The 57062-nt window shown below is 64.2% G+C and carries 51 protein-coding genes and 1 pseudogene (2 of these 52 only partly in view); 20 read left to right on the forward strand and 32 right to left on the reverse strand.

The window, feature by feature from the left end; translation table 11 throughout:
• Positions 1-327, reverse strand: partial view of a Gfo/Idh/MocA family oxidoreductase gene (locus DZG07_RS23110; protein WP_091916493.1) — the beginning only. 846 nt of this gene lie to the left of the window's left edge; only the first 327 of its 1173 coding nucleotides appear in the window; the start codon lies at positions 325-327; the stop codon falls past the left edge of the window.
• A 46-nt stretch (positions 328-373) separates the two neighbouring features.
• Positions 374-1429, reverse strand: a complete 1056-nt coding sequence (locus DZG07_RS23115) for a sugar phosphate isomerase/epimerase (protein ID WP_091916492.1) — start codon at positions 1427-1429, stop codon at positions 374-376.
• Positions 1430-1813: 384 nt separating this feature from the next.
• Here DZG07_RS23115 and DZG07_RS23125 point away from each other — a divergent pair, with 384 nt between their 5' ends.
• The 4 genes from DZG07_RS23125 to DZG07_RS23140 all read left to right on the forward strand — a co-directional run bounded on the left by DZG07_RS23125 (position 1814) and on the right by DZG07_RS23140 (position 5631).
• A complete protein-coding gene (locus DZG07_RS23125) occupies positions 1814-2701 on the forward strand; it encodes a sugar phosphate isomerase/epimerase (RefSeq protein WP_091916489.1) in 888 nt (295 codons plus the stop codon).
• Positions 2702-2764: 63 nt separating this feature from the next.
• Positions 2765-3934, forward strand: coding sequence for a mandelate racemase/muconate lactonizing enzyme family protein (locus DZG07_RS23130; RefSeq protein WP_091916488.1), 1170 nt, complete (start codon positions 2765-2767; stop codon positions 3932-3934).
• A 2-nt stretch (positions 3935-3936) separates the two neighbouring features.
• Complete coding sequence (locus DZG07_RS23135; protein WP_091916487.1) at positions 3937-4653, forward strand: FadR/GntR family transcriptional regulator; 717 nt, start codon at positions 3937-3939, stop codon at positions 4651-4653.
• 3 nt (positions 4654-4656) lie between these two features.
• On the forward strand, positions 4657-5631 hold the full coding sequence (locus DZG07_RS23140) for a hydroxyacid dehydrogenase (protein WP_119821116.1): 975 nt from the start codon (positions 4657-4659) through the stop codon (positions 5629-5631).
• 1545 nt (positions 5632-7176) lie between these two features.
• Here the strand turns inward: DZG07_RS23140 and DZG07_RS23150 are convergent.
• On the reverse strand, positions 7177-8472 hold the full coding sequence (locus DZG07_RS23150) for an amidase (protein WP_119821120.1): 1296 nt from the start codon (positions 8470-8472) through the stop codon (positions 7177-7179).
• A 162-nt stretch (positions 8473-8634) separates the two neighbouring features.
• Between DZG07_RS23150 and DZG07_RS23155 the strand changes: the two genes are divergently transcribed.
• The gene (locus DZG07_RS23155; RefSeq protein WP_119821122.1) at positions 8635-9693 is read left to right on the forward strand and encodes a succinylglutamate desuccinylase/aspartoacylase family protein; all 1059 of its coding nucleotides are present in this window, start codon (positions 8635-8637) and stop codon (positions 9691-9693) included.
• A gap of 3 nt (positions 9694-9696) precedes the next feature.
• Here the strand turns inward: DZG07_RS23155 and DZG07_RS23160 are convergent, their stop codons facing one another.
• From DZG07_RS23160 to DZG07_RS23190, 7 genes are all read right to left on the reverse strand, one after another.
• Positions 9697-10782, reverse strand: coding sequence for an ABC transporter ATP-binding protein (locus DZG07_RS23160; protein ID WP_119821123.1), 1086 nt, complete (start codon positions 10780-10782; stop codon positions 9697-9699).
• Entirely contained in the window at positions 10782-11891 is a 1110-nt protein-coding gene (locus DZG07_RS23165) for an ABC transporter ATP-binding protein (protein ID WP_119821125.1), read from the reverse strand. Before DZG07_RS23165 ends, DZG07_RS23160 begins: the two co-directional genes overlap by 1 nt.
• Entirely contained in the window at positions 11888-12097 is a 210-nt protein-coding gene (locus tag DZG07_RS23170) for a hypothetical protein (RefSeq protein ID WP_119821127.1), read from the reverse strand. The genes DZG07_RS23165 and DZG07_RS23170 overlap by 4 nt, the downstream gene beginning before the upstream one ends.
• Entirely contained in the window at positions 12094-13053 is a 960-nt protein-coding gene (locus DZG07_RS23175; protein ID WP_091916479.1) for a carbohydrate ABC transporter permease, read from the reverse strand. The genes DZG07_RS23170 and DZG07_RS23175 overlap by 4 nt, the downstream gene beginning before the upstream one ends.
• Before the next feature lies 1 nt (position 13054).
• Positions 13055-13960, reverse strand: coding sequence for a sugar ABC transporter permease (locus DZG07_RS23180; protein WP_091916472.1), 906 nt, complete (start codon positions 13958-13960; stop codon positions 13055-13057).
• Between the two features lie 129 nt (positions 13961-14089).
• A complete protein-coding gene (locus DZG07_RS23185) occupies positions 14090-15400 on the reverse strand; it encodes an extracellular solute-binding protein (protein WP_091916471.1) in 1311 nt (436 codons plus the stop codon).
• Between the two features lie 380 nt (positions 15401-15780).
• Positions 15781-16419 carry a TetR/AcrR family transcriptional regulator gene (locus tag DZG07_RS23190; protein WP_162931704.1) on the reverse strand — a complete coding sequence of 213 codons (639 nt, stop codon included), beginning with the start codon at positions 16417-16419 and terminating at the stop codon, positions 15781-15783.
• A 109-nt stretch (positions 16420-16528) separates the two neighbouring features.
• Here DZG07_RS23190 and DZG07_RS23195 point away from each other — a divergent pair, with 109 nt between their 5' ends.
• The 7 genes from DZG07_RS23195 to phnE (DZG07_RS23225) all read left to right on the forward strand — a co-directional run bounded on the left by DZG07_RS23195 (position 16529) and on the right by phnE (DZG07_RS23225) (position 23406).
• A complete protein-coding gene (locus tag DZG07_RS23195) occupies positions 16529-17725 on the forward strand; it encodes a Tm-1-like ATP-binding domain-containing protein (protein ID WP_119821131.1) in 1197 nt (398 codons plus the stop codon).
• A 7-nt stretch (positions 17726-17732) separates the two neighbouring features.
• A complete protein-coding gene (locus DZG07_RS23200; RefSeq protein ID WP_119821133.1) occupies positions 17733-18584 on the forward strand; it encodes a phosphoenolpyruvate hydrolase family protein in 852 nt (283 codons plus the stop codon).
• A gap of 15 nt (positions 18585-18599) precedes the next feature.
• Positions 18600-19016 (forward strand): cupin domain-containing protein, encoded by a 417-nt coding sequence (locus tag DZG07_RS23205; RefSeq protein WP_091916465.1) that lies wholly within the window; start codon positions 18600-18602, stop codon positions 19014-19016.
• Between the two features lie 168 nt (positions 19017-19184).
• Positions 19185-20027: a phosphonate ABC transporter ATP-binding protein gene (phnC, locus tag DZG07_RS23210; protein WP_197716894.1), complete on the forward strand. Its 843-nt coding sequence runs from the start codon at positions 19185-19187 to the stop codon at positions 20025-20027.
• An 85-nt stretch (positions 20028-20112) separates the two neighbouring features.
• The gene (gene phnD / locus DZG07_RS23215; protein WP_119821137.1) at positions 20113-21030 is read left to right on the forward strand and encodes a phosphonate ABC transporter substrate-binding protein; all 918 of its coding nucleotides are present in this window, start codon (positions 20113-20115) and stop codon (positions 21028-21030) included.
• 73 nt (positions 21031-21103) lie between these two features.
• Entirely contained in the window at positions 21104-22066 is a 963-nt protein-coding gene (gene phnE, locus DZG07_RS23220; protein ID WP_119821139.1) for a phosphonate ABC transporter, permease protein PhnE, read from the forward strand.
• 2 nt (positions 22067-22068) lie between these two features.
• Positions 22069-23406 carry a phosphonate ABC transporter, permease protein PhnE gene (gene phnE / locus DZG07_RS23225; protein WP_119821141.1) on the forward strand — a complete coding sequence of 446 codons (1338 nt, stop codon included), beginning with the start codon at positions 22069-22071 and terminating at the stop codon, positions 23404-23406.
• A gap of 7 nt (positions 23407-23413) precedes the next feature.
• Here the strand turns inward: phnE (DZG07_RS23225) and DZG07_RS23230 are convergent, their stop codons facing one another.
• From DZG07_RS23230 to DZG07_RS23265, 8 genes are all read right to left on the reverse strand, one after another.
• Entirely contained in the window at positions 23414-24301 is an 888-nt protein-coding gene (locus DZG07_RS23230) for an amidohydrolase family protein (RefSeq protein WP_119821143.1), read from the reverse strand.
• Positions 24302-24501: 200 nt separating this feature from the next.
• On the reverse strand, positions 24502-25713 hold the full coding sequence (locus DZG07_RS23235) for a VWA domain-containing protein (RefSeq protein WP_162931705.1): 1212 nt from the start codon (positions 25711-25713) through the stop codon (positions 24502-24504).
• The gene (locus DZG07_RS23240) at positions 25710-26564 is read right to left on the reverse strand and encodes a MoxR family ATPase (protein ID WP_091916459.1); all 855 of its coding nucleotides are present in this window, start codon (positions 26562-26564) and stop codon (positions 25710-25712) included. Before DZG07_RS23240 ends, DZG07_RS23235 begins: the two co-directional genes overlap by 4 nt.
• 206 nt (positions 26565-26770) lie before the next feature.
• A complete protein-coding gene (locus DZG07_RS23245) occupies positions 26771-27079 on the reverse strand; it encodes an EthD family reductase (RefSeq protein ID WP_119821147.1) in 309 nt (102 codons plus the stop codon).
• Positions 27080-27097: 18 nt separating this feature from the next.
• Positions 27098-28108 carry a molybdopterin cofactor-binding domain-containing protein gene (locus DZG07_RS23250; RefSeq protein WP_119821149.1) on the reverse strand — a complete coding sequence of 337 codons (1011 nt, stop codon included), beginning with the start codon at positions 28106-28108 and terminating at the stop codon, positions 27098-27100.
• 214 nt (positions 28109-28322) lie between these two features.
• Positions 28323-29684 carry a molybdopterin cofactor-binding domain-containing protein gene (locus tag DZG07_RS23255; protein ID WP_119821150.1) on the reverse strand — a complete coding sequence of 454 codons (1362 nt, stop codon included), beginning with the start codon at positions 29682-29684 and terminating at the stop codon, positions 28323-28325.
• An 11-nt stretch (positions 29685-29695) separates the two neighbouring features.
• Complete coding sequence (locus DZG07_RS23260) at positions 29696-30190, reverse strand: (2Fe-2S)-binding protein (RefSeq protein WP_119821152.1); 495 nt, start codon at positions 30188-30190, stop codon at positions 29696-29698.
• Between the two features lie 37 nt (positions 30191-30227).
• Complete coding sequence (locus DZG07_RS23265) at positions 30228-31037, reverse strand: FAD binding domain-containing protein (RefSeq protein WP_119821154.1); 810 nt, start codon at positions 31035-31037, stop codon at positions 30228-30230.
• A gap of 163 nt (positions 31038-31200) precedes the next feature.
• Between DZG07_RS23265 and DZG07_RS23270 the strand changes: the two genes are divergently transcribed.
• Entirely contained in the window at positions 31201-31887 is a 687-nt protein-coding gene (locus tag DZG07_RS23270) for a GntR family transcriptional regulator (protein ID WP_162931706.1), read from the forward strand.
• Positions 31888-31960: 73 nt separating this feature from the next.
• Positions 31961-33148: a Xaa-Pro peptidase family protein gene (locus DZG07_RS23275; protein WP_119821158.1), complete on the forward strand. Its 1188-nt coding sequence runs from the start codon at positions 31961-31963 to the stop codon at positions 33146-33148.
• A 228-nt stretch (positions 33149-33376) separates the two neighbouring features.
• On the opposite strand, the gene DZG07_RS23280 is transcribed toward DZG07_RS23275, so the two are convergent.
• From DZG07_RS23280 to phnG, 8 genes and pseudogenes are all read right to left on the reverse strand, one after another.
• On the reverse strand, positions 33377-33994 hold the full coding sequence (locus DZG07_RS23280; RefSeq protein ID WP_119821160.1) for a DapH/DapD/GlmU-related protein: 618 nt from the start codon (positions 33992-33994) through the stop codon (positions 33377-33379).
• Positions 33991-34698 (reverse strand): phosphonate C-P lyase system protein PhnL, encoded by a 708-nt coding sequence (gene phnL / locus DZG07_RS23285; RefSeq protein WP_119821162.1) that lies wholly within the window; start codon positions 34696-34698, stop codon positions 33991-33993. Before phnL ends, DZG07_RS23280 begins: the two co-directional genes overlap by 4 nt.
• 68 nt (positions 34699-34766) lie before the next feature.
• A complete protein-coding gene (gene phnK, locus DZG07_RS23290) occupies positions 34767-35543 on the reverse strand; it encodes a phosphonate C-P lyase system protein PhnK (RefSeq protein WP_091916441.1) in 777 nt (258 codons plus the stop codon).
• Positions 35544-35716: 173 nt separating this feature from the next.
• Positions 35717-36544, reverse strand: a pseudogene (locus tag DZG07_RS23295) (alpha-D-ribose 1-methylphosphonate 5-phosphate C-P-lyase PhnJ); the annotation flags it as partial.
• Complete coding sequence (fosX, locus tag DZG07_RS23300) at positions 36541-36960, reverse strand: FosX/FosE/FosI family fosfomycin resistance hydrolase (protein WP_119821164.1); 420 nt, start codon at positions 36958-36960, stop codon at positions 36541-36543. The gene fosX and the pseudogene DZG07_RS23295, both read right to left, overlap by 4 nt.
• A complete protein-coding gene (locus DZG07_RS23305) occupies positions 36957-38066 on the reverse strand; it encodes a carbon-phosphorus lyase complex subunit PhnI (protein WP_119821166.1) in 1110 nt (369 codons plus the stop codon). The genes fosX and DZG07_RS23305 overlap by 4 nt, the downstream gene beginning before the upstream one ends.
• A gap of 3 nt (positions 38067-38069) precedes the next feature.
• Complete coding sequence (phnH, locus tag DZG07_RS23310) at positions 38070-38675, reverse strand: phosphonate C-P lyase system protein PhnH (protein ID WP_119821168.1); 606 nt, start codon at positions 38673-38675, stop codon at positions 38070-38072.
• Positions 38675-39145 carry a phosphonate C-P lyase system protein PhnG gene (gene phnG, locus DZG07_RS23315; protein WP_091916432.1) on the reverse strand — a complete coding sequence of 157 codons (471 nt, stop codon included), beginning with the start codon at positions 39143-39145 and terminating at the stop codon, positions 38675-38677. Before phnG ends, phnH begins: the two co-directional genes overlap by 1 nt.
• A gap of 105 nt (positions 39146-39250) precedes the next feature.
• Between phnG and phnF the strand changes: the two genes are divergently transcribed.
• Positions 39251-39997 (forward strand): phosphonate metabolism transcriptional regulator PhnF, encoded by a 747-nt coding sequence (gene phnF, locus DZG07_RS23320; RefSeq protein WP_091916431.1) that lies wholly within the window; start codon positions 39251-39253, stop codon positions 39995-39997.
• A 212-nt stretch (positions 39998-40209) separates the two neighbouring features.
• On the opposite strand, the gene DZG07_RS23325 is transcribed toward phnF, so the two are convergent.
• The 6 genes from DZG07_RS23325 to DZG07_RS23350 form a co-directional block, all read right to left on the reverse strand.
• Positions 40210-40659 carry a PaaI family thioesterase gene (locus DZG07_RS23325; RefSeq protein WP_119821170.1) on the reverse strand — a complete coding sequence of 150 codons (450 nt, stop codon included), beginning with the start codon at positions 40657-40659 and terminating at the stop codon, positions 40210-40212.
• A gap of 181 nt (positions 40660-40840) precedes the next feature.
• Positions 40841-45439 carry a translocation/assembly module TamB domain-containing protein gene (locus DZG07_RS23330; protein ID WP_119821172.1) on the reverse strand — a complete coding sequence of 1533 codons (4599 nt, stop codon included), beginning with the start codon at positions 45437-45439 and terminating at the stop codon, positions 40841-40843.
• Entirely contained in the window at positions 45436-47295 is a 1860-nt protein-coding gene (locus DZG07_RS23335; protein WP_119822005.1) for an autotransporter assembly complex family protein, read from the reverse strand. Before DZG07_RS23335 ends, DZG07_RS23330 begins: the two co-directional genes overlap by 4 nt.
• A gap of 307 nt (positions 47296-47602) precedes the next feature.
• A complete protein-coding gene (sugE, locus tag DZG07_RS23340; protein ID WP_091916428.1) occupies positions 47603-47923 on the reverse strand; it encodes a quaternary ammonium compound efflux SMR transporter SugE in 321 nt (106 codons plus the stop codon).
• A gap of 373 nt (positions 47924-48296) precedes the next feature.
• Entirely contained in the window at positions 48297-50909 is a 2613-nt protein-coding gene (locus tag DZG07_RS23345; RefSeq protein WP_119821174.1) for an ATP-binding protein, read from the reverse strand.
• The gene (locus tag DZG07_RS23350; RefSeq protein WP_119821176.1) at positions 50906-52027 is read right to left on the reverse strand and encodes a DNA repair exonuclease; all 1122 of its coding nucleotides are present in this window, start codon (positions 52025-52027) and stop codon (positions 50906-50908) included. Before DZG07_RS23350 ends, DZG07_RS23345 begins: the two co-directional genes overlap by 4 nt.
• 123 nt (positions 52028-52150) lie before the next feature.
• On the opposite strand from DZG07_RS23350, the gene DZG07_RS23355 reads away from it, so the two are divergent.
• From DZG07_RS23355 to DZG07_RS23375, 5 genes are all read left to right on the forward strand, one after another.
• Positions 52151-52906, forward strand: a complete 756-nt coding sequence (locus DZG07_RS23355) for a GntR family transcriptional regulator (RefSeq protein WP_091916426.1) — start codon at positions 52151-52153, stop codon at positions 52904-52906.
• 81 nt (positions 52907-52987) lie between these two features.
• Entirely contained in the window at positions 52988-54481 is a 1494-nt protein-coding gene (locus tag DZG07_RS23360; RefSeq protein WP_119821178.1) for an FGGY-family carbohydrate kinase, read from the forward strand.
• 71 nt (positions 54482-54552) lie between these two features.
• Positions 54553-55296 carry a GntR family transcriptional regulator gene (locus DZG07_RS23365; protein ID WP_162931707.1) on the forward strand — a complete coding sequence of 248 codons (744 nt, stop codon included), beginning with the start codon at positions 54553-54555 and terminating at the stop codon, positions 55294-55296.
• Positions 55293-56030, forward strand: coding sequence for an SIS domain-containing protein (locus tag DZG07_RS23370; protein ID WP_119821182.1), 738 nt, complete (start codon positions 55293-55295; stop codon positions 56028-56030). The genes DZG07_RS23365 and DZG07_RS23370 overlap by 4 nt, the downstream gene beginning before the upstream one ends.
• A gap of 47 nt (positions 56031-56077) precedes the next feature.
• A protein-coding gene (locus DZG07_RS23375; protein WP_245429554.1) for an ABC transporter substrate-binding protein crosses the window boundary here: on the forward strand, positions 56078-57062 show its 5' portion. 305 nt of this gene lie beyond the right edge of the window; 985 of the gene's 1290 nt are visible here — the first part of the coding sequence; its start codon is at positions 56078-56080; its stop codon lies beyond the right edge, outside the window.

Here is a 57062-nt window from a genome sequence, read left to right on the forward strand (position 1 = left end):
GGCTTCGAGGAACGCCTTCGCGGCCGGATAGTGCATATGGTTCGGCGTGACGATCGCGACTGCCTCGATGCCGTCCGGGCGCTTGGCCTCAGCCTTGGCCATTTCCAGGAACGAGCCATAATTCCGCTCGGGATCGAGGCCGAGTTCGGCGCCAGATGCCTTTGCTCTCTCGGGGTTGGACGATAGCGCGCCGGCAACCAGCACGAACTCGCCATCGATGCGCGCCGCGATACGGTGCACGCCGCCGATGAAGGCGCCCTGCCCGCCACCGACCATGCCGTAGCGGATCGGTCCTGAGCTTGATTCAATCTTTGTGCCGCTGACCATATTGTTCTCCCTGACTGGTACGACGCCTCCTTGAAGGGGCCGGCGCTCAAATGCCCATCATTGCCCGCAGCAGTTTCTTGTCGGTCGCTCCGCCGGCGAAATCGTCGAACGCCTTTTCCGTAACGCGGATGATGTGGTGGTCGATGAATGGGGCACCTTCGGCAGCTCCCACTTCCGGGTGCTTCAGGCAGCATTCCCACTCCAGAACCGCCCAGCTGTCATAATTATAAGCGGCGAGTTTGGAGAAGATGCCGCCGAAATCGACCTGGCCATCGCCCAGCGAGCGGAAGCGCCCGGCACGGCCGACCCAGCCCTGATAGCCGGAATAGACGCCCTGGCGGCCGTCCGGGTTGAACTCGGCGTCCTTCACATGAAACGCCTTGATGCGCTCGTGATAGATGTCGATGAAGGCGAGGTAATCGAGCTGCTGCAGCAGGAAATGCGAGGGATCGTAGTTGATGTTGCAGCGCTTGTGGCCGCCGACCGCGTCGAGGAACATCTCGAAGGTCGCACCGTCGAAGACATCCTCGCCCGGGTGGATCTCGTAGCAGAGATCGACACCCGCATCCTCATAGGCGTCGAGAATCGGTTTCCAGCGCTTGCCCAACTCGCCGAAGGCTTCCTCGATCAGGCCGGCGGGACGCTGCGGCCACGGATAAAGATAGGGGAAAGCCAGCGCACCGGTGAATGAAACGCTCGCCTTGAGGCCTAGGTTCTTCGAAGCCTTGGCCCCGAACTTCATTTGCTCGACCGCCCATTTCTGGCGCGCCTTGGGATTGTTGTGGACCGTTGCCGGAGCGAAGCCGTCGAACTGGCTGTCGTAAGCCGGGTGCACCGCCACGAGTTGGCCTTGCAGATGCGTCGACAGTTCGGTGATCTCGACGCCCGCCTCGGCGCAGGTGCCTTTCACTTCGTCGCAATATGTCTTGGATGATGCCGCCTTCTTGAGGTCGAACAGCCGTCCGTCCCAAGTCGGTATCTGCACGCCCTTGTAGCCGAGACCGGCAGCCCACTCGGCAATGCTCTTCAGCGAATTGAACGGTGCCGCATCTCCCGCAAACTGCGCCAGAAATATCCCCGGGCCTTTCAATGTGGTGGCCATCTTGTTCTCCCTCTCCTCAACCGCGCAACGTTTCCACAGCCGCAGGTTACATCAAACCATTGGTCAGTTCGCGCAAATGTCTTCGTCTATCAACAGCCTCTCTGGTAATACCAAATTGAATTTTTCGGTCAAGCCGGACGTTCAATGCCGTCAAGCCTTCCATTTTTCCGCGATCCGAAATTATATCTTTTTGTATCAGCATGTTAGTTTAAATCCAACTTGATTTTCTTCGCCGTCTTGCGAGCTTTTTGGAAATCGTCTAGTAATCCCTTCATACCCAATTGGTCGAACCAGTTTGCAAAACTGCGCAGCCTTGTGGGGAGGAGAAGTTGTTTCGCCTTTCGGCGGGGCTGATTGCAGGCGAATGTTTGAAAAGGAACGATCATGCATCTTTCGACGCATAACTGGATGCGCGCCGAGCCGCTGGCCAAGACGCTCGCGCGGATCAAGAAATACGGTTACGAGAGCATCGAAATCTCCGGCGAGCCGACGCAGTACGACGTCAAGGAAACACGCGCCCTGCTCAAGGAGCATGGCATACGCTGCTGGGGTGCGGTGACGCTGACGCTTGGCGAGCGCAATCTCGCTGCGAAAGACGAAGGCCAGCGCGCGCGTTCGGTCGATTACGTCAAGAGCGTCATCACCATGGTCAGCGAACTCGACGGCGAGATCATCACGCTGGTGCCGGCGACGGTCGGCAAGGTGGTGCCGGACGGCACCGAGGAAGAGGAGTGGAAATGGGTGGTGGACGCCACCCGCGAGTGCTTTGCCCATGCGCAGAAGAAGGGCGTGCGGATCGCGGTGGAACCGCTGAACCGCTTCGAGACCTATTTTTTCAACCGTGCGGCGCAGGCATTGGCGCTGGCCGACGCAGTCAGCCCGGAATGCGGCGTATGCCTCGATGCTTTCCACCTCAATATCGAGGAAGAGAACATGTATGACGCCATCCGGCTCGCCGGAAAGCGTCTGTTCGACTTCCACGTCGCCGACAACAACCGCTTCGCTGCCGGTCTCGGCCAGCTCGACTGGCCGAAGATCATCGGCACGCTGAAAGAGATCGGCTATGACGGCGCCGTCACCAACGAGTTCGTCGCGCCCGTCGACCGCACGCCGGCCAACAAATACCCGACGATGGTGGAGCGCAATCCGGTCGACATTCCGCCGGAGCAGCTCAAATTCATCCAGGATCACGGCTCGAGCCTTCTGACCGAAGACTTCTATGCCGACCAGATGCGCATTACGGCGGAAACCATTCTGCCGCTGATCAAGTAGGACGCCGGCAGTCCGGCATTTGAGCCCTTTCGCCCAGACATGGCGGAAGGGCTGGGGAGAATTATGCGCATAAAGCACGTACAGGCATGGTGGGTCCGCATACCCATCGCAGCAGATCGCCAGCACCGCAGCGATTTCGGGCAGGTTCAAACCTTCGACGCCGCGATCCTGCGCATCGAGACCGACGACGGTCTCGTCGGCTGGGGCGAAGGCAAGAACGCCGCCGGCAGCGCCGGCACCTATGGCGCTCTCGTTCATCTGCTCAACCATGAAATCGGGCCGCAGTTGATCGGCCGCGAGGCCGGCGACATCGGCGTGATCTGGGAGATGCTCTACAACGGCGTGCGGCACGAGTCCGCCGCTGCATCGGGCCACGCCATGCCGCAGCTGGCGCGGCGCGGCCTGTCCATCGCCGCCATCAGCGCCGTCGACATCGCGCTGTGGGACATTCTGGGCAAGTCGCTCGGCAAGCCGGTGTGGCAATTGCTTGGCGGGCGCAAGCTGGAGCGCATGCCCGCTTATGCCTCCGGCGGCTGGGCAAATGCCGAGGCGATCGGCGACCAGCTCAAATCCTATATCGACCGGGGCGGGTTCAAGGCGGTGAAGATGCGCGTCGGCGCCATGGACGGCGCGCCGCATATTTCGGCAGCGCGCGTGCGTGCGGCGCGCAAGGCGTTGGGCCCCGATGTCGAGATCATGGTCGATGCGCATGGCACCTACACGGTGGCCGAAGCGAAGCGCTTCATCAACCTGGTTTCGGACTGCGACCTCGCCTGGTTCGAGGAGCCGGTGATCGCCGACGACAAGCAGGGCATGGCCGAGGTTCGCGCGGCAGGCTGCGTGCCGATCGCGACCGGCGAAAGCGAGGCGACGCGCTATGCCTTCCGCGATCTCGCCGTGCTCAAATCGGCCGATATCTTCCAGCCCGATCCCGCCTTTTGCGGCGGCATCAGCGAGGCGATGAAGATCGGCACGATCGCCAGCGCCTTCAACCTGCGCTTCGCGCCGCATTTGTGGGCGGGAGCGCCCTGCTTCTTTGCCGGGCTTCATGTCTGCGCCGCCTCGCCCGCCAGCTTCACCATCGAATATTCGCTTGGTGCAAATCCGATGATCCATGACCTGATCGAGGAGACGGTCGAGGCCAGGGACGGTATGATCACCATCCCCGATTCTCCCGGTCTGGGGTTCACGGTCTCCGAACGGTTCCTGGAGGCCCACGCACAGAGCAGCTGAAGATGAAAGAAAAGAACCTGCTGGCGGACCTCGCCTCCTACCTGTTCTCCTGCTCCAACGCAGAGAGCGGGCGCACGCCCTCGGAGCGCGAGCTGGCCGAGCATTTTGCCGTCAGCCGCGGCCAGATACGGGAATCGCTGGCGATTCTGGAAGCGATGCGCATCGTCGAACGGCGCGCGAAATCCGGCATCTACCTGACGACGCGGCAGGCAAGTGTGGAGGCAATGGCGCTGTTTGCCAAGGCCGGCGTGCCGCTCGATCCGATCCAGATCTACGAGACGGTGGAACTGCGCAAGATCCATGAGATCAAGGCGGCCGAACTCGCCTGTTCGCGCGCCTCCGAGGAAAACTACGAGCGGCTGCGTGAAATCCTCAGGGATTCCGAAGAGCGGCTTGGCGCCGGCGAACCGCTGGGCAAGCTCGACCGCGATTTCCATCTCGAAATCGTGCGGGCGACCCAGAACAGCGTTTTCCACAAGATCTGCAGCGTCTACTATCTGATGGGCGAAGAGCGCCTGCCGATCTATTTCAGCGACCCCGAACGCGGCCGCCGCTCGCATGCCGAGCACATCCAGATCTATGAGGCGCTGCTGCGCCGCGACGGCAACCTTGCCCAGGCATTGATGAGCGCGCATCTGCAAGGCGCCGAGAGCTACTGGAAAGACCTGATCGGCGGCGTCGATGGCGCGGAAGGCGAGCGAAAGCCGGAGCAGGCCTGATCCATGGCGGTCATCTTTTCCACCCACGCCCTGCATCCGAAGGCAACCGCAATGCTTGCCGGGCATGGCGATCTGGTCATCGCCTCGGCGCTGGATGATGCGACTTTGGTGCGTGAAGCGGAAAATGCCGACATCGTCATCGTGCGCGCGCCGCTGCCCGCTGCCCTTTTTGCGAACGCACCAAAGCTGCGCGCGGCCATCCGCCATGGCGCCGGGCTCGACATGATCCCGGTCGACGCCGCGACGCAGGCCGGCGTGCTGGTCGCCAATGTGCCAGGCGTCAATGCCCGCTCGGTTGCCGAGCACGTCATCTTCGCGACGCTGGCGCTGCTGCGCCGCTTCCGTATCGTAGATGCCGACCTGCGCGCGCAAGGCTGGCTTGCCGGGCGCGAACACGCCAATTTCGCCGGCGAACTTGCGGGCCGCACGATGGGCATCATCGGCATGGGCAATATCGGGCGGGCGGTCTTTTCCATCGCCCGCGACGGCTTCGGGATCGACGTGATCGCCAACAGCCGCAGTCCGAAAAGCCTGCCGGAAGGAGCGCGTTTCGCCACCGTCGACCAGCTTGTCGAGGAGAGCGACATTGTCGTGCTCTGCTGCCCGCTGACGCCCGAGACGACGGGACTGTTGAGCCGCGAGCGCATCGGCCGCATGAAGCCGGGAGCGCTTCTGGTCAACGTCTCGCGCGGACCGGTGGTCGATGACGACGCACTGATCAAGGCGCTGCGCAACAGTGCCATCGGCGGCGTTGCGCTCGATGTTTTCTCGACCCAGCCGCTGCCACCGGACCATCCCTATTTTTCGTTCCCGAATGTGATCGTCACGCCGCATATGGCCGGCATCACCGAAGAGAGCATGCAGCGCATGGGCACCGGCGCGGCGTCCGAGGCAATCCGTGTGCTTGGCGGCGAGCTGCCGGTCAATCTGCGCAACCCGGAGGTGGTAGAGCATTATCGGCAGCGGTTTGCGGGGTGAGGTTTTCCCTCCCCCTTGAGGGGAGGGTGGCCCGTAGGGCCGGGAGGGGTCGCTGCGGCAGTGCTCGACGTTTGTTTTGCGTTGAGTTCGGCATGAACGACCCCCTCTGGCGCTTCGCGCCCCGGCCCTACGCTAAGGCTCCGGGCGTTCGTCACTCGAAAAGCCAAATCGTTGGCTTTTCGTCCGCTGCGCGGACCGTTCCTCACCCCCCTCGAGGGGGGAGAATAGGCCGGCGCGCTTCATCCCCACCCTCCCTCATCCTGAGGTGCGAGCGCCAGCGAGCCTCGAAGGACGCACCTATTCATCGCCACGCCTGCTTTCGCATCTGGCCATTGTCAAAGAGCCGGGAAGCGGGGCGCTTGGCCGTGCCTTCCTAATGTTAGTACGTGGCGCAGCTTCCGCGCCCCGCTCGGTGTCTGTCCCGAAGTCGGCCGGTCACAACGCCCGCTCCATGTACATTCCATGGACAAGACGCCGCGGCTTCTCCGCATCCTGCGCGATCTGCCCTTGGTCCTTCCGCCACAAGCTTATCGCTTGCAGCTTCCAGCCAGGGCATGCGGCCGCAGGACGCCGGCCTGTGTCGGGCCCTCGGGTTCCTGGCTACCACACCAGGGCGGGAGGTCACCGCCGCTCTCCCCGATCCCGGTTCCAGAACCCGGTCCCGCAAGAGCGATGAGGGGATTATGCGGGAAGTGTCTTGGGGTGGGGAAAGATTGGGGGTGAAAAAATATGTGGGGTGAGTGGAAACAATGGGTTGGCGGGGAATCGGGTGAAAATCTTTCCCCCACGGTTTCCGCTGGTTTCAGCTTCGGTAGTTCTGCACCGCTGCGGCCTTCATCGATGTTCCGGCATGGATTCCCGACACTCTCCGCTCGTTCCTCGCTCACGAGGTCGAGAATGACGAGCTTGTTGTTTGCCCGGGCGGCAAGCCGCCAACGTTGGAGATGCGCCGAGCTTGCTGGTTGCCCGGCGGCAAGCCGCCGACGGTGGAGATGGGCGGAGCTCGTTGGTTGCCTCGCCGCAAATCGTCCGAAATCGGCAGCGATTCTTAGCTGCCGTGCCGGCAACTCACCAAGGCCGAAGATTAGCGGCAAGCCCAAATGCAATTCGTCATTCTCGACCTCGTGAGCGAGGAACGAGCGGAGAGTGTCGGGAATCCATGCCGGAACGGAGAAGCGTTTCGACGGTACAGAATGCGCGTCAACATCAGGACCGGGCTGCGCCTGACGATGCTCGGAATGGGTCCCGGATAACCTCCGCTTCGCTCCGGTTTCCGGGATGACGACTTCATGGTTGGCGCCGCCAATCGCCAGGGTTGACGTTTGAAGTGCCGTCCCTCCCTTCGTCATCCCGGGCGCAGCACGAGCGGAGCGAATGCGGGGGTCGCTCTTGCGACGGATTCATGCCGGAACGGCGGAGAGCTTCGGCGGTGCAGAATACATCACCGTCAGGACCGGGGCGCACTTGACGATGCTGCGGCCAATGGGTCCCGGATAAGCTGCGTTCCGCTCCGGTTTCCGGGATGACGACTTCACCAACCGCCCATCACCCCAGCACTGCCTCCACAGTCGCCGCGATGGCGAGGAGGCGGTGGTCGTGGCCGTGGCGGGCGAAGAGCATCAGGCCGGCGGGTAGGCTCATTCCGGGCATGGGCAGCGAAATCGATGTCAGGTCGAACTGGTTGGCGACCTGCGGGTTGCGCAGCAGAAGGCCGTCCGCACGATCCTGAAGCGCGCGGTCGTTTTCCAGCGGCGCGATTTCGGGCGCAACAATCGGGACCGTCGGCAGTGCCAGGACATCGAGAGGCGCAAGCCGCGCATCCATGGCGCGGGCGAGTTCGTTGCGTCGCTTGATGAGCCTGATGTAGGCCGAGGCGGATACCGACAGGCGGCGCGCCAGCGGTCCCGCGACACGCGGCTCGACCTGCGCGGCGATCTTGGGATCGGCCAGCCAATCGGCATGAACCGATGCTGCCTCGATGCCTGCTATGGTGCCATCTTTGGTGGCGTCGATCATGGCATCGACGAGGTCGTCGATTGCGTGATCGATCAGGCGTGCACCGGCTTTCTCGAGCAAGTTCAGGGATCGTTGGAAGCCGCTTGCCACGGCAGGTTCCAGCCCTTCCAGAAGGCGGCCCTTCGGCACGCCCAGGCGCAGGCCTGCAAGCGGCAAAGGAGCAAGCGTGGCGGGTTCGCCGCTCGCCATGATAGCGTCGGCCAGCGCGCAATCCGCGACGGTCCTGGCCAGCGGGCCGACAGAATCCAGCGAGAAGGACAGCGGGAAGACGCCGTCGAGCGGCACGCGGCCAGCCGTCGGCTTGAAGCCGACGACGCCGTTGAGGGCTGCCGGGATGCGCACGGAGCCGCCGGTGTCCGAGCCGATGGCGATTTCGCTGGTGCCTTCGGCTGCCGAAACGCCGGCGCCCGAAGACGAGCCGCCGGGGATGCGGGCCGGATCGGCGGCGTTGCCCGGCGTGCCGAAATGCGGATTGATGCCGACGGCGGTGAAGGCGAATTCGGTCATGGCCGTCTTGCCGATGATGACCGCGCCGGCCTGACGGAGACGGCGCACGACCACGGCGTCCCGCTCTGCCGGCGGCGCATCGCGGCGGATGGCGGAGCCGGCAAGGGTGGGCTCGCCGGCGACGTCGAACAGGTCCTTGATCGAAACGATTTTTCCATCCAGCGGCCCGAGCGAGACGCCCGCCTTGCGGCGTGCATCCGAGGCATCGGCGGCTGCGCGTGCGGCCTCGGGATAAAGCTTGGTGAAGACGCGCTCTTCGGCGGCGCGCATGGACAGGCGGGCAAGGATGGCCTCGAGGCGGTCGCGTGATGAAGGCATGGCTCTCCCGGCTTGCTTCGGCCCCCAGCTGCTCGATACAAGGGCGCAGGCGCGTCATAAGGCGCACAGGCTGTCCTTCGATTCAACCGGGTTTCGCGAAGAATCGATTGTGGCAAGCGGAGCGCCAAACAGGACAGACGCCGCAACAAAACGGGAAGCGCGATGCAGAAAACGATCGAGACGATAAAGGGCAATGACGACGGGGCGAACTATGAATTTCCCGTCTTTCGCATCGCCGGTTCATCGCCGGACGCGCCGTCGGCCTATATCCAGGCAGCCCTGCACAGCGATGAACTGCCTGGCGTGGTGGCGATCGATGCGCTGATGCCGAAGCTGCGCAAGGCCGAAGTCGAAGGCCGGATACGCGGCACGCTGACCATCGTGCCGCGCGCCAATCCGGTCGGCCGGGCGCAGCAGTTTTTCGGCTCACCCCAGGGCCGTTTCCATCTCGGCACGCGAACCAATTTCAACCGCGACTTCCCCCTGATCGGCCGTCCGGATGCCGGCCTGCTGCCCGGCGACGAAAAGCCTATGAACGCAGACCAGCAGCTCAAGGCCCGGCTGCTGAAACTGTCGCTCGGGCACGACATCGTGCTTGACCTTCACTGCGATGACGAAGGCCTGCCCTATCTCTACATCCAGAAGGAACTGTGGCCGGCGATGGCGGATTGCGCCGCCTGCATGGGCGTGGACGCGGTCATATTGTGGAGCGATGCTTCGGGCGCCTCCTTCGACGAGGCAGCGCTCTACCCCTATCTGCAGCTGCCGGCCGGGGAAGCAAAACTGGAGCGGCGCGCCGTGACCACGGTGGAGTATCGCGGCATTCTCGATGTGGACGCCGGTCATGCCCAGGCCGATGCCGAGGGGCTTTATCGGCTGCTGGTGGCGCGCGGTGTGGTCGAGGACAAGTCGGTGGCCACAGTCACGGAATTCAAGGGCGAGGTCGCGCCGATCGATCATATCGACATGGTGCCCTCGCCCTGCGCCGGCGCCGTCCTTTACGATGTAAAACCCGGCGATCGCGTGACGGCCGGCCAGCGCATAGCGACGATCATTACCGCCCCGGGCGAGGAAGGCGGGCGCGTGGAGGTGCTTGCGCCGCAGGCGGGTTTCATCCTGACGCGGCGGGCCTCGCGCGCGACGCTGGCGGGGGGCGATCTGGTCAAGCTGGTGGGCGACCGTCGCAGCACTGATGCGCGATCAGGCGCGCTGGAGGCTTAGAAATCAGCCGGCGTGGCGCAGGCTGACGCCGCTGGCGCGATCGAACAGCACGACCTTGTTCGGGTTCCAGGCAAACCGCACCGCATCTTCCAGCGCGACGTCGGTGCGGGCCGGAACGGTGGCGCGCAACATGGTGTCACCGACGCGCAAGGTCAGGATTTTTTCGACGCCGTGATTTTCGACATCGTGTACCCTGGCTTCCACCGGCGCGCCGGCTTCCAGATGCAGGTCCTCCGGGCGGATACCGAAGACGAGCGGGCGGTCCCCTTCCGCCGCGCTCGTCCCGGTCGCCCCCGCGAAAGGCAGTTCGAAATCCTTCTGCGTCATGACGGCCTTGCCCGAACGCAGTTCACCCTCGATCAGGTTCATCGGCGGTGAGCCGACGGAGCGGGCAACGAAGGTGTTGAGCGGGTTGTTGTAGATTTCGTTCGGGGTGCCGACCTGGACGAGATGGCCTTCGTTGAGCACGCCGATCTTGTCGCCCATCGACATGGCCTCGATCTGATCGTGGGTGACGAACAGGAAGGTCGCGCCGAGATTGATCTGCAGGTTCTTGAGCTCCGTACGCAGCGCCTCGCGCAGCTTGGCGTCGAGCGCCGACAGCGGTTCGTCCATCAGGAAGACGCGCGGCTTGCGCACGATGGCACGGCCGATGGAAACGCGCTGCATTTCGCCGCCGGAGAGACGGTCGGTCTTGCGGTCGAGCAGGTGTTCGATGCGCAGTGTCTTGGCGACGCGGTTGACGCGCTCGTCGATCTCGGCGCGGTCGAGGCGGCGGATCTTCGGCTTGAGCGGGAATTCGAGGTTTTCGCGCACGGTGTAGCGCGGATAGAGCGAGTATTGCTGGAGCACCAGCGCCACGTCGCGCTCAGCCGCGCCCCATGGACCGACATCGATGCCGTCGATGAAGATGTTGCCCTCGGTCGGCGTTTCGAGACCGGAGATCAGGCGCAGCGTCGTCGTCTTGCCGGCACCCGTCTGGCCGAGAAGGACGAAGAATTCGCCATCCTGGATTTCGAGGTCGAGGCCCTTCAACGCGGTATGAGCGCCGAACTTCTTGGTGATGTTTTTCAGCTGGATATGGGCCATCAGAGCCGAACTCCGAGCGAATTGCCGCTCTTGGTGTCGAAGAAATGCGCCTGGGTCGGGTCGATGCGGGCAAAGACCTTGTCACCGGCGCTGGCGACGAAGCCGCTGCGCGTGCGGGCGCGCAGCATCTGCGAGCCGAGCTTCAGGTCGACGATGTCATAGGAGCCGAGCGGTTCGATGATCTGCGCCTCGACCGGCAGGAAACCTTCGCACGCCTGATGCTCGACCATGACGCCTTCCGGGCGGATGCCGAGCGCGAGGCTGCCATTGGCGCCCTTGAGGCGGTCGATCTTGCCGAGAAGCTCAGTGGGGAAGGCAAAACCCTTTTCGGCGCCATCGACGGTGACGCGGGCCGAGCCCCCCTCCTCCGAGACCTGGGCCTTGGCGATGTTCATGACCGGGCTGCCGACGAATTGCGCGACGAAGAGATTGGCCGGATAGGAGTAAACTTCCGACGGCGTGCCGACCTGCTGGAGGATGCCTTCATGCATGATGACGATGCGGTCGGCGAGGCTCATCGCCTCGACCTGGTCGTGGGTGACATAGATGGTGGTCGAGCCCTGCTCCAGATGCAGCCGCTTGATCTCGGCCCGCATCTCCTCGCGCAGCTTGGCGTCGAGCGCGCCGATCGGTTCGTCCATCAGCATGGCTTTCGGCCGTCGAACCAGCGCACGGCCGATCGCCACGCGCTGCATGTCGCCGCCGGAAAGGGCGGAGGGCCTGCGGCTCAGGAGGTTGGTGATGCGCAGCACGCCGGCGATCCCGCGCACCGCCTTGTCGACCTCGCTGCGGCTCATATGTGTCGCCCGCAGCGGGAAAGCCATGTTCTCGTAGACCGTCATGTGCGGATAGAGCGAGAAGGACTGGAACACCATGGCGATGTCGCGGTCGGAGCATTTCAGGTGCTGGACCGCCTGGCCGTCTATGAGGATATCGCCCTCGTCGATCGTCTCCAGCCCGGCGATTGCGCGCAGGGTCGTCGTCTTGCCGCAGCCGGACTGGCCGAGCAGCACGATGAATTCGTTGTCCTCGATCTTGAGGTTGAGGTCCTTGATGACCTGAACGGCGCCGAAGAATTTCTGGACGCCGCGAAGTTCGATCTGGGTCACGAGTGGCCCTCCTTGCCGCGCGGGGCATCCACCTCGGTCACCACCTTGGAGCCGAACCAGTTGGTCAGCATGAAGGTGACCAATCCGATGATGATGACAGTCAGCCCGTAGCGATGCAGGAACAGGTTCCACGGCTGGCACAGGGCGACGATGCCCAGCACCATGACGATTTCGGCGATGCGCTGGAGGGTATCGCTGCGGATCATTTGCGGATCGCTCCGAAGGACATGCCGCGCAGCAGGTGGTTGCGCAGGAGGAAGGTGAAGATCGCGACCGGCAGCAGGAACAGGAAGGTTCCGGCGGCAATCACCGTCCAGTCGGGCAGGCCGGAGCCGACCTGCGACGGAATGAAGGGCGGCGCGGTCTGGGCGCGGCGGTTGGTCATGATCAGCGCGAAGGCGTATTCGTTCCACGCGGTGATGAAGCAGAACACGGCGGTGGCGGCGATGCCGGTCGCGGCTTCCGGCAGGACGATCTTGAAGAAGGCCTCCATGCGCGTATAGCCGTCGACAAGGGCCGCCTCCTCATACTCCTTGGGTATCTCGTCGATGAAGCCCTTCATCAGCCAGACCGAGAAGGAGAGGTTGAAAGCGGTGTAGAGGATGATGAGGCCCCAATGCGTGTCGTTGAGGCCGACGGCGCGATACATCAGGAACATCGGGATCGCCACCACGACAGGCGGCAGCATGCGCGTCGACAGGATGAAGAAGAGCAGGTCCGCCTCGCCCTTCACCTTGAAGCGGGAGAAGCCGTAGGCGGTGAAGGTGCCCATGCCGACCGCAAGCACGGTGGAGGTGATGGCCACGATCAGCGAGTTCATGAAGCGACTGGGATAACCGGAAAGCTGCACCTCGCCCCTGCCCGAGCGCACGACCTTTTCGCCGCCGTCATATATCATGCGTTCCCACCAGGGGGCGGCTTCATAGACTTCCGGCGTCGGCGCCTGCCTGATCTGCGAGCGCTTGGTGAAGAGCTTCACGAAGGGCGAAATCTCGGGCTCGAAGACCACTGTCGGCGGGATGGTGGTGGCAAGATTGCGCGGCTTGAAAGCCGTCGAGGCGATCCAGTAGATCGGCGCCAGAAAGATCAGCGTGACGATCAGGACGCCGACGATGGCGAGGCGGTTGAGCGCTATTTCGCCGCTGGTACGGACTGCGGCCATCTCAGCGCTCCTTCACCTTGTTCAGGTATTTCACGTAGATGTTGGTGATGGCGATGACCATGATCAGCACGATGTAGGCGAGCGCGCAGGAGCGGCCGGTCTGCCATTCCTGGAAAGCCATCTTGTAGAGCCGGATCGAGATGACCTCGGTGGTCGGCTGGCTGGTCAGGATGTAGGCCAGGTCGAAGGTCTTGAAGGCCTCCATGGTGCGGAAGATGATGGCGATCATCAGGATCGGCGCGACCAGCGGCAGCGTGATGCGGAAGAAGGTGTAGAACGAGCCGGCACGGTCGATTGCCGCGGCCTCGTAGAGATGCTTGGGCACCGCCGACAGGCCGGCGAGCGACAGCAACATGACGAAGGGCGACCACATCCAGATGTCGGTGATGGCGACCGCATAGAGCGCCATGTCGGGATTGGCCAGCCATTCGAAGGTGCCCAGGCCCAGCGCATAATTGATGATGCCGAAGGACGGATCGTAGAGCAGCTTCCAGAACAGGCCGACCACGGCCATGGAGAGCATCATCGGCAGAAGCAGGAGGGTGGTCAGCAATCCCTTGAAGGGGATGTGGCGGTTGAGCAGGAGGGCGACGCCAAAGCCGACAAGCACCTGCCCCGTGACCGAGACGATGACGTATTTGGCGGTGATGGCGAAGTTCGACCAGATGAAGGGGTCGTTGAGAAGCTCGCGGTAATTCTGCAGCCCGACGAAATTTCCCGCCGCGTTGGTGGAGGCGCGAAAATCCGTGAAGGAATAATAGAGCGAGTAGAGCAGCGGAAAGATGTTGAAGACGATCAGAAACAGGATCGTCGGGATGATGAAAAGATTGCGGATCGAGAGGTCGCTCATACCGCGCGCGGCGGCACGAGACGCAGGGTTCAGACTGGTCATGACTGCGGTCGCCAAGAAACTCTCCTCCTCTGAGAAGCTTCCGATGTTTTGTCCGCCGGACCCTGCGCTGTTGCCGCGCTTTGATGGACCTGACGAAAGAAAAGGAGGGGGCGCTATGGCACCCCCTCCAAGGGGTATGAGGCTTTATTGGCCGCGGCCGTATTTGGCGAAAGTCGCCTTCCAGTCGCCGGCCAGCGCGTCGAGCACTTCCTTCGACGTGCCCTCTCCGCCGACGATGTGCGGGTAGAGGCGCTGGTTCAGCTGCTGGAGCAGTTCGGCATATTCCGGCACGGCCCAGAAATCCTTCACCTTGAACATGGTCTCGTAGAAGGCCTTGTTGTAGGGCGTCGCATTCTGGAATTCGGCCGATTCAAGCACTGCCTTCGAGCAGGTGTAGCCGCCGAGTTCGGCCCACTTCTTCTGGGTGTCGTCCTTGATGAACCATTCGAGGAATTTCATCGCCTCTTCCTGGTTCTGCGAATAGGACACGATCGAGATGCCCTGCCCGCCAAGGGCCGCGAACTGATCGCCATCCGGGCCTGCCGGGTTGGCGAAGAAGCCGGTGTTCTTGGCATGCGGGTTGGTCGATTCGTTGAGCAGCGAGGGGAAGAAGGCGAAGTAGTTCATGCTCATCGCCGCCAGGCCTTCGGTGATGGCCTGGTTGTTCTCGACGAAGAAGGTCTTGGCCCAGCCCGGAGGCGTGAACTTGTAGAGTTCCTTGTAGGCGTCGAGGGCCGCTACCGCCTTGTCCGAGTTGATGATGCCGTCGACCTTGTAGGTCGAGTAATCGCCAAGCTCGCCGCCAAAGCTGAACAGCGCGTTTTCGAAGCCCATCGCCATCGCGTCATAGGAATTGTCGGTGTAGATGGCGATGCCGTAGCGCTTCTCGTCGGGGCGGTGGAAGAACTCGGCGATGTCGTGCAGCGCCTTCCAGTCCTTCGGCACGTCGAGCTCGTAGCCATATTTGGCCTTGAAGGCTTCCTTCTCCTTCGGGTCCTCGAACCAGTCCTTGCGATAGGACCAGCCGACGGCGTCGCCTTCGAGCGGGATCGCCCAGTACTTGCCGCTGTTGCCGGGATATTCGGCATAGGACTTGACCGTGGCAGGCGCCATGACCTCGCCGAGATTGTGCTTCTTGAAGAAGTCGGTCAGGTCGACATAGTGACCGCCGGTCGAGCCGGCGCCGAGCCATTGCGAGTCGCCGACGACCATGTCGTAGGCATCGCCCTTGGCGTTGAATTCGGTGAAGGCCTTGGTCTGGAAGTCGGCCCAGGGCGTCGTCTCGACGGTGACCTTGACGCCGGTTTCCTTCTCATACTCGTTGACGAGTTCCTGCAGGTAGTTGGCCGGATCCCATTCCGCCCAGAAGATGGTCAGTTCCTGTGAGAAAGCCGAAGTGCTGCAGGCTAGCGATAGGCCGATACCGGCAAGCAGGCCGGTCAATGTCTTGCGCATTATGCGTTCCTCCCGTGGTGCGCAACTCTACCTCTTGGTCGGGCAGCGCGCGGCGCTGCTCCGGGTAGTCTTTCAGTGCTGCTGCTTTGGGGCGCGGTCCTCCTCGACCTGCCCTGAACCGATTTAGGCGACAATGCCCAATCCGCTCCTCCTATGCATCTGGTATTACCAATTGGCGCTTTGCCGTCAAGTGGTTTCTTTGTGAGGGCCAGAGCCCAACTCGGCACGACTTCACAAGAATTTCATATTCATTCTGGCTCATCCATGCCTAAAAGCGATGAAAACTCGTTATAGACATAGACCACTAGCGACGCGGCAAAACATCAAATCTGGTAGAACCAGATTTGCAAGCCCGCTTCATGCAGACCAATGCCGCCTTTCTACGCCGCACTACCCTCGCTGATTGCAGCGCGCACAAGTGCTGCAGCCGCCCATTGCGCCACCGAGCGGGTTTCCTCGCTGCCCAAACCCCACATATCCTTCAGCACGATCAGCACTTCGACGCCGAAAACCAGCGAAAGCGACTGCGCCAGCCGCTCGCTTGCCGCGGGCGAGATCAAGCCGCCGAGCGGGGCGATCGCCTCACGCAGAAGCTCGACGCGATGGCCGCGCTTGAACTGAGGTTCCGTGCCCAATGTGCCGGCCTGGCGCTGCGCCCACTGGTCGAGCGACAGTTTCAGCGCCGCCTTGAAGGTGGCCTCGAATTCCTCGATGCGCGGCAGCGATGTGCCGATGAGATCGGCGACGCGTTCGCCGGTGTCTTTCGAGTTTGAGCGCCAGTCGAGGATCGGCCCAAGCCCCTCGTCGACCACGGCCTGCACGAGGGCGGCCTGGCTCGGGAAATAACGATAGGCCGTCGCACGCGATACGCCGGCGGCTTCCGCCGCCTCGCTGACCGAAGGCGTCGCGCCGGCCTGCATCAGCCGGATCGCCGTGTCGAGCATGAGCCGGCGCGTGCGCGCCCGGGGGCCGCGCTCGGCTTCTTCGACGATTTCAGCTTGTTGACGTGAGACTACCATATCAATACGATACGCGCGTCTCAAAAATTTGCAATGGCTGAAATCGGCTCATCGGACACATGACGGAGACGCCGCGACGGGGGAAAATGGTCGCGGCAGGGAGGGACCCGTGAAGCGCATCTATGTGGTCGGCACAGCCGACACAAAGGGCGAGGAGCTCGACTATCTCGCGGCACAGATCGCAGCACTTGGTGCCGCGCCGGTGCGGGTCGATGTCGGCACGACGCCTGCCGGAATCGCGGTGGAGATTTCCGCCGCCGAGGTCGCCCGGCATGGCACGGACACGACCCAGGCGGAACTCGCCAGCGGCGACCGTGGCCGCGCCGTGGCGGCGATGGCGGATGCGTTTTCGCGGTTCATCACGACGCGGAACGACATTGCCGGCATCATCGGCATAGGCGGCGGTGGCGGCACCTCGATCGTGACCGCCGGCATGCGCGAACTGCCGCTCGGCCTGCCCAAGATCATGGTCTCGACACTCGCCTCGGGCGACGTCTCGCCTTATGTCGGCGTATCCGACATCATCATGGTGCCGTCGATCACCGACCTTGCCGGGCTGAACCGCATCAGTCGCGTGGTGCTCTCCAATGCCGCGCAGGCGATCGCCGGCATGGCGGCCAATCCGGCCAGTATCGAGGATGGCAGGCCGGCGATCGGGTTGACGATGTTCGGGGTGACTACGCCGTGTGTGACGGCAATTTCGGAGCAGTTGCGCGACCGTTATGACTGCCTCGTCTTCCACGCCACCGGCACCGGCGGGCGGACGATGGAAAAGCTCGCAGACAGCGGGATGCTGGACGGCGTCATCGACATCACCACGACGGAAATCTGCGACCTGCTATTCGGCGGCGTGCTGGCTGCCGGCGAGGACAGGCTGGATGCGATCGCCCGGACCAGACTGCCCTATGTCGGCTCGGCCGGGGCGCTGGACATGGTGAATTTCTGGGCGCCGGAAACGGTGCCGGTGCGCTATCGCGAGCGGCTGTTCTACCAGCACAATTCCAACGTGACGCTGATGCGCACGACCGCCAATGAATGCCGCCAGATCGGCCAATGGATCGGCCGCAAGCTCAGCGCCTGCGAGGGGCCGATGCATTTTCTCATTCCCGAAAAAGGTGTTTCCGCGCTCGATATCGAGGGCGGCGCTTTCTTCGATCCGGAAGCCGACGCCGCACTCTTCGATGCCATCGAGACGAGCCTGAAGCCGGCACCCAACCGGCGCATCGAGCGCCTGCCGCTGCACATCAACGATCCCGAATTCGCGCAGGCTGCAGTTGCGGCCTTCCTCGCCATCGCAAAACAGTGAGACCAAAATGCCGGCTATCCCCCGCAAGAAAATCCTCGAAAAATTCCGCGACATGATCGAGCGTGGCGTGCCGATCGTCGGCGGCGGAGCGGGCACCGGCCTGTCGGCCAAGGCCGAGGAAGCCGGCGGCATCGACCTCATCATCATCTACAATTCGGGCCGCTACCGCATGGCCGGGCGCGGTTCGGCAGCGGGCCTGCTCGCCTATGGCAACGCCAACGAAATCGTCAAGGAAATGGCAGTCGAGGTGCTGCCGGTGGTCAGGCACACGCCGGTTCTGGCGGGTGTCAACGGCACCGACCCGTTCATCCTGATGCCGCGCTTCCTTGCCGAGCTCAGGGATATGGGATTTTCGGGCGTGCAGAACTTTCCGACCATCGGCCTGTTCGACGGCACGATGCGCCAGAGCTTCGAGGAGACCGGCATGGGCTACGGCCTCGAGGTCGACATGATCGCCGAGGCGCATGGGCTCGACCTCCTGACCACACCCTATGTGTTCAATCCCGACGAGGCCCGCGCCATGACCAAGGCGGGTGCCGACATCGTCGTTGCCCATATGGGCGTGACGACCGGCGGCTCGATCGGCGCGACTTCGGCCAAGACGCTGGACGATTGCGTCAAGGAAATCGACGCGATTGCCGAGGCAGCGCGCTCGACGCGCAAGGACGTCATCGTGCTTTGCCATGGCGGGCCGATCTCGATGCCGGAGGACGCACGCCACATCCTGGAAAATGCCAGCGGCTGCCACGGCTTCTACGGCGCGAGCTCGATGGAACGGCTGCCGGCTGAAGCCGCGATCCGTGACCAGACGGCGAGCTTCAAGGACCTGACGCTGATGCCGGCCGCGAACCAGAACTGAGGAGGAGTTTTGCCCATGAGCAAGGAACGCAATTTCGTCTATCCGAAGGACGTGAACACCTTCGCCTTCGACTGGGGCCGGCTGGCGCTGACCGTTGCGCCCGAGGTGAATGGTGCGGCGCGATTTTCCGGCGGCGTCGTCGACCTGCAGAAGGGCCAGGGCCATACGCGTCACAACCATCCGGGCGCGGAGGAGATCATCTTCGTGATTTCCGGCAGCGGCGAGCAGATGGTCGAGGACGAGGCCGGCAATCCGGTCGTGCAGAAGGTCGGGCCGGGCTGCACCGTCTATGTGCCGGAAAGCCGGTTCCATTCCACCACCAACACCGGCGACGGCCCGATGCAGCTTTTCGTCGTCTATTCACCCGCCGGGCCGGAACTGGCGCTGCGCGAACTGCCCGATTTCAGACTGGTCCCACCGGGCGCTGCCTGACGCTTTCAACCCCGCTTTCCCAGCGATTTCATCGATTGAAAGCAGTCATAATTGCCGTCACGACTGTGGAGCGTAACAAAACTGACATCGAACTGACACCGCGCTTTCATGTTGGTCCGGTAGCCAATTCTTCCCATGAGGCTGAAACAGCCGAACGGGAAAGTCGCCATGCTCGAAATCCGAAACGTCTCGCGCCGATTTGGCAAGAAGACCGCCGTTGACGGCGTCGCGCTGGAAATCCAGCAGGGCCAGATGGTTGGCATCATCGGCCGTTCCGGCGCCGGCAAATCGACGCTTCTGCGCATGATCAACCGTCTCATCGATCCCACCCAGGGGTCGATTTTTTTTGAGGGCGAGGAAGTGTCGGCTCATCGGGGCGCGACGCTGCGGCGATGGCAGCGCGACTGCGCCATGATCTTCCAGCAGTTCAACCTCGTGCCGCGCCTCGACGTGCTGACCAATGTCCTGCTCGGCCGGCTGAACCACCGTTCCACCGCACTGAACCTGCTCAGCATATTCTCGAACGAGGAGCGCGCCCAGGCGATCGCAGCGCTTGAGCGCCTTGATATCGCGCCGACCGCGCTTCAGCGCGCCGGCACGCTTTCGGGCGGCCAGCAGCAGCGCGTGGCTATTGCGCGCGCCTTGATGCAGCAGCCGAAACTGATCCTGGCCGACGAGCCGATCGCCTCGCTCGACCCGATGAACGCCAAGGTGGTGATGGATTCGCTGCGCGACATCAACCTCAAGGAAGGCATCACCGTCATCACCAATCTGCACACGCTGGACACGGCGCGGGCCTATTGCAACCGCATCATCGGCATGGCCGGCGGCAAGGTGGTGTTCGATGGCGCGCCTGAAAGCCTCACCCGCGAGGCCGTGCGCCTCGTCTATGGCGCCGATGCCAATGGCGAAGAAATCTCCGAGGCCATCACCTCGACCAGCATCCGCCCCGAGCGGTTGCGCAAACTCGAATCCGCCGGATCGCTCCAGCCCGCCTATGCCGGCCACTGAGCGTCCGTGATCGTTTCGCCCGCGTGAAGGGCCGGTTCTGCAAAAGACACATCGATATCAATTGGAATTAACAGGAGACACGTCCATGTTCCCAAGGAAAGCCCTTTTGGGCGCGGTTGCGCTCGCCACTCTGGCCGGCGCCACGGCAGCTCATGCCGATAGCCCGGAAGTCTTCCGCGTCGGCATTCTCGGCGGCGAAAACGAAGCCGACAGCCTGCGCAACTACCAGTGCCTCGCCGACACGCTTCCGGCCGCCATCGGCGTCAAGGAAGTGAAGCTTTTCCCGGCCACCGATTATGACGGCGTCATCCAGGGCCTGCTCGGCGGCACGCTCGACTACGCCGAACTCGGCGCCTCCGGCTATGCCAAGATCTACCTCGCCAACGCCGACGCGGTCGAGCCGATCCTGACCACCGTCCAGACCGACGGTTCGAAGGGCTATTATTCGATCATGGTCGCCCGCAAGGATTCGGGCATCAAGACGCTGGCCGACATGAAGGGCAAGAAGCTCGGCTTCGCCGACCCGGATTCGACCTCGGGCTACCTGATCCCCGTCACCTCGCTGCCCAAGGATATCGGCAACGTCGCGGTGAAGGATTATTTCGGCGAGACCGGCTTCGGCGGCGGCCATGAAAACCTGGTTCTGGCCGTCAAGGACGGCAAGTTCGATGCCGGCACCACCTTTGGCTCGGGCGTAGGCTCGTTCGACGAGGGCTACACCTCGGGCAACCTGCACAAGATGGTTTCCAAGGGCATGATCGACATGAAGGATTTTGTCGAGCTCTGGAAATCGCCGCTGATCCCGAACGGCCCGATCGTCGTGCGCACCGCGATCGACGCCGACATGAAGGCCAAATTCAAGCAGTTCATGGTCGACCTGCCGAAGACCGACCCGGCCTGCTTCTCCGCCATCCAGGGCGGCGACTTCACCAGCTACACCGAAGTGACGCCGGCCTTCTACCAGCCGATCATCGACGCCCGCAAGGCGCAGATCGGCGGCTAAGAACCCTCCTATAAGGCGGCCGGGCAATAAAATGCCCGGCCGTTTTTGCAATCTGATGTGAGTGGAAAGCGGCATGAGCCAGACTGTCCATACCGGCCTTTCCGCCGAGGGCCTTGCCATCGAGCGGCATTGGCGCGAGCTGGCCTCGCGGCGGCGCCTCTATTCGATCCTGATCGTCGGCGCTCTTGCCATCGCACTCGGCAGTTCGCTGTGGTTCGCCAATGAATCCAATGCCGGCAAATTCTTCGACCGGCTGCCGCATTTCTTCGATTTCGCCGGTGACATGCTGCCCCGCGACGGCTGGGAGGTGTGGCGCGCGATGTTCGACCTGCCCTCGCCCTATTTCGACGGCAGCCTGAAATACGATTATCCCGAAGGCCGCGTCTATCTGTTCGGCTCCGGCCTCTACGTGCCCGAATATTTCTACAAGATGCTGGAAACGCTGAACATCGCAGCCCTTTCCACGCTGATCGGCTTCGTCTTCGGCTTCATGCTCTGCTTCCTCGCCGCCAAGAACCTCGTTGCCAGCCGGATGCTGCGCTTCGTCGTGCGGCGCTACATGGAAGTGCTGCGCGCTTTCCCGGAAATCGTCATCGCCGGCTTCTTCGCCGCCGTGCTGTCGCTTGGCGCGATCCCAGCGATCTTCGCAGTCGGCATCCACACCATCGGCGCGCTCGGCAAACTGTTCTACGAGGTGGTCGAGAATGCCGACATGAAGGCCGAGGAAGGCCTGCGCGCTGTCGGCGCCAACTGGTTCGAGCGCGTCGGCTTCGCCATCGTGCCGCAGGTGATGCCGAATTTCATGTCCTATGCGTTGCTGCGGCTCGAGATCAATGTGCGCGCCTCGACCATCATCGGCGCGGTCGGTGGCGGCGGCATCGGCGAGGAGCTGCGGCTTTCGATCGGCCGCGGCCATGAGGCCAAGACGCTCGCCATCATCCTCCTGCTGTTCACCACCGTCGTCGCCGTAGACCAGTTCTCGGCCTGGCTGCGCCGCAAGCTTGTCGGTGCGCAATCCTTCGATTTCGGACGCTGACCATGGCAACCATGACCGCCGCACAACTCGCCGAGATCGAAAACCGTCACCCGGACGTGTTCCATCGCTCCCTGCTGAAGCGCTACACGCCGCTGTTCGTGGCGCTGGGGTGCCTGCTCTATGTCGTCTATTGCTGGTGGTTCTTTTCTATCGGCACGGTGATTGCCGGCGGCCAATGGGAGCGCGCCAATCTCTATGCGCGGCAATGGTATTCCTACGATCTGCGCCCGACGATCCGGTTCACCGGCACCGAGGCCAAGATCACCTATCCGCGCTATTCGCCGCTGGGTAACAATCCGAACCCGGACTGGGTGAACCAGGCCGGCGACAGGGTGACCGTGGATTTCGGCTCAAGCGGCAGCGTCAGCGCAGACAGCAAGCTGGTTACCGTCGACCATCGCGGCGAGACGCTGACCATGGTTCTGGAACCGGACGGCGCCAAGCCGCAAGGCGCGCTGCCCGGCTGGGCGACGTTGCGCGAGGATGAGGTGAAGGTCGATTTCGGCTTTGCCGGCGAGGCCCGCATCTCACCGGAGCGCGTATCGATCAGCCGCCGCTTCTTCGGTTGGCCGAACTTCGTGTTCGACCCGAACTCGCCTTTCTGGGGCAAATCGTTCTCCGAGGTGGCTGGGCTCATCACCTCGGGCGAGCGCATCAAGCCGGAAATGTCGAATGCGGCGCTTGCCTTCGACAACATCTGGAACAATTCGCAATGGCAGCATGGCGATGTCTGGACGAAGCTGTTGCAGACCATCGTCATGGCCTTCGTCGGCACGCTGTTCGCCTCCCTCATCGCCTTCCCGCTGGCCTTCATGGCGGCGCGCAACATCACGCCCAACTTCTTCGCCAACCAGCTGACCAAGCGCTTCTTCGACTTCCTGCGCTCGGTCGACATGCTGATCTGGGCGCTGTTTTTCACCCGCGCCTTCGGGCCGGGGCCGCTGGCCGGCATTTCCGCGATCTTCTTCACAGACACCGGCACGCTCGGGAAGGTCTATTCGGAGACGCTGGAAAATGTCGACGATAAGCAGCGCGAGGGCGTGCGCTCGGTGGGGGCTTCGCCGGTCGTCGTGCAGCGCTTCGGCGTGGTGCCGCAGGTGCTGCCGGTGTTTCTCAGCCAGGCGCTGTACTTCTGGGAATCCAACACACGCTCGGCAACTATTATTGGTGCCGTCGGCGCCGGCGGCATCGGGTTGAAGCTATGGGAGGCAATGCGCACCAATTCGAACTGGGCCAATGTCGCCTATATGGTGCTGCTGATCCTGATCGTGGTGTTCATCTTCGACAATATTTCCAACGCGCTGCGAAGACGGCTGATGGATGGTAACTCGGGGCATTGAGGGAGGCTTACTCCAGCCGATAAACCCGCCTCGCCGTGTCGTGCAGCACCGCTTTCTGCACCTTCTCCGGGAAGGACGACAGCGCCGTGCGATAGGCCGTGACGAGATCGGCGTAGCTCGTCCAGAGTTTTTCGATCGGGAAGTTGGAGCCGAACAGGCAACGTTCAGGCCCGAACCGGGCGATGGTCTCGGTGGCGACGTCGCGGATGTGGGCGGCGTCGTTGCGGTGGATGAAGGTGCCGAGGCCGGAAAGCTTGCTGACCACGTTTTCCTGATCGGCCAGGCGCTTCATGCCCTCGCGCCATGAGTTTCGCCCGGCGGGCGACAGGTTCTCGAGCATGCCGGCATGCTGGAGCACGAAGGTGATGTCGGGATTGTCCTTGGCGAGCTTTGCCGCACCCTTCATCTGGGAGGCGAAGACCTGGAGGTCGAAGGACCAGCCGTGTTCGGCCAGCAGCCGGATGTTTTTCCTGAGCCGCGCATCGCTGGCCAGATCGGGATCGGCGGCGAAGCGGTACATTTCGTTTTTGTGCCAGTGAAGCTGCATGCGGATGCCGCGCATCAGCGGGAATTTCGCCTGACGCTTCAGGGTTTCACCGGCATTGTCATCGAGCAGATCGGCATAGCCGACGATACCGTGCGGCCAGCCATGCGCGTCGGCCACGCTCTGTACCCAGGCGACCTCGTCGACCGAACCCGTCTTGGCCCAGTTGGTCTGGATATAGACGGATTTCTCGACGTTGGAGCTTTTGATGTCGGCCAGAAATTCCGCGATCGGATAGTCGCGGCGGATGGATTCGTAGGGCCCGAAAATGCGCGGCACCATCGGCCCCTGCAGCCACGGCAGATCGGCCTGCCGCCAGATGTGGTGATGGCCGTCGACGATCTTGATCATGATGGGCTCCTGATTTGGTGGCTCCGAAACATCAGCTTTGCCGTTCGTGCGTCCTTCGAGGCTCGCCCGCCAATGGCGACGCGTCCGCCTCCGGCGGCAACGAGGGCTCGCACCTCAGGATGAGGGAAGTGGGCGCTGTTCTTCCTCATCTTGAGATGCTCCTGCTTTCATAATGAGGGCTTCTGCCGGCACGCCCTTCCTCATCCTGAGGTGCGACCCTGAGCTTGTCGAAGGGGAGCCTCGAAGGACGCACCGCTGTATTGCCGCCCGGCCTGTCTTCGCGGTCGCCGGTCCAGCCCAGCGAGATCGCCGATCAGCCTTTCCAGCGCGGCGAGGCTGCCGCCATCGGCGACGAGATCGAGGCTGGGCAGGATGCCGGCCATGGCGCGTGTGACCGGGCGATAGCGCGGATCGGCGGCCAGCGGCGTGACCCAGACGAGCCGGTGGCCGAGGCGGGACAGACGCTCGACGGCGTGGACCATAGCTCCGGGATCGCCGCGCTCCAGCCCATCGGAAAACACGATGACCACCGCGCCGCGCACGAGGGCGGTGTGGCGCGAGACACTCAGAAAATCCTCGAGCGAGCGGCCGATCAGCGTGCCGCCGTCGAAGTCGAAAACGATGTCGGCGAGGCCGGCCAGCGCCTGCTCCTCATTTCGGTGTTTCAGCACCTTCGTCACCCGCGACAGCCGCGTGCCGAAGCAGAAGGTCTCGACCTTGGGCCGCTGCCGCGTCAGCAGATGGGCGAAGCGCAGATAGGGCTCCGACTGCGCCTTCATCGAGCCGGAAACATCGATGAGGAGAAGCAGCCGGCGCGGGCGTTCCGGCCGCGCCTGCCTGAGAATCCGCAGCGTCTCGCCGAAGGTTTTCCGCGCCGCGCGGATGGTGCCGGCAAGGTCGATGCGATGGCCCGCCGGAGCCGGCCGCCAGCTTCGACTGCGCGTTGCCGGCAGGCGGTCGAGGCGGCGGCGCATGCGGGCAAGCGTGTCGCGGTCGTCTTCACCGGCGCGGGCGAAATTCTTGCGGTTGCGCACATGATCGTCGGCAGCCGCCTGCCCCGCGGCATCGCCATCGAGCAGATCGAGACGCTGGTCGCTGCCCTGCGGGCGGTCGCTGCGCGGGCTTTCCTGCTCGTCCGGCGATTTGACCACGCCGGCAATGGGGGCGGCGCCAAACCAAACCTCGAACACGGAATCGTAGAGCGGAAATTCTTCCGGTGAGGCCGTGAGCGTGACGCGGCCGGCGCGCGCCAGATCGCCGATGCCAGAAAGCCGCGACACGCGCACGGCGTGAAGGTAATTCATCGCGCGGCCGGGGTCGATCGGCAGGCCGGCCTCGCGCAGCGCTGCGGGAAAACCGGCGAGCAGCTCAGTGCCCAGCGCTGCCGGCAGGCTGTTTGCGGTGGCGCTCATATCACGCCCGCGCGCTCGATGACGCCAAAGTCTTCCTGATCCTTTACCAGCAGGCCGAGCGAGCGCTTCAGCGCGTCGGGCCATGGCGTGCCGTCGCGGTGCAGAACTTCCGCCGCGCGCGCCCAGTCGATGCTCTCGGCAATGCCGGGGCGCTTGATCAGCGGCAGGCGGCGGATGGCGGCAACCGCCTCGACCAGCCGATCAGCCGCTTCCGCCGCGATGCCGGGCGCATGGCGCTCGATGATGGCGCGTTCGCGGGCACGGTCGGGATAGTCGATCCAGTGGTAGAGGCAGCGACGGCGCAGCGCATCGTGCAATTCGCGGGTGCGGTTGGAGGTCAGGATGGTGACGACCGGCTGGCCGGCCTTCACCGTCCCGATTTCGGGAATGGAAATCTGGAAATCGGACAGGAACTCAAGCAGGAACGCCTCGAAAGCATCGTCGGCGCGGTCGATTTCGTCGATCAGGAGCACCGTCGTGCCGGCGTTGCGCAGTGCTTTCAGCAGCGGCATTTCGATCAGGAATTCCGGCGCGTAGAGGTCGGCGGTCTCGACCTTGCCGCCGCGCTCGGCCACGCGCACTGCCAGGAGCTGGCGGGCATGGTCCCAGTCGTAGAGCGCCCGCGAGGCATCGATGCCTTCATAGCATTGCAGGCGCACGCATTGCCGCCCGAGGATTTTCGCCAGCGTGTTGGCGACCTCGGTCTTGCCAACGCCCGGCACGCCTTCCAGCAGCAGCGGCTTGCCGAGCTCTAGCGCGAGGTAGAGGGCGGTGACCAGCGTCTCGTCGGCTAGGTAGCCGGCGGCTGCGAGGGAGGCGTCGAGCTGGTCCTGGGTTAGGGGCGAGGGCATGAGGCCCTCGACGTAGGTTTGACGGCAGCACCCCCCTCTGGCCTGCCGGCCATCTCCCCCTCAAGGGGGGAGATTAGCTGCTTCCCGGCTTTCGCCAGTCGCAAACGTTTCAGGATGAACGGGACGGGCGAGCTGCTAATCTCCCCCCTTGAGGGGGAGATGGCCGGCAGGCCAGAGGGGGGTGCCTGCGGTTGCATCACAATCCCCTAAAACTGCAATTTCTCGTCGCACACCATCCGAAACCGATTGGAACAATGCGCGGCAGCATCGCCGCCCGCAGCCTTGCCGGCCTCGGTGGCGAAGGCGTCGGCCATGGCCTGCTCGCTGTCGAAATACATTTCCGAAACGCCGTCGAAGGGTGCCTCGGCATTCTCGGCGCGGAGCACGTTGGAGGTGTATTTGCGCATGCCCGGCAGGTTGCGGGCGAAGGCGACGTGATCCTCCAGAATCCATTTGCGGAAATCCTGAAAGCTCATGCCGTCCTTGCGCTTCATCAGGGCCATGACTTTGATCATTCCATTGTCCTCTCGATTTCAGTTCGGGTTGCCGCGCAGCGCATCAAGGCCGCGCAGGATTTTTTCGGGCGTGATCGGCATCGAGGTGACGCGCACGCCACAGGCATCGAAGATGGCATTGGCGATGGCGGGAATGGGCGAATTGGCCGTCATTTCGCCGATGCCTTTCGCGCCGTAAGGGCCGTTGGAGGACGGCCGTTCGATGATGACGGAATCCATCTCGGCGATGTCGCCCGGCCCCGGCATCAGGTATTCGGAGAAATCGAGCGGGCCGTGCGCGCGGCTGGGATAATAGGGCTCCGTCGTCTCGTAGAGCGCGTGGCTGATGCCCATCCAGGCGCCGCCGACGATCTGCTGGTGGGCGAGCGCCGGGTTCATGGCGCGGCCGATCTCGTAGGCGTTGGTCATCTTGAGCACGGTGACGTCGCCGGTCTCGTCATCGACCTCGACCTCGGCGATGGTGCAGGCGTGGGCCTGGCAGGAATCCGGGTCCATTTCGCCGGTCTCGGGCACGACCTCGCTTTTCGGCTTGAGATACATGCCGCGTCCGGAAATGGTCCGGCCATGCTTGAAATGGGCGGCGAGCGCGACATCGAGCACGGCGATGCCCTTGTCGGGCGCGCCATTGACATGGATGCGGCCCTTGCCGTCGGTGACGAGGTCGCCGGCATCGACTTCCAGTTCGGTCGCCGCCACGCTCATCATCACTTCGCGCGCTTCCTTCGCCGCCATCATGATGGCGTTGCCGATGCGGTGCGTGCCGCGCGAGGCGAAGGTGCCCATGCAGTGCGGCCCGGTGTCGGTGTCGGCGGTGTCGATCATCACGCTTTCATAGGGCACGCCCAGCGTTTCGGCGGCGATCTGCGCGCCGACGGTCTTGATGCCCTGCCCGAGATCGACGGAGGAAAGCGTGATGACGAAGCTGCCGGTGGTCGTCGCGTGGATCAGCGCCTGAGACGGGTCTCCGCCGAGGTTCATGCCGGTGGGATAGTTCACTGCCGCAACGCCGCGGCCCTTCAGCCTCGCCATTTTGCATCTCCATATGAAATTCGACCCCCACTCCGTCGCGCTTCGCGCGCCACCTCTCCCCCGATCGACGGGGGAGAGGAAACGTCTGCAAGGCTGGCGCCCTTCCTCTCCCCTTTTGAGGGGGAGAGGTGGTTTGCGAAGCAAACCGGAGTGGGGGTAGGCTGTGCCATATGCGATTGCCCAGAGGGAACAAGGGTGGGGGTAAGCTCCATGCTCAGCCCTCCCTCGTCATCGAGGACATTTTGGCAAAGCGCGGCGCAAGCTGCTTGCCGGTCTGGCGGGCGGCGGCCTGGATGACTTCGACCAGGGCGGCGCCATCGACCTTCTTGCGATGGGCCTTCATGTCGCCGTCGCGATAGGCATTGAGCAGCCGCAGTTCCATCGGGTCCATGTCGAGGAAGCGCGCGATCTGGTCCATCTGCGATTCCAGCGCGAAATCGCCGATGGTCACGCCGAAGCCGCGCATGGCCGAGGACGGGGTGCGGTTGGTGTAGACACAATAGGCATCGACATGGACATTGGGGATCGTATAGGGGCCCGGCATGTGGGCGGCGGCCTTGGTGGTGCCGTAGGTGGAATGGCGGCAATAGGCGCCGGCATCGACATAGAGCGTGATTTTCCGGGCGACGATGCGCCCGTCTTTCATGACGCCATCCTTGATGTAGATGCGCTCGGCGGCGCGCGGCGACGACACCTGCATCTCCTCGGCGCGGCTGTAGGCATATTTCACCGGCCGGTTGGTGAGCATGGCGCCCAGGGCCGCGATCGGCTCGACGATGACATCGACCTTGCCGCCGAAACCGCCGCCAACCGTGCCACCGACCAGCCGCAGCTTGTTGAACGGCACACCGAGGATGAGCGCCATGTTGTCGAGGGTGAAATAGAGCGCCTGCGTGTTGGAATAGATGGTGATGCGGCCATTGCCCTCCGGCTTTGCCGTGCAGCCGGTGGTCTCTGTCGGCGCATGCTCGATGGGCGAGGAATCGTAGCGGTGCTCGATGACGTGGTCGGCCTCGGCAAAACCCTTGTCGACATCGCCGAAGCGGATGCGCCGGCAATTGTGGCCCTCATAGACGAAGTAGTTGGTGCCATCCTTCTTGAAGGGCGTGGAGGTCATCGCCTCCTCCACATCGAAGACAGGGGCCAAGTCCTCATAGTCGACCACCACGCGGCGCGCGGCCTCAAGGGCTGCCTGCGGCGTCTCGGCCAGCACGGCGCAGATCTGCTCGCCCATGAACAGTACGCGGTCTTCCGGCAGCACCGGCTCGTCGTCGGGGCCGACGCCGATCAGTTTCAGGATCGTGTACCAGTTGTTGGGCACGTCCTTGTGGGTAAGGATGCGCACGACGCCCGGCACCTTCATGGCAGCCTCGGTGTCGATGCCCTTGATCAGCGCGTGATGGCGGGTGGAGCGCACCATTTTCAGGTGCAGCGTGTTGGGGAAAGTCACATCCTCGTAGAACTGCGTGCGCCCGGTGACATGGCCGCGCGCATCGGCACGCTGGACGCTTTCACCGACGACCGAAAGCTCGGCCTCGCGTTCCTTGGCGAAGAAGCTGGTGTCGATCTTTTCCATGGCCCGTTTCCTCACGCCGCTTCGGCGCGGCTGGCCGACTTGACCCTGACGGCGGCATCGAGAATGGCGTCGATGATCGCCTCATAGCCGGTGCAGCGGCAGATGTTGCCGGAGATCGCGCGCACGACATCGTCGCGCGCCGGGTTCGGATTCTTCGCCAGCAAAGCAGCCGCAACCATGATCATGCCCGAAGTGCAGAAGCCGCATTGGGTGGCGAAACCTTCGAGGAATGCCTCCTGGATCGGATGCAGCCCTTGCGGCGGGGTCAGGCCCTCGATGGTTTCGACATGCGCGCCTTCGATCGTCTCGACCGGCAGCATGCAGGACATTGCCGTCCTGCCGTCGACCAGCACGGTGCAGGTGCCGCAGGCGCCCTGCTCGCAGCCGCGCCGCGTGCCGGTAAGCCCCTGGCTCTCACGCAGCACGTCGAGCAGCGTCGTGCCGGGGGCCGCCAGCATCTGGCGCTCGGCGCCGTTGATGGTGAGCGATACGACGGAATGCTTCATGGCTACCCTCCCGGTGGCTATTTTTCGCTGGTACCGATTATTCGCCGAGCAACGCCCGCCTGACGTGCACCGGCGTCACGCGCGCCCGGTACCAGGCGCTGGCATAGGCATCGTCGGCCGGGTCGATGTCCTTCAAGGCTTCCTTTGCGGCGGCTTCGACATGCGCGTGGTCGAAGGGTTTTCCCGTCAGCGCCTTCTCGACGGACGTTGCACGAACCGGCGTCTTCGCCACACCGCCGAGCGCGATGCGGGCTGACGAGACGACACGTCCTTCCAGCACCACGACCGCAGCGACCGTGACGATTGCGGCAGAGTTGAACGCCTTGCGTGTCGCCTTGGTGAATTTGAACGCGTCTTTTGCCGGTAGCGTGAGGCTGATCTGCGTGACGATTTCGCCTGCTTTCACGCCGCTGGAAACGGTCTGCTCAACCGGCTCGATACGCTCAGCCCCTGGACCAGCGATGGTGGCTGTCGCACCCAGCGCGATCAGGCAGACGGCAAGATCGCCATAGGGCTGCTTGACGAAAAGATTGCCGCCGACGGTCGCCATGTTGCGGATGGTGGGCGAGGCGATGGTGTCCAGAGCGGGGCGCAGGAAGGCCAGCGCCTTCTCGTCCTCCAACTCGGCAAGCGTGGTTGCCGCTCCAATTGTGGTCTTGCCAGTTTCGACGCTGATGCCGGAGAGCCCGACCTTGCGCAGGCTGACAAGACTGGTGAAAGCGTCGGTGCCGTAGTTCAGCACCGGCATGACCACCGTACCGCCGGCGAGGATGATCGCGCCTTCCAGGCTCGACAGGAATCGCTGTGCTTCGGGCACGGAGCCCGGCATTGCCACGGTCTGAAGCATGGTCTCCTCCCAGAGATCAGGCGATCTGTTTGCGCTGGTTGTTGCGCGGGCCGTCTTCGGCCTTGATTATCTATTATCGATAAATCAAAATCGCTTTGTCAACTCTGGTCCGACCAAATAAGATGCTGCAACGCAGTAGCAGATGGATTCGGCAGGACATTCGATGAGCGAAATGCGCAGGGTAAAAGCGGAGATGGGGAAGTTGCCGGATACGGGCTTCGTCAACACGCCGCTGAGGCAGCGGCTGAAGGAGGTGCTGCTGCGCCGCATCCTCGGCGGGCATTACGACCCCGGCGAGCGGCTGATCGAACTGCGCATCGCCGAGGAATTCGGCACCAGCCAGGGCCCGGTGCGCGAGGCGTTGCGGGAACTGGAAGCGACCGGCCTCGTCACCAACCTGCCCCGGCGTGGTACCTACGTCTCCGAAGTGATGGGCGATGGCCTGCGCGAAATCTACACCGTGCGCGGCGCGCTGGAGGAGCAGGCGACGCGCATCGCCACCACGCAGCGCGCCTGCGACCTCGATTATCTGCAGCGCGAGGTCGACCTGATGCGCGACGCCGCAGTGGCCGGCGACACGCATGGCGTGGTCGAGCATTCGGTAAAATTCCACCGCTCGATCATGGAAGCGGCGAAGAACCGGCTGCTGCTCAACATCTGGCAGTCGCTGCAGATCGAGACGCGCACCACCATCACCATGCTGACGGAGGGGCTGGATCTGGTCGAGATCGCCGACAGCCACCAGCCGATCATCGACGCCATCGCCAGCGGCAATGCCGAGGAAGCGGCGCGGGTGGCGCGTGAGCATCAGGATTATTTCGAGCGCCTGCCGGTGCCGACGCGGGCGTGAGCGCTAGATCACGAGTTAGCCGAGAGGCCGGCGGCAGACCGGCCAGCGGCGGAGGAATTCAGGGAGAAATGTCATGAATATCGCCACGACTGCTGCCCGACAAAGCACGGTTCCGTTCGATCACGCCAAGCTCGACGGCTTGATGGACGAGGCTGGCATCGACGTGCTGGTCGCGACGTCGAAGCACAACGTCCAGTATCTGCTCGGCGGCTACAGGTTCATCTTCTTCTCGGCGATGGAAGCGATCGGCCACAGCCGCTACCTGCCGGTGCTGATCTACGAGAAGGGTAAGCCCGACCATGCAGCCTATGTCGGCAACCGCATGGAGGGCGGCGAGCACCAGAACAATCCGTTCTGGACGCCGTCGGTGCAGACCGCGACATGGGGGTCGGCCGATGCGGCAAAGCTTGCGGCCGAGCATCTGAAGAAGATCGGCAAGGACACGGCGCGCATCGGCATCGAGCCGCCCTTCATGCCATCGGATGCGCATGGCGTGCTGCAAAGCGCCCTGCCCGGCGCGACACTCGTTGACGCCACTTCGACGCTGGAGCGCCTGCGCGCCATCAAGACGCCGCAGGAACTGGAAAAGCTGCGCCAGGCGTCCGAACTGATCACCGATTCGATGACGGCCGTCTTCACGGGTCAACGTGCCGGCGCTAGCAAGCAGGAGATCGTCGATGCGCTGCGCCGCGAGGAGACCAATCGCGGCCTGCAGTTCGAATATTGCCTGCTGACCCTCGGCGCCAGCCACAACCGCGCCGTGTCGCCTCAGACATGGAACAAAGGCGAGGTGCTGTCGCTGGATTCGGGCGGCAATTATCACGGCTATATTGGCGACCTCTGCCGCATGGGCGTGATAGGCGAGCCGGACCAGGAATTGCAGGACCTGCTGGCCGAGATCGAAGTGGTGCAGCAGGCGGCATTCTCGCTGTGCCGCGCCGGCACGCTGGGTGGCGACATGATCGCCCATGCCGAAAAGGCGCTGAAGGCTTCGCCGAGCGCTGCCTTCACCGATTTCTTCGCCCATGGCATGGGGCTTATCAGCCACGAAGCGCCTTTCCTGATGACCAACCATCCGGTCGCCTATGAGGGCGTCGATGCCGGCAAGCCGCTGGAAGCCGGCATGGTGCTGTCGGTGGAGACGACCATGCTTCATCCGACGCGGGGATTTATCAAGCTGGAGGATACGGTGGCGATTACGGAAGCCGGCTATGAGATGTTCGGTGAGCGTGGGCGGGGATGGAATGTGGGTGGGGGATGAGGGTGAACGCCTGAGGCGCAGCAATTGCTTTGGCGCCGCAAGACCCCTCTCCGTCTCAGCTTCGCCGAGCCACCTCTCCCCGCAAGCGGGGCGAGGAACCCAAGTTCTGCCAAGCCTCGACTTCCGCAACGTCAGCGAGTAGCAGTTCCTCGCCCCCGCAAGGCGGGGGAGAGGTGGCGCGCGAAGCGCGACGGAGAGGGGGGCGGCTTAGTTCCAGATGCCGGAACCCTACCCGCCATGCTTCTCCAGAAACGCTTCCGCATCCAACGCCCGGAAATCATCCAGCGCCGTGCGCAACCGCGCGTGGTCCCAGTCCCACCAGGCGAGCGCCTGGTAGCGCTCGGCGGTCTTGCGGTCGAAGCGTTCGCGGATCGGTTTTGCCGGCACGCCGCCGACGATGGTGTAGGGCGCGACATCCTTCGACACGACCGCCCCTGCCCCGACAGCCGCGCCGTCGCCGACGGTGACGCCGGGCAGGATGGTCGAGCCGTGACCGAGCCAGGTGTCGTGGCCGATGGTCACCGCGTTTGAGCGGCGCCATTCGAAGAACTCTTCTTCGTGGGTGGCGTCGTCCCAGTAGTCGGAGGCGCGGTAGGTGAAGTGATGCAGCGTCGGCCGCCATGTCGGGTGGTTGGTGGCGTTGATGCGCACGGCGGCGGCAACGTTGGCAAACTTGCCGATGGCCGCGCACCAGACGCCGCAATCCTGCATGACGTAGGAATAGTCGCCGAGCGTCGTTTCGTGGATGCGCGAGCGGTCGGCGATCTCGGTGTAGCGGCCGAGCGTCGAGTTGCTGACTTCGGCGGTCGAGTGGACGCGCGGCTCTTCCGAAAGCTTGCCGCTCATGCTGCGATCTTTCCGGCTGCAAATTCGGTGACATCGATGATGCGGTCGGCGACCGCCTCGCGCACGTCCTGATCGTGGAAGATGCCGAGCAGGGCAACGCCCGCAGCTTTCTTCTGCGCGATCAGATCCACCACGACCTGGCGGTTGACGGCATCGAGCGAGGCCGTCGGCTCGTCAAGCAGCAGCACCGGATGCGCGGTGATGAAGCCGCGCGCGATGTTGACGCGCTGCTGCTCTCCGCCCGAGAAGGTGGCGGGCGGAAGCAGCCACAGCTTTTCCGGCAGGTTGAGGCGGGCAAGCAGTTCGCGCGCCTTGTCGCGGGCGCCATCCCTGTCCTCGCCGAGCATCACCAGAGGTTCGGCGACGACATCGAGTGCGGAGACGCGCGGCACCGTGCGCAGGAACTGGCTGACATAGCCGATCGTATCACGGCGGATCCGCAGCATCGTGCGCGGGCTGGCTGTGGCGAGATCGACGAGTTCGCCGCCATGGCTGACGATGATCTGGCCTTCATCGACGGCATAGTTGCCGTAGAGCATTTTCAGGATCGAGCTTTTGCCGGCACCCGACGGCCCGCCGAGCACGGCACATTCGCCGGATTTCAGCGAGAACGAGACATTGGCTACGACCGGCAGCTTGATGCCGTCGCGCAGATGCATGGTGAAGCTCTTGGCGACTTCGGAGACGACGACGGGGGTGGGCATGTTAGTCTCTTTCGTATTTACGCGTGATCTTGTCCGAAAACCGGGTTCCACTTTTCAGGATCACGCGCCTAGACCTGCAAGATCGAAGACACGAGAAGCTGCGTGTAGGGCGCGCGGGGATCGTCGAGCACGCGGTCGGTGAGGCCGGTTTCGACGACGCGGCCGTCCTTCATCACCATCATGCGCTGCGACAGGAGCCGCGCGACGGCAAGGTCGTGGGTGACGACGATGGCCGCCAGCCCGAGATCGGTGACGAGGCCGCGCAGGAGATCGAGCAGGCGCGCCTGCACCGAAACATCGAGGCCACCGGTCGGCTCGTCCATGAAGACGAGACGCGGGCCGGTGACGAGATTGCGCGCGATCTGGAGCCGCTGGCGCATGCCGCCGGAGAAGGCGCGCGGCTGGTCGTCGATACGGTCCTCGTCGATCTCGACGCGGCCGAGCCAGTCGATGGCGGTCGAGCGGATGTTGCCGTAGTGGCGGTCGCCCACCGCCATCAGCCGCTCGCCGACATTGGCGCCGGCCGAAACCGTCATGCGCAAACCGTCGGCTGGGTTCTGGTGGACGAAACCCCAGTCGGTGCGCATGAGAAAGCGGCGTTCCGCCTCGCTCATGCGGTAGAGGTCGCGCCAGGTACCGTCGCGCATGCGGTAGGCGGCGGTGCCCGAAGTCGGCATCAGCCGGGTCGACATGCAATTGAGCAGCGTCGTCTTGCCCGAGCCGGATTCGCCGACCACGGCCAGAACCTCGCCCGGCCAGAGATCGAAGGTGATGTCCTCGCAGCCGACGCGCGAGCCGTAATATTTTGAGAGTGATGTAACGCGGAAAAGCGGTTCGTCGGTCATAGCGTGTCCTTTCCCTCCCCCTTGAGGGGAGGGTGGCCAATCGCCGAAGGCGGTTGGTCGGGTGGGGTCTTATCCATAGTCTCGGCGCGGGTTTTCGTAGAGGTCGAGCTCGGCCGCTCTGACCCTACCCCGGCGGCTTCGCCGCCGACCCTCCCCTCAAGGGGGAGGGATTCCCGCCGCTTCTCGCAATGGTCGGTGTCCGAGCACACGAACATGTGCCCGCCGTGATCGTCGAGGATGACCTCGTCGAGATAGACCTGCTCGGCACCGCAGAGCGCGCAGGGCTGGTCGAAAGTCTGGACCTCGAAGGGATGGTCCTCGAAGTCGAGGCTGACCACTTTGGTGAAGGGCGGAACGGCGTAGATGCGCTTTTCGCGGCCCGCGCCGAAGAGCTGCAACGCAGGCGACATGTTCATTTTCGGGTTGTCGAATTTCGGCGTCGGCGATGGGTCCATGACATAGCGGCCCTCGACCTTCACCGGGTAAGCATAGGTCGTGGCGATGTGGCCGTGGCGTGCGATGTCCTCGTAGAGCTTCACATGCATCAGCCCGTATTCCTCCAGCGCATGCATCTTGCGCGTCTCGGTCTCGCGCGGCTCGAGGAAGCGCAGCGGCTCGGGAATCGGCACCTGATAGACCAGGACCTGCCCGGCATGAAGCGGCGCTTCGGGAATGCGGTGGCGGGTCTGGATGATGGTGGCTTTCTCCGTCTCCGTGGTGACGGCAACGTCGGCGACCTTTTTGAAGAAGGCGCGGATCGAAACGGCATTGGTGGTATCGTCGGCGCCCTGGTCGATGACCTTCAGGATATCGTCAGGCCCGATGATCGAGGCCGTGACCTGCACGCCGCCGGTGCCCCAGCCATAGGGCATCGGCATTTCGCGGCTGGCGAAAGGCACCTGATAGCCGGGAATGGCGATGCCCTTCAGGATCGCCCGGCGGATCATCCGCTTGGTCTGCTCGTCGAGATAGGCGAAGTTGTAGGTGGCGATGGCGTTCATTGTGCAGGCTCCAGACCTTTCGCATACCGCGCCAAACGCTCGGCCAGCGTGCCGGTGTGCAGCTCGAACAAATGGTTGTCATCATCGTAGAAATAGATCGACCGTCCTTCGCCCTCGACGCGAGGACGTGGCGGGCGCATGTCGAGCCCAAGCGCCTTGGCGCGGTCGACATAGCGGTCGAAATCGACCTCATCGATCTTGAAGGCGATGTGGTTGTAGCTGCGCGAAGGCAACGGCTCGCCCTCCATGATCGCGATCCAGAGATCGCCAATCAGGAAGAATTTTTCGCGAGACAGCGAGAAACGGTCGTCGCCGCTGGCATAGACCTCGCGAGCGTCGAAGACTCCGGCGAGAATCGCCGTCATACGCTCGAGATCACGCACGATGAAGGTGATGTGCGAGAGACCTTCGATCATTCCGCGGCCTCCCGTGTTTCCTGATCGTCGCCGCGCTGGCGCGCTTCGTGCTCGGCGCGCATGCCGCGCACGAGACCGAGTTCGGCCTGGAAATCGACATAGTGCGGCAACTTCAGATGCTCGACGAAGCCGGTGGCCTGGACGTTGTCGGAATGCGAGATGACGAATTCCTCGTCCTGCGCGGGGGCAACGACATCCTCGCCGAACTCGCGGGCGCGCAGGGCGCGGTCGCATAGCGACATCGCCATGGCCTTGCGTTCGGACTGGCCGAAGACGAGACCGTAGCCGCGCGTGAACTGCGGCGGCACCTTGGCCGAACCCTTGAACTGGTTGACCATCTGACATTCGGTGACGCGGATGCGGCCGAGGGGCACGGCGAAGGGCAGTTCCGGCACGTCGATTTCAACCTCGACCTCGCCGATGCGGACCTCGCCAACGAAGGGATGGCTGCGGCCATAGCCACGCTGGGTGGAATAGGCGAGCGCCAGCAAAAAGCCCTCGTCGCCGCGCGAAAGTGCCTGCAGGCGCAGGTCGCGCTCCAGCGGAAACTCCACCGGCTCGCGGGTGAGATCGCCGGTGACGTGGTCTTCCGGCAGTTCGCCGTCGCTTTCGATCAGCCCTTCATGGGCGAGGATTTCCGAGACACGCGGCATTCGGCCAGCTTCGGCCTCGCGCTGTTCGGGTTCGGCTACCGGCGCACCGGCGGCGATTTCGGGGTCGAGCAGGCGATGCGTGTAATCAAAGGTCGGGCCGAGAAGCTGGCCGCCGGGCAGGTCCTTGTAGGTCGCGGAAATGCGGCGCTCGACCTGCATGGCGGCGGTGTCGATCGGGAGCGTATAGCCAAAGCGCGGCAGAGTGGTGCGATAGGCGCGGACGAGGAAGATCGCCTCGATCATGTCGCCGCGCGCCTGTGCGAGGGCGAGTGCCGCCAGTTCGCGATCGTAGAGCGAACCTTCGGCCATGACGCGATCGACACCCAGCGCCAGCTGCTCGACGATCTGGTCGAGGCGCAGGGCGGGCACGGAGCGGTCGCCGCGCCGACGGTCGGCGAGCAGCTGGTGTGCGTTGGAAATGGCGGCATCACCGCCCTTTACGGCCACATACATCGGTCAGGCCTCCATGGTCTTGATACGCGTGGTGCGCGGCAGGCAGGCGATGCCTTCTGGTGCTGCCAGAATGACATCGACGCCGCGCGGAAAGCGGGCGCGGTTCTGCTTCCACTGTTCGACGAAATGACGCGGCAGCGGGGTGGGCGCGAGCATTGCAGCCTTCTCGATGCCGGGGCCTTCGAGCAGCAGGTTTTCGCCCGCAGACAGGCTCTCCACCTGCAGGATGAGCGTGGTAGAGCGATCGGGATATTCCTGCGTGCCTTGCGCGAAATTCTCAAGCGCGATCAACTCGGCCGGGCTGGAGACGAGCGCGAAATGCGCATCCGCCGGCGTGTGGGCAAGCGGCGCGCCGCTGTGAAAGCCAAGCCAGTGCTTTGCGGCGGCAGAGGCCTGCAAGGCAGGATCGAGCCAGAGCGGCGTGTCGTTGTCGCAGAAGGTCAGTGCGACAGCACCCGCGACCGGCGACAGCGGTGCCGGCGGCACGGTCAGGCCGTCGCAGGGCTGGATGGTGCCGGGACGGGCCATGGCGTCCATGACGGCGCGAAACACCGCCTGCGCATCGAATACTGGATTGGCGAAGCCGCCATCGATTGCCTGCGTTTCCATCAATCCTCTCCGCGTACCATGGTGAAGAAATCGACCTTCGTCGCCGCCGTCTCGGCGCGACGCGTCTCGTCGGCAGCAAGCTGTTCCGCGCGCAGCGGCTCGATGATGCTGGCCTCGATCTCGGCACGGCGCGATGCGTCCTGCCAGAGCGCATCGGCGATGGCCGAGAGAAGCGCCTTTTCCTTGTCGCGGCCGAGCGCATAGGCGTGGCCGACCGCGCCACCCTCGACCCGCACCGTGGCGCGGGTGACGGTCGCCTCGCCGAAATTGAATGGCGCACCGCCACCGCCGATGCGGCCGCGCACGGTGACGAGACCCGTCTCCGGCCCGCGAAGCTTCTGCGCATCACGCGGCAAGCCGGCCTCAGCCCACAACGCCTTGAGCCTGTCTCCGGGTGCATGGGAGAGTGCTGCCATCGCTGCCTTGCGGCCCGCCGCCTCTTCCCTTTCCTGCCGTCTGTCTGTTTTCATTATCCGGTCCGCCGTTGCAAAATTTGTCTATTGCTCTATACAACCATACAAATTATACTCCCTTTCTAATGCCTGTCTATGACGGTGCGATGACGGGGTGAAAAAATGGGCTCGGAAGACAGTCAACTCAGTATGGAGCGGCGCAGCGGGGTCGCGCTGTGGCGGCAGGTCGCCGACCGCATCCGGCATGGCATCGGCGGCGGCACGCTCGGCGACGGGCAAAAATTGCCGCCGGAAATCTGGCTGTCCGAGCACTTTGGCGTGAACCGGCACACGGTGCGCGCGGCAATCGCAGCGCTCGTGCAGGAAGGCGTGCTGCGGGCCGAACAGGGCCGCGGCACCTTCATCGAAAGCCGCAAGCGGCTTGCCTATCCGATCTCGGCACGCACGCGCTTTTCCACAGGCATGCAGCATCAGACGCGCGACCGGCGCGGCATACTTCTGGGCCATCAACAGGAAGAAGCCAGTGCGCGCGTGGCGGAAGCGCTGGCGCTTGAACCAGGCGCGCCGGTGCTGCGGCTGGAAACGGTGAGTGAAGCGGACGGACGGCGTGTGGGGCGTGCGACGGGCTGGTTCGATGCCGTGCGCTTTCCCGGTTTCGAGAAAGCCTATGCCGAGACGGGCTCGATCACCTCATCCTTCGCGCGTTATGGCGTGAATGACTATCTGCGCCGCTCGACGCTGGTCTCGGCGCGCCATGCCGATACCGACGATCTGGAAAACCTGAAGCTCTCGCCCGGCGCGATCGTACTGGTGGCGATTGCGATCAATGATGATCTTGAGGGGCGGCCGATCCAATTTGCCGAAACGCGCTTTGCCGCGGATCTGGTGGAGCTGACGGTGGAGAGTTGAGGAGAGAATAAGTTTTTACTCCTCTCGTCGTGGGACGAATAAAAGCTTCCCCTCTCCGTCTCGGCTTCGCCGATCCGCCTCTCCCCGCAAGCGGGGCGAGGAACCTTGATTCTGCGAGGTCGCGCCGTTTCAGGACTTGGGTTCCTCGCCCCCGTAAAGCGGGGGAGAGGTGGCACGCGAAGCGTGACGGAGAGGGGGAACTCTCGCCGCCGCTACCGCTCCATCACGATCAGCGTAGACGTCGCACTCGCGTAGAGCTTGCCGGCGCTGTCGGTGAGCTTGGCTTCGGAAAACCCGGCGCGGCGGCCGAAGGAAAGCACGCGGCCTTCGGCGCGCAGCAGGCCGGTGTCCTTGGTGATCGCCTTGTGGTAGGCGACCTTCAGTTCCAGCGTAGAATAGGCCTGGGTGGCGCTGAGTTTCGAGTGGACGGCGCAGCCGCAGGCCGAATCGAGCAGCGTGGCGGCGTAGCCGCCATGGACCATGCCGATGGGGTTGTAGACCGACAGGCTGGGCGTGCCTTCGAAGACGGCAAAGCCGTCGTCGACCTGGACCAGCCGGAAATCCAGCGTTTCGGCTATGGGCGGACGCCCGCCCGAAGCGATCAGCGCCCGAAGCTGTTCGAGCCCGGTCAGGCCGGGGCCCATTTCGGCGGCAAGATTCATGATGGATGACTCCGGCTATTGGAAACTGTCACTCGGTTTGTCGAGATTCAGGTCAGGACGTGCCGAAAATGATGGGTTTCGAGAACCGGAGCGGAGCGTACGTTTTGTACGTGAGCACCGGAAGCGCAGAAGACCATCATTTGCAGGCCGTCATCACCTGAATAACGACAAACCGTGCGGGTCAGTAGTCCTTTTCGTAGAATACGCCAAGGCTGGAGTCGCCGCCGGTGCCAACCGCGCCGCGCGCCTTGAGGTCCTTGGTGATGTCGAGGTTGATCGTGCCCTTGGTCGAGCCTTCGGCACCGGCCTCGACGCCGAGATAGATGTTGTCCTGGATGTAGCGGCCGGCGCGCACGGCGGCATTGCCTTCGCTGTCTGTGACGACATCGAGATCGTCCAGCCCGGTCGCGCCGCGCAGGCTGCCGATCAGCGAATTGTTCGAACCGCCGGCGAGTTCTGCGGCAGCAGCGGCAAGCTGGGCGATCTGGAAGGCCGACAATTCGCTGATGCCGCGATTGAAGATCAGGCGCGCCAGCACTTCGTCCTGCGGCAGTTCCGGCTGCGACGAGAACTTGACGTCGATGTCGGAGGCACGCCCGCTGACGGTGATGAAGACCGTGATGTCGGAGCCTTGCGAGCGGGCGACGAAATTCAGGAACGGGTCAAGGTCGCCGACAAGCGTCACCGAACCTTCGTCGAAGGTGATGCGCTGACCGAGGATGCCGAGGCGGCCACGGATGAGATCGAAGCCGCCGACCGGCTGGATGTTGGAGACCGGGCCGGTGAGGCGCAAGGAGCCGCCAAGCTCGGCATCCAGCCCACGCCCGCGCACGAAGATGCGGTTGGGTGCGTTGACGCTGATGTCCAACCGCACGACGCTTGGCCGGCTGGTCGGCGTCGGTGTGCCGTCATTGGCACGCGCGCGCTTCAGCGTCTCGGCAACGGCCTTCGATGGGTGGATGTGCTTGACGTCGAGGGCTGCCGCGCCGCCGGCGAAGCTTTCCGGCACGGTGATTTCGGCGCGCTCGACATTGATCGTACCGGACAGAAGCGGATCGCGCGTCAGCGGGCCGGTGAAGGCCAGAGCACCGCTGACGGTGGCAACGACGAGGTTGCCGTCAGCATAGCGGGCCTGGTTGAGCGTCACGCGGATATCGGCCGGGAAGTTTGCCGCCGCATTGAGCGAGACCGTGCCAGTCGCGCCGATCGAGCCACCGGCGGCGAGGTTGGCGGAGACGTTGCGCAGCGTGACGCGGTCGCCGTCGATCGTGCCCATGACGGCGATCGAGCGCAGGCGCGTGTTGCTTTCGGGATCGACGAACTCCGCGCCCTGGGTGGAGAACATGCCGCGGATCGCCGGCTGCTTGAGGTTGCCGGAAACGGTGGCGTTGACCTGCAGCGTGCCGCCGGCCTGCGCGCCGCGATCGGCGAGGAAGCGGTTGGCAAGCGCTAGCGGCGCTTCGCCCCGGACCGAGAGATCAAGGCCGTTGCCGGACACGGGCAAGCGGCCGCTGGCCGAAACCGTCAGGCCCTGCGGTCCGTTGACGGTCGCGGAGGACAGCGTGAGGACCTTGTCGCCGAAGCTGCCGGATGCGTTGATTTCCAGCGGTGCGGCACCTGCCGAATCGAGGGCTGCGGCGCGGACGCCGGCACCGCGCAGGTTGAAGGATGCGGCGGGGTTGGCGAGTTGGCCGGTGACCTTGGCGGAGCCCGAAATGTTGCCGCCGAGATTCTGGCCGGGGGCGGCAGCGTTCAGGACAGCCAGCGGGAAGGATTCCAGCCCGATGTCGAGCGCCATCGCGCCCTTGTCGAGCGGCACCGCGCCGCTGGCCGTGGCGCGCAGGCCCTCCGGGCTGGTGACCGCGGCTTTGAGGTTCAGGCGGTTGGCGCTCGAAGTGCCGTCGGCATCGAGATTGATCGAGTTGAGGCCAGCCTGACGGAGTGCGGCGGCGGCGATGGAGCGGCCCTGGACGTTGAACTTCACGTCCGGGCTGGCGCGCGTGCCGCCGATATTGGCCGTGCCGTTGACCGTGCCGGCCAGCGCCAGATCCGGCTTGATGGCATTGGCGATGGCGAGCGGCAGATTGGCGATGTTGACGGCGACGTCGAGCTTGTCAGCGATCTCGCCGCGCGCGGTGACACGGCCACCGCCGACATCGAGCGCGACATTGTCGATGGTGATGGTCTGCCCGCGCATCTGGATCGCTGCCGGCTGGGTCAGGCGGGCGGCGAGACTGCCCTGCGTCACGTCAGCATTCTGGAGCGCCAGGCGGTAGCCGCCCTCGATGGGCGTGAGCGCACCGCCGGTGGAGACCTTGGCACCGTTGTCCAGCGCTGCGTCGGCCTTGAAATTGGTGGTCTGGCCCTGCTGCTGGGCTGTGGCCTGCAAGGTGGTGACATTGATGCCGCCGGCGGAGAGCTTGGCTGCTGTGAGCGAACCATCGGCAATCGGCACGTTGAACAGGTCGGCGACCTTGGCGTTGAGATCGGCCTTGCCGAGCTTGACCGTGTCGACGGCAAGGTCGGCCACGTCGGCGCGAACGGTGGCGTTCTGCTTGCCGTCCTGATGGCTGAGCGCGATGTCGGCGTTGACCGCGCCGGTGGCTTCCTTGAGCAGGAGCGCGGCAGCGGTGGAAACATCGGGGGCGGCCAGCGTCAGTTTGCTGTCGAGCAGACCGGCCTTGTCCTGCGTCACGTCGCCGGTGATGCGCGCACCGCCGGCGGTGAATTTGAGATCGCCGAGGCGCTTCTCGTTTTCCGTGACGGCGACTGCCGAGGCCAGCTCTATGCGCACGCCATCGAGGAAGGCATCACCCGTGACCTGGCCGTTCAGGTCGCTGTTCTGCAGCGTGCCTTCGAAGCCGAGCACGGCGTTCTTGAGGTTCTTGCCGACCAGCGCGCCGGTCGGAACCTCGGCGCCGAAGGTCAGGCCGATGAGGCCGTCGGAACCGTTCGCCCTGCCCTTTGCGGTCAGGCGTCCGGAGGCTTTCTCCGAAACCAGCGCTAGGTCGCTCAGCGCGAGGTCGAAGTTGAAATCGGCGGTTCCCGTGGCGAAACGGCCATCGGCCGTCATGCTGACCTGATCGTTGAAGATGCGGAACTGGCGCGCCACCAGCCCGGTCTCGCCGCGCGCGACGCCACCGGTCAGGCGCGTCTGGCCTTGCAACAGATTGTCGGCCGGCGGGCTGTCGATGCCGAGGCCATCGGCGTTGCCATCGAGCGTGAGGTCGAAGCCGCCACTGACCGGCGTGACCGTGCCCTTGGCGACGAGATCGATCGCGCCCGAAAGCTGCCGCCCGGCAAGGCCTGAGAACGGCGCCAGCGCATTGGCCTTGAGGCCGATATCGCCCTTGAAGACATAGTCGGCGATGTCGCCGGCGAGCGACAGGGCAAAACCGTTGGCCGCGACCTGCGCCTTCGCAAGCTTGACCGGCGCACCCGCGGTCCATTCGCCGCCGACATCGAGCTTGATCTCCTTGCCCAACGCCTCGGCCACGTCGGCGCGCTTGGCCTCGATGCCGGAAACGCCGCCATTGGCCGCGAAAGTGAGATGGCGCTGCGCCGGATTGGACAGGTTCTGCGCCAGGCCGGACAGCAGGATATCGACGGATTTCGACGAGAAGGTTTCGGTGGCGAGATCATCGACCTTGATGGCGCCCGACCATTGATCGCTGCCGCTGTCGCCAAAAGCGAGCTTCACATTGGCGCGCTGCACCGTGTTCTGGCCGGGTATCGGCAGCAGCACCTTTTCGGTGGTGCCGTTGTCGATATTGGCATCCAGCGTCAGCCGCTGCAGGAAGTTGTCGGCAGTCGTCTCGGCGGCAGCCTTCACCTTCAGGGCAGCGCTCTCCAGGTCGAGGTTTTCCAGAAGCACGCCGCCAGCGTCGCGGACGAGGCCCGAGGTCTGGAGCGTCGTGTTGGCGCCGAAGAAATCGCGGAAGCGCGGCGAGATCAGCCGGGCGATCGGGCCTTCGAGATCGGCGGTGAAGGCCAGGCCTTCGCTCTGCCGACGCAGCTCGGTCTTGCCGGTCAGCACGCGCTGCTGGTCGGCGTCGAGCGTCAGGTCGAGATCGAGGTCGGAAAGCGGCCCCTTGCCCAGCAGGGCCAGCGCCATCGGCGGACGGCCCTCGACGCCGAGCAGATTGGCCACGATGCCGTTGGCCGGCTCGTTGAGCTTCAGGTCGAGATTGAGAATCTGGTCGGCATTGGCGTAGGTCGCCGTCAGCGCCAGCTGGCCGCCGGGACCGTCGAGGCGGGTGACGTTCAGCGCAGTGTCGAGCGAGCCGCCAGCCAGTTGCAGGCGCCCGGTGATGCCCATCTCGGAGGCGAGGCCGAACAAATCCTGGCCGAAGACGACATGCGGCACTTCGAGCTCGCCGAGCGAAACGGAGACCGGCAGTTCCGGAATCTGGAAGCTGCCCGCTTCGGGCGCCGGCGCACTCTCGTCCGGCAAGGGTTTGCGCGTGACATCGATGCGGTCGGCGGCGAGCCGGTCGATCGACAGGCGGCCAAGCAGGAGTGCCGAGCGCGTCCAGACGATGCGGGCATTGGTGATCTTCAGCCAGACGCCCTGGCGGTCGGCGATAGTGATCTCGCCGATCGTCGCATCAGAGGAAAGCACGCCCTGGATGTTGTTGATGCGGATCTGGCGGTTCGGCGTGGAGAGTTTGTCTTCGAGCAGTCCGACCAGATAGGAGCGGTCGGCCTGTTCCGAATCCTGCGCGACGGCTGCCGTAAGCGCGGTGAAGAAAAGGGCGATGGCCAGAAATATCCGGGTCAAAACGCTTGTCCTATTCCAACATAGAAGGCGACGCTCGGATCGCCACCGTGGCGATTGAGCGGCACCGCCGCATCAAGCCTGATCGGCCCGAGGCCAGTCAGGTAGCGCAGGCCGACGCCTGTGCCGACGCGCAGATCCTCCTGGAATTTCGGGAAGGAATCGGCGCCGACATAGCCGGCATCTATAAAGCCGACGATGCCGATCGAGCTGGTGACGCGGGCGCGCAGTTCGGCCGAACCCTCGATCAGCGAGCGTCCGCCGATGACGTTGCCGTCCGGCAGGTTGACGCCGATGTTGCGGTAGGCGTAGCCGCGAACCGAGCCGCCGCCGCCGGCGAAGAACAGCTTGTCCGGCGCGGTTTCCGAAATCGGCGGGCCAACAAGGCTGCCGATCTTGATGCGGCCGGCGGCAACGATTCGGTTGTCCTCGCCGAAGCCGTAATAGGCGCGGCCTTCGGCGGTGAAGCGAAGAGCGCCGTTGCCGTATTTGAATTCGTAGAACGGTTCGAGATTGGTCTCGAAGTAATAGCCTTCGGTGGCGTCGGTCTTGTTGTCGCGGCTGTCATAGATCAGGCCGCCAATAAGGCCGACACTGGCGAAGTCGCGCCGGCCGAAGACATCGTCGTCGAAGCGCGAGACGCCGCCGGTCGCTGCGATCCGGCCGGAAAGCTCGTCGGTGAAGATATGGGTGAAGCCGACCTCGGCGTTGATCGAGGTGCGGGTGTAGGGCTCCAGCACTTCACGGTCGCCGATGAGCGAGGCGACGAAATCGGTATCGGGCGTATAGACGCCCGGCTTGGTGAAGGTGGCGCCGAGGCGATAGGTGAAGTCGCCCGGATCAAGCGTTGCGCCCATGCCGGCAACCTTGGCCTCCAGACGCAGGCGCTCGGCCTTGCCGAACAGGTTGCGGTGCAGCCAATAGGCCTCGATGCCGGCGCCGTCGACGGTGGAATAGCTGCCGCCGACGCCGAAACGGCGCGGCAGGCGCTCCTGCACGATGAGGCTGATGGGCAGCAGCCCATCATTGCCGATTTCATCGCCTTCCTGAAAGCGCATGGCGCGGAAGACGTCGAGCCGGCCAAGCCGCTTGCTGGCGCGGTCGAGATCGTCGGGATCATATTCCTGCCCCGGCTCCAGGCCGGTCATCCACGCCAGGAATTTCGGATCGATGCGTTCCGTCCCCTGGACTTCCACGGGAGCGTAGTAGGCCTTGCGGCCGGGATCGACAGTCAGCGTCGCGTCGACGATATCGCGGTCGTGGGCCGCCTCGACGCGGCGATCGGCGATCTTCGCCTTGGCATGGCCCTGCTGGCGCCAGGCCTCGACGGCAAGCCGTTCCGACTGGAGGATGACACCGGACTTTGCGATCTGTCCGGGCACGAAACCTTCGTCCTCGGGCTGCTTGACTTCATCCTTGCGCATGACCGGCGGCGGCGCGCGATTGATGATGGCGGTTTCGCCGAACATGAAGGTCGGGCCAGGGTCAACGCTGACACTGATGGCGACCGGATCGGGCAAGGTCGCATCCGGCGGCAAATCCGCCGCCTCGCGCCCGTCGACCTTGATGCTGATGGTGCCGCCATAGCGGCCTTCGCTGTAGAGTGCTGCCAGCAGGCGGCGATAATCGCCGCGCGCCTTGGCGAGCAGGCCGGAGACGCCGGAGGCCGGCTTCTCACGGTCTTTCCAGAGGCCGGATGTGCCCTTCAGCTTGGTCTGGATGTCTTCGTTGTCGCCGGAGACGGCGAAATCCACGGAATAATGCTGCGGCTCGCCGATGACGTCCTCGGACTCATCGACCTTCTTGCTGCCCCACAATTTGATGCCGAACAGCTCGAAAGCCTGCGCCGGCGTGGCCATGCCGGTGGCGAGGCTGATGCCGATAAGCAGGCAAAGGCCCCGCGAAGTCCTGGAAAACACAACTCTCACTCAAGCTCCTAGACGCGGTCGAATAGGCCACACGCACCAACATCAGCGCGCCTCGAAAAGCTCTCCGCCCCCTAGAGAATGTTACCATTGTAAGGGAATGTATTGGGGGAAGAAACCCTTGGCCGAACCGAGAACCTCTCCTCAAAGGCAATTTTGGGCCGGCATGTGGCCCAAAATAGACACCAAAGGTTGCAGCTTTACGAACTGCTTCCTTAACGTTTCGCACCCAACCCCGGCATCAATGGCCAGAGGTGAGCTTGAGGCCGGCCAAACCAGCAACGATCAGACAGACGCTGAGGATGCGGTAGAAGGTCGCCGGCTCGCCGAAATAAATCAGGCCGACGATGAAGGCGCCAACCGCACCGACGCCGGTCCAGATGGCGTAGGCTGTGCCGAGCGGCAGCGTTTTCATGGCCAGCGCGAGCAGCCACAGGCTGGCCAGCATGGCGACGCCGGTGATGATCGACGGGGTGAGTTTGGTAAAGCCTTCCGACTGTTTCATGGTCGAAGCCCAGACGACCTCAAGCAGCCCCGCGAAGAAAAGATAGACCCAAGCCATGATGATTTTCCTTGAATTTCGATGCCTGCAAGACTGGCATCGTTCAGTTACAGAATGAAACGTGGAGTACGAAAAGAATCGCTGAGCCGCTGCTTGACCACCAAAGAGTTTTGACGGGATCGGCTGCGATATGTCGAGCCAGATGGCGCGGAAGAGCAGGCCAGCGACAGGCACGCTCCAGGCGTGGCGGCGATTGGCCGGATGCTTGAAAAGGATAGTGGGTGTCACACGCCATCACTTCGGTTCTCCGAAACAATGGGGCCGTCCCCGGATGATTTTTTGAAAAGCGCAGGTCGTCCTGCGAGGCCTTTATATGGGACCACGGCTCCGAAGGCCAAGAGACAAAACGTCGCCACCCCTAAGGACGGGAAGTCTACATCCGCCGGATCGGCGCGCCGAGCTGCAGGAAGTCGCGTTCGCGGCAGGTGAGGATCAGTATCTGCTGGTTGGCTGCCGCCTTGTGCAGGATGAGGTGCATGCGCTCCAGCCGCGCCTCGTCGGTGTTGACCAGCGCGTCGTCCAGCACGATGCAGGATTCCTGGCCGGCCTCGCGCAGGATATCGGCGAGCGCGATGCGGGTGATGACGGCGATCTGCTCGCGTGCGCCGACGCTCAGGCCCACGAACGGCTCGGCAACGCCGTTGCGCACGACCTGATCGATCTCAAACGTCTCGTCGTGCAGCACGATGTTGCTGTCGGCCTCGATCAACCGGAGGTAAGGCGCGGAACGTTCGCGCACCGGCGCCAGCCAGAGGTCTCGCATCTCGCGCTGCGCCTGCGACAGCGTGTTGAACAGAAGCTTGGCCGCCTCGGCTTCCAGCGTCATGGTTTTCAGGCGGGTTTCGCCAAGTGCGACCTGACCTTCCAACTGAGCAAGCTGCTCGCCAAGCCCGTCCTTGCCGAGCGCACGCAAGGCCGCTTCGATCTCGCGCTTCTCGATGTCGAGCGCGGTGATGTCCCTGCGGATCATCGTCTCGGCCTGTTCGGCCTGCCGCAAGGCAAGTTGCTTTGCTTCCGGATCGGCATTGGCGAGGGCTGCACTTGCCGCCTGACGTTCCTGATCGGCGGCCTGAAAAGCCTGCTGCTCGGCTGCGAGTTCATCTTCCAGCACCCGGTCGCCGGTGACCTGCCGTGCCGCAGACAATTCCTCGAGGCGTTTCCCGTAGCGCAGGCCGGCGGCCGAGGAGCGCTCGTCGAGCACTGCCAGCTCGCGCCGAGCGGTCTCGGCGGCTGCGCGCCGCGCCCGGGCTTCGCTTTCCAGAACTGCAAGCCGGCCGCGCATTTCGTGGATCTCTCGCTGCGCGGCCTCAAGATCGCCGGGCTCGGAGCAGTCAGCAGCCTCGCCCGCACTCACCAGGACGGCATTGCGCGCCAGTTGCTGTTTCAGCGCCTCGATGCCGCCGGGAGCGACGGCAGCAACCGTCCTGCCAAGATTGGCGGCTTCCGCGCGGGCGTTTTCCTGAAGGCGAAGCGCATTGCGCGCGGCGACCAGTTCGGCAAAGCCAAGCCTATGCAACGCCTGCTGGAATGCCTTTTCGGCGGTCTCCGCCGCACGCAGCAAGTCTTCCGTGCCGCCACGGGGATGAATGCCGATCTCGCCATAGCCTTCAAGGACAAGCTTCGCGTCGCGCGACACAACGAGTTCGCCGGATGCAACCAGCCTGCCGTCGAGACGCGCCGACTGCGAAGCATCGGGATGAAGCGTGATACGGACGCCGGCGGCCTCGAGCCTGACGCGTGCCTGATACAGATCCCGTTCAAGGCTTTCCAGCGCGGCAATGTCGCCCGCCGTCAAGCGGGTCGCGTCCGCAATTGCCGTCGCTTTTCGCCGGGCCGCGTCGGCATCCTCGGCAAGCTTCAACTGGCTGGTGAGGCGCTCGACCGCTTCGGTGGCCTGACGCCGCGCGATCGCCTGTTCCATGCGGCGCACGCGCCCTGCTGCCTCCTGCTCGGCCCTGGCGGCTTCGCTCAGACACGCCGCCGTTTTGCCGGCGATCGCATCGAGCCGGGCGAGTTCGGCGCTGGTGTCGTTTCGCGCAGCACTGGCTGCGTCCATCTCCGACCTGTCGGTAGCCAGATCGGCGGCCAGCCTGCGCCGCGCCATGTTGCGGGACATGGCAGCGTCCAGCCTCAGCCGTGCCCGTTCCACACCGCCCACGGCTGCCTGATGCTTTTCCTCCAGCCGGGCAACGCCGGCTGCGGCTGCGCGGGCAGCGACCGCTTTCTGGATCGCCTGGTTGAGCGAGTCGTCGCGCGTGTGACGGGCAAGGATATTTTGCACCCCGGCGAGCCGCGAAACCTGCGCGTCATGCTCGGCCATCTGCTTTTGCAGCGTGGCAAGCTGTTCGCGATCGGCTTCAAGCTGTGCGGCAAGCGCGCGGAACTCTCCCCGCGGGTTGTCGCGCTTGTCCCAGAAGCCGGATTTTCGCTCCTCGGCTGCGGCCAGCAGCGCACGTCCGCGCTCGCCGCCGGTCACCTGCCCGACTTCGCTTTCGAGCGCCAAAGCGAGATGGTTACGCCCGCTGCCGATGCCAAGCGCGCGGTGCGAGGTGCCCTGCTCGACCCAGAGCAGGCCGAAGACGCCGTGATGTTCCTGCGGCTTCGATCCACCTGAACCGGGCGGCGTGAAGCCGAACATTTCGGCCAGCTTTTCCTCGACGGCGTCACCCGTGTAGCGCTCGCCATTGCCGGCGAGTTCAGCCTCCGGGCGCTGGCAGAAGGCCTTGCGCAACTGCCACGCAGCGCCATCCCGTTCGAAGTCGAGCCGGATTTCCGGCCGGACCGACTGGTTGTAGGGCTGCATCGCCGCGGCTGCGGCACCGCCGACGCGGTGGCGCTCGAACAGCACGGCGCGCAAGGCGGCGAGCAAGGTCGATTTGCCGGCCTCGTTGTCGCCGACGACGACGTTGAGGCCGTCGCCGAGATCGTCGATGACAACATGGCCGAGCTTGCGGAAATCCGTGACCTCGATGCGGCGCAGCTTCATGTGCCGCTCATATGGTCGACATACATCATGCGCAGCGCGACGCGCGCGGCAGCATTCGACGGGTCTGCCGGATCGCCGGCCTTGGCCTTCAGCCGGTCGACGGCCAGCCGCACGAAGCCGGAAGAATCCAGCGCGTCGAGATCGTCTTCGGTCGGCTCCTCGAAGAGGCCGGCATCGTCGATCTCGAGATGATGGAACCGGTGCTGCCAAGACGACAGTTCGGTGCCGAGGCGGTAGCGTTCCGCCAGGCTGACGCCGCCGCGCAAGGTGAGCGAGACGACGCGGCGTGCGGCTTCGTTTTCGATCGAGGACAACGCATCGAGCGCGGCCTGACAGGTGCCATCGAGCAATTGGGCCTCGAGCTGGTGCCATTGATAGTGGCCGACCGGCACCACCTCGACGCGCTCCGGCGCAGCGGCACCGTCGAGATCGACGATGTGAACCAGACCGGAACTGTTGGCGCGGTGGCGGTCGGTTTCGGGCGTGCCGGAATACCAGGTTCTCGGCGCGATCTTCAGCGAACCGTGCCAGTCGCCGAGCGCCAGATAGGCGAGCCCTGCCGTCTGGGCGCGGGTTTCCGGAATCTCGTTGCTGGCTTCGGCAGCCCCCGGCAGGCGGTTGGCGACGCTGCCGTGGGCGAGGCCGATGCGGATTGCGCCCTCAGGCGTCGCGGCGGTGTCGAACCATTCGGTCTGGTCGAGCGATTCGCGCCGGCGCGACAGCGGCCCGGGCAGAATGACGGCGCGGCCGTCCCAGCCTGCGATCGGCTCCGCCTTGTCGGCGATGGTGATGTTGGACTCCAGCCCCATTTGGCGCATGCGGCTCCAGACGCTGTGGGCGAGTGCTGCGTCATGGTTGCCGGGCAGGAATATCCAGCGGCCGGAAAAGGGTTTCAGCGCATCCAAAGTGCGCAGAATGGTGCGGTCCTGCACTTCGTTGCTGTCGAAGGCATCGCCGGCGACCAGCACGGCATCGACGCCGCGTGTCGCGGCCAGCCGGGCGATAGTGCCGATGGTGGCGATGCGCTGGGCGCGCAGCTCCGCGCCGGCATCGCCCGGAACGTTGCCGAAGGGCTTGCCGATCTGCCAGTCCGCTGTGTGAAGGAATCTGAACGCCATGTGCGTCCCTCGATAGCGGTCCTTGCGCAGGCTGTGCAAGAGGCGTCTCAGGCCATCACCAGCCCATTGCGGCGGCGCTCAGATTGGTATTATGTTGGTATTACTCTGGTATTATGGTGCAACGTGGCGCTTCCCGACATTTTTTCTGCCGACAAACTGAACCGGGACGATCCGGCGCCTGCCTATCGACGCCTGCAGACGCTGGTTGCCGAGGCAATCGCGGCGGGCGAGCTGAAGCCGGGTGCAGCACTGCCATCCGAGCGCGAGCTAGCCGTCCAGCTCGGCATTTCCCGGGTCACCGTGCGCAAGGCGATCGTCGGGCTGGTCGAGGACGGGCTGATCGTCCAGCGCCATGGCAGCGGCAACTATGTCGCCGGTGGACCGGAGCGGCTGGTGCAGAGCCTGAGCCAGCTCTACTCCTTCACCGAGGACATGAAGTCGCGCGGCAGGGAGGCGGGAACGCGCTGGCTGTCGCGCGAACGCGCATCGGCCAGTGCGGAAGAAGCCGACCTGCTCGGCATCCCTGCCGGTGAGCCGGTCATTCGCCTGCGCCGCCTGCGGCTGGCCGATGGTGAACCGATCGCGGTGGAATGGTCGCTGACGCCGGCCAGCGTGCTTGCCAACCCGGAAGATGTCGGCGCTTCGCTCTACGAGACGTTCCGGGCGCGCGGCTACAAGCCGGCGCGGGCCGTGCAGCATTTCACCGCTATCAATGTCGATGCCGAGACGGCGAAGCTGCTTCAGGTTCCCATTGGATCGGCGGCACTCGACATCCACAGAATCACGCGGCTGGAAGACGGCCGCATCGTTGAATCCAGCCGTTCGATCTTTCGTGGCGACGCCTACGATTTCGTCGCGGAACTGGGCATCGGAGCATAGAATGCGTTTTTCGGATTTCGTCACACTCGGCATTGCGCCGGGGACTTTTTCGGCTTTGCGTTGCGCCAATGGGGCTTGCACATGAGCCGCTATTTTCTCGGCATAGATGCCGGCTCGTCCGTTACCAAGGCCGCCGTGTTCGATGAGGCCGGCAGGCAGCTTGGCGCCGGCGCGCACCGCATTCGCCTGCAACGACCGCATCCAAGCTGGTCGGAGATCGATCCGGCTTCGGCGTGGGAGGCGGCAACCGCGGCGGTCAAGGCAGCACTGAAGGACGCGGGCGTCACCGGCGCGGATATCGCAGCTGTTGGCCTGTCGGCGGCGATGGTCGGCGCATGGCTGGTGGACGAAGCCGGCAACGCGCTGCGCCCGGGCATCATCTGGGAGGACAGCCGCGCGCAGGATTGGATGGAACGGCGCGCGGAGGAAGTCCCGGACTTTTATCAGCGCATCTTCCAGTCGGACGGCTGTGTGGTGCAGCAGGGTTGCACCCTGCCGCTGATGGCATGGCTGAAGGAGAATGAGCCGAAGGTGCTGGACCGCGCGGCGCATGCCTTCAGCTACAAGGACTTTCTGCGGCTGAAGCTGACCGGAAAGGTTGCCGCCGACCGCACCGAGGCGGCGGTCGCCCCCGGCAGCGCGCGCGACCGCGACCGCAGCGCCGAGATGCTCGAGCTATTCCAGGTTTCAGACCTCGCGAACAAACTGCCCCCGGTGGCCGATTCCGAAACTGTCGGCGGCTTCGTCACCGCTGAAGCGGCCGCGGCAACGGGTTTGGCAGAGGGTACACCGGTGGCCATCGGCGCGGGCGATGTGCCGGCGACCGTGACAGGCGCCAGCGCGCTGGAGGCCGGCATGGCGATGGCCGTGCTCGGCACGACCTGCATGGTCGGCGTCGTTTCGGACCATCCCGTCTTCACCCCGCCTGATCTCGGCCTGCTGTTCACGCTGCCGGGCGAGACCTGGTACCGCGCCATGGTCAATGTCGCCGGCACGCTCAATCTCGATTGGGCGGTGGAAACGCTGCTGCCCGAGCTGGCGAAGGAGCCGGACCTTTATGCCCGCATGGAGGCGATGATCGTCCCCATTCCGATCGGCAGCGAAGGCGTAGTCTATCTCCCCTATCTCAGCGAAAGCGGCATCATCGCTCCGGTGGTGAACCGCGAGGCGCGGGCCGGCTTCCACGGCCTTTCGCCCCGGCATGGTCGCCCGCATATGATCCGCGCGGTCTATGAAGGCGTGGCGCTGGCGCTGCGCGACCTGTTCCAGGATCTGGAGGGTACCGGCCACGAAATCCTGCTGACCGGCGGCGGCGCGCGCAGCCCGATGTGGACGCAGATGATCGCCGATTGCCTCGGCACGACCGTGCTGGTGCCGGCCGGCACAGAGTTCGGCGCGCGGGGTGCGGCCCTGCTTGCCGCCACCGCCATCGGGCGCTTTTCATCGATCCGCGAGGCCTCGGTCTCGACGCGTGAAATCCAGCGCCGGCATGAACCCGACGCTTCCGTCAAACCTGCATGGGACAGCGCTTTCATCGCCTATCGCGCCCGTCGCGACGCAGCATTGGGGAAATAGGCGGCAAATGGCTTTACAGGGCGCGTTTGAGTGGTGCATACCACTCAAACCAATGGAATATACCGGTGCCCATGACGTCTATAGCCGCCGACCAGCAACCGCTCTACCAGCGCATCGCGAATGACTTCGCGGCGCAGATCGCATCCGGCGCGCTGAAGGTGGGCGAGCGCCTGCCCTCAGAGCGGCAGATGGCCGAGGAGCTTGGCTACAGCCGCATGACGGCGCGGCAGGCGCTGAAGGTTCTGGAGCGGCGCGGGCTGGTCGAGACCCGCATGGGGCGCGGCGCATTCGTTGCCCATCCGCAGATCGAACAGCAGCTTTCGACGCTCAGCGGCTTCACCGAAGACATGCAGCGCGGCGGCCGTGTCGCCTCCTCCATCGTTCTGGACGCCGGCGTGGGTGCCGCCGACCTCGAAGCGGCAAACGCCCTTGGCATTGCCGAGCATGCGCCGGTGCACCGGCTGGTGCGCGTGCGCTTGGCCGACGCCGAGCCGGTCGGGCTCGAGCGCACCGAAATTCCGGCAGCCCTTGCGCCCAAACTGCTCGACCGCGCCGACTTCACCACCGACTCGCTCTACCGCGTGCTGCGCGAGGACTACGGCATCTATCCGAGCGAGGCCGAGCAAAGGCTGTGGTCGGCGCATCCCGATGCCTCGAGTGCGGCCGCTCTCGGCATCCCGATGCAGAGTTCGGTTCTCATCCTCACTCGCCGCACGCTCGACGCAACGCGACGCCCGATCGAATATGTCCGCTCGGTCTATCGCGGCGACTGTTTCGTGATGCGGGTCAACCTGACACTCGGAAAAGACGCATGACCAACACCCCGCACGCCGCCGCCTATCTTGCCGACCTGACCGCGCGCACCGGACGGCTGATCGAGGAGAATGCCGGTTCGATCGCGGCTGCGGCAGATGCGGTCGAGCGCACCGCCAAGGCCGACGGGCTGGTCTATATCTTCGGCACCGGCCACAGCCACACCATGGCCGAGGAGGCGCATTACCGCGCCGGCGGGCTGGCGCTGACCGTGCCGATCCTGTCGTCCACGACGATGGTGCATGAGGGTGCTGTTGCCGGTACCGTCTTCGAGCGCATGTCCGGCATCATCGCGCCGATCTTCGAGCGCTATCCCATGGGTCCGAACGACGTTTTGATCGTCGTCTCCAACAGCGGCGTCAACACAGCGACAGTGGAAGCCGCCCAGCTCGGCAAGGCGAAGGGCGCGACGGTTATTGCCATCACCTCCGAAATCTATTCGAAGCAGGCCGCCAATGGCCGCACCCGGCTTGCCGACGTCGCCGACATCGTGCTCGACAATGGAGCACCTCCCGGCGACGCAACCATGAGCGTGCCGGGCAGCGAATTGCGTGTCGGGCCGATCTCGACCTCGATCGGGGCGGCGCTGATGAACGCGGTGTTCGTGGAGGCCGCCGTGCGGCTGCAATCCAGCGGCATCAACGCGCCGATCTATCTCAGCGCCAACATGCCGGGCGCCAAGGAGGCCAACGAGGCGCTGATCGTCCGCTACAGGCCGCGCAATCCACATCTTTGAGGAAATTCCGCGGACTCAAGGGGAGCCGCGAATTAATGGGAGACTACATGATGAAACTGACGAGACTTCTGACACTTGCCGGCTTTGCCGCGACGCTTCTGACCGGCACCGCCTATGCCGCGCCGGTCGACCTGACGCTTTGGCACATGGAGCAGCCGCCGCACCGCGTGCAGCGCATGAAGGAACTGCTCGACGAATTCAACGCCGCCCATCCCGACATCCAGGTCAAGCAGGAGCCGCAGAGCTGGGGCGAAGTCTATGCCAAGGCGCCTGCCGCCTTTGCCGCCGGCAATGGCCCGGACCTGCTCTTCACCATTCCCGATTTCACCACGGTTCTGAAGGGCATCGACGCGGTCGTGCCGGTCGACGACCTGGTCAAGGATCTCGACGCCAAGCACGGCTTCATCGAAGCGACGCTGGCACCCTACAAGTATGACGATCACGTCTGGGCCGTGCCAGCCTACAACATGGCGATCTCGCTGTGGTACCGCAACAGCGTGCTGAAGGCTGCCGGCGTCGAAGTGCCGAAGACCTGGAGCGAATGGCAGGCTGCTGCCGAAAAGCTCAGCACCGACGGCAAATACGGCATCGGCCTTCCCGCCAACAAGCAGCTCTACACCGACCAGACCGTCTACAGCGTCATGGTCAACAGCGGCGCTGCCGACATCTACAAGGACGACGGCTCGATCGACTTCGACAAGCCGGCGACCGTCAACGCCTACGACTTCTACAGCAAGCTCGCCAAGCTTTCGCCGGCCGACAACGGCTCCTGGACCTGGGGCGAGGCCGAAGCCTGCTTTGCCAGCAACACCTGCGGCATGATCCTGCAGTTCGGCGTCATCAACACCTATGACACGCAGGCCGAAGGCGATGCCGCCGATCTTGGCGTCGCACCTGTCCCGCACGCCGACGACCAGAGCGAATCGGCGACGATCTCCTACTCCAACGCCATCATGCTGACGACCAAGGACGAGGCCAAGCAGGCCGCTGCCAAGGTCTTCCTGGCCTGGCTGCTGGAGCCGGCTAACTATG

This window comes from Mesorhizobium sp. DCY119, assembly GCF_003590645.1.
Classification (GTDB): domain Bacteria; phylum Pseudomonadota; class Alphaproteobacteria; order Rhizobiales; family Rhizobiaceae; genus Mesorhizobium_M.

Coding starts and splice junctions, on each gene's coding strand:
- DZG07_RS23115 (WP_091916492.1), bottom strand. CDS start 1,429: ATGGCCACCACATTGAAAGGCCCGGGGATATTTCTGGCGCAGTTTGCG.
- DZG07_RS23125 (WP_091916489.1), top strand. CDS start 1,814: ATGCATCTTTCGACGCATAACTGGATGCGCGCCGAGCCGCTGGCCAAG.
- DZG07_RS23130 (WP_091916488.1), top strand. CDS start 2,765: ATGCGCATAAAGCACGTACAGGCATGGTGGGTCCGCATACCCATCGCA.
- DZG07_RS23135 (WP_091916487.1), top strand. CDS start 3,937: ATGAAAGAAAAGAACCTGCTGGCGGACCTCGCCTCCTACCTGTTCTCC.
- DZG07_RS23140 (WP_119821116.1), top strand. CDS start 4,657: ATGGCGGTCATCTTTTCCACCCACGCCCTGCATCCGAAGGCAACCGCA.
- DZG07_RS23150 (WP_119821120.1), bottom strand. CDS start 8,472: ATGCCTTCATCACGCGACCGCCTCGAGGCCATCCTTGCCCGCCTGTCC.
- DZG07_RS23155 (WP_119821122.1), top strand. CDS start 8,635: ATGCAGAAAACGATCGAGACGATAAAGGGCAATGACGACGGGGCGAAC.
- DZG07_RS23160 (WP_119821123.1), bottom strand. CDS start 10,782: ATGGCCCATATCCAGCTGAAAAACATCACCAAGAAGTTCGGCGCTCAT.
- DZG07_RS23170 (WP_119821127.1), bottom strand. CDS start 12,097: ATGATCCGCAGCGATACCCTCCAGCGCATCGCCGAAATCGTCATGGTG.
- DZG07_RS23175 (WP_091916479.1), bottom strand. CDS start 13,053: ATGGCCGCAGTCCGTACCAGCGGCGAAATAGCGCTCAACCGCCTCGCC.
- DZG07_RS23185 (WP_091916471.1), bottom strand. CDS start 15,400: ATGCGCAAGACATTGACCGGCCTGCTTGCCGGTATCGGCCTATCGCTA.
- DZG07_RS23190 (WP_162931704.1), bottom strand. CDS start 16,419: ATGGTAGTCTCACGTCAACAAGCTGAAATCGTCGAAGAAGCCGAGCGC.
- DZG07_RS23200 (WP_119821133.1), top strand. CDS start 17,733: ATGCCGGCTATCCCCCGCAAGAAAATCCTCGAAAAATTCCGCGACATG.
- DZG07_RS23205 (WP_091916465.1), top strand. CDS start 18,600: ATGAGCAAGGAACGCAATTTCGTCTATCCGAAGGACGTGAACACCTTC.
- phnC (WP_197716894.1), top strand. CDS start 19,185: ATGCTCGAAATCCGAAACGTCTCGCGCCGATTTGGCAAGAAGACCGCC.
- phnD (WP_119821137.1), top strand. CDS start 20,113: ATGTTCCCAAGGAAAGCCCTTTTGGGCGCGGTTGCGCTCGCCACTCTG.
- phnE (WP_119821139.1), top strand. CDS start 21,104: ATGAGCCAGACTGTCCATACCGGCCTTTCCGCCGAGGGCCTTGCCATC.
- phnE (WP_119821141.1), top strand. CDS start 22,069: ATGGCAACCATGACCGCCGCACAACTCGCCGAGATCGAAAACCGTCAC.
- DZG07_RS23230 (WP_119821143.1), bottom strand. CDS start 24,301: ATGATCAAGATCGTCGACGGCCATCACCACATCTGGCGGCAGGCCGAT.
- DZG07_RS23235 (WP_162931705.1), bottom strand. CDS start 25,713: ATGAGCGCCACCGCAAACAGCCTGCCGGCAGCGCTGGGCACTGAGCTG.
- DZG07_RS23240 (WP_091916459.1), bottom strand. CDS start 26,564: ATGCCCTCGCCCCTAACCCAGGACCAGCTCGACGCCTCCCTCGCAGCC.
- DZG07_RS23245 (WP_119821147.1), bottom strand. CDS start 27,079: ATGATCAAAGTCATGGCCCTGATGAAGCGCAAGGACGGCATGAGCTTT.
- DZG07_RS23250 (WP_119821149.1), bottom strand. CDS start 28,108: ATGGCGAGGCTGAAGGGCCGCGGCGTTGCGGCAGTGAACTATCCCACC.
- DZG07_RS23255 (WP_119821150.1), bottom strand. CDS start 29,684: ATGGAAAAGATCGACACCAGCTTCTTCGCCAAGGAACGCGAGGCCGAG.
- DZG07_RS23260 (WP_119821152.1), bottom strand. CDS start 30,190: ATGAAGCATTCCGTCGTATCGCTCACCATCAACGGCGCCGAGCGCCAG.
- DZG07_RS23265 (WP_119821154.1), bottom strand. CDS start 31,037: ATGCTTCAGACCGTGGCAATGCCGGGCTCCGTGCCCGAAGCACAGCGA.
- DZG07_RS23270 (WP_162931706.1), top strand. CDS start 31,201: ATGAGCGAAATGCGCAGGGTAAAAGCGGAGATGGGGAAGTTGCCGGAT.
- DZG07_RS23275 (WP_119821158.1), top strand. CDS start 31,961: ATGAATATCGCCACGACTGCTGCCCGACAAAGCACGGTTCCGTTCGAT.
- DZG07_RS23280 (WP_119821160.1), bottom strand. CDS start 33,994: ATGAGCGGCAAGCTTTCGGAAGAGCCGCGCGTCCACTCGACCGCCGAA.
- phnL (WP_119821162.1), bottom strand. CDS start 34,698: ATGCCCACCCCCGTCGTCGTCTCCGAAGTCGCCAAGAGCTTCACCATG.
- phnK (WP_091916441.1), bottom strand. CDS start 35,543: ATGACCGACGAACCGCTTTTCCGCGTTACATCACTCTCAAAATATTAC.
- fosX (WP_119821164.1), bottom strand. CDS start 36,960: ATGATCGAAGGTCTCTCGCACATCACCTTCATCGTGCGTGATCTCGAG.
- DZG07_RS23305 (WP_119821166.1), bottom strand. CDS start 38,066: ATGTATGTGGCCGTAAAGGGCGGTGATGCCGCCATTTCCAACGCACAC.
- phnH (WP_119821168.1), bottom strand. CDS start 38,675: ATGGAAACGCAGGCAATCGATGGCGGCTTCGCCAATCCAGTATTCGAT.
- phnG (WP_091916432.1), bottom strand. CDS start 39,145: ATGAAAACAGACAGACGGCAGGAAAGGGAAGAGGCGGCGGGCCGCAAG.
- phnF (WP_091916431.1), top strand. CDS start 39,251: ATGGGCTCGGAAGACAGTCAACTCAGTATGGAGCGGCGCAGCGGGGTC.
- DZG07_RS23325 (WP_119821170.1), bottom strand. CDS start 40,659: ATGAATCTTGCCGCCGAAATGGGCCCCGGCCTGACCGGGCTCGAACAG.
- DZG07_RS23335 (WP_119822005.1), bottom strand. CDS start 47,295: ATGGCCACGCCGGCGCAGGCTTTCGAGCTGTTCGGCATCAAATTGTGG.
- sugE (WP_091916428.1), bottom strand. CDS start 47,923: ATGGCTTGGGTCTATCTTTTCTTCGCGGGGCTGCTTGAGGTCGTCTGG.
- DZG07_RS23345 (WP_119821174.1), bottom strand. CDS start 50,909: ATGAAGCTGCGCCGCATCGAGGTCACGGATTTCCGCAAGCTCGGCCAT.
- DZG07_RS23350 (WP_119821176.1), bottom strand. CDS start 52,027: ATGGCGTTCAGATTCCTTCACACAGCGGACTGGCAGATCGGCAAGCCC.
- DZG07_RS23360 (WP_119821178.1), top strand. CDS start 52,988: ATGAGCCGCTATTTTCTCGGCATAGATGCCGGCTCGTCCGTTACCAAG.
- DZG07_RS23365 (WP_162931707.1), top strand. CDS start 54,553: ATGACGTCTATAGCCGCCGACCAGCAACCGCTCTACCAGCGCATCGCG.
- DZG07_RS23370 (WP_119821182.1), top strand. CDS start 55,293: ATGACCAACACCCCGCACGCCGCCGCCTATCTTGCCGACCTGACCGCG.